Annotated in this window: 56 protein-coding genes (2 of these 56 only partly in view); 25 read left to right on the top strand and 31 right to left on the bottom strand. The window is 63.5% G+C overall.

The window, feature by feature from the left end:
- The 3 genes in view from G471_RS17430 to G471_RS17420 are tightly spaced (at most 4 nt apart) and all read left to right on the top strand, a layout consistent with a single transcriptional unit that may run on beyond the window.
- Nucleotides 1-150, top strand: partial view of a GGDEF domain-containing protein gene (locus G471_RS17430; protein WP_051295443.1) — the 3' portion only. It extends 819 nt beyond the left edge of the window; the window shows 150 of its 969 coding nt (coding positions 820-969); its start codon lies off the left edge, out of view; it ends in the stop codon at nucleotides 148-150.
- Between the two features lie 4 nt (nucleotides 151-154).
- Nucleotides 155-1,168, top strand: coding sequence for a cytochrome-c peroxidase (locus G471_RS17425; protein WP_081700228.1), 1,014 nt, complete (start codon nucleotides 155-157; stop codon nucleotides 1,166-1,168).
- Nucleotides 1,165-3,759, top strand: a complete 2,595-nt coding sequence (locus G471_RS17420) for an EAL domain-containing protein (RefSeq protein ID WP_081700227.1) — start codon at nucleotides 1,165-1,167, stop codon at nucleotides 3,757-3,759. The genes G471_RS17425 and G471_RS17420 overlap by 4 nt, the downstream gene beginning before the upstream one ends.
- On the opposite strand, the gene G471_RS0110845 is transcribed toward G471_RS17420, so the two are convergent.
- The 10 genes from G471_RS0110845 to G471_RS0110800 all read right to left on the bottom strand — a co-directional run bounded on the left by G471_RS0110845 (nucleotide 3,724) and on the right by G471_RS0110800 (nucleotide 12,116).
- Nucleotides 3,724-4,797: an RNA methyltransferase gene (locus tag G471_RS0110845; RefSeq protein ID WP_028995363.1), complete on the bottom strand. Its 1,074-nt coding sequence runs from the start codon at nucleotides 4,795-4,797 to the stop codon at nucleotides 3,724-3,726. The two genes, G471_RS17420 and G471_RS0110845, sit on opposite strands and share 36 nt — an antisense overlap.
- Nucleotides 4,798-4,806: 9 nt before the next feature.
- The gene (locus G471_RS17415) at nucleotides 4,807-5,505 is read right to left on the bottom strand and encodes an electron transport complex subunit E (protein ID WP_043421471.1); all 699 of its coding nucleotides are present in this window, start codon (nucleotides 5,503-5,505) and stop codon (nucleotides 4,807-4,809) included.
- On the bottom strand, nucleotides 5,502-6,167 hold the full coding sequence (gene rsxG / locus G471_RS0110835; RefSeq protein WP_028995362.1) for an electron transport complex subunit RsxG: 666 nt from the start codon (nucleotides 6,165-6,167) through the stop codon (nucleotides 5,502-5,504). The genes G471_RS17415 and rsxG overlap by 4 nt, the downstream gene beginning before the upstream one ends.
- Nucleotides 6,164-7,186: an RnfABCDGE type electron transport complex subunit D gene (locus tag G471_RS0110830; protein WP_028995361.1), complete on the bottom strand. Its 1,023-nt coding sequence runs from the start codon at nucleotides 7,184-7,186 to the stop codon at nucleotides 6,164-6,166. The genes rsxG and G471_RS0110830 overlap by 4 nt, the downstream gene beginning before the upstream one ends.
- Nucleotides 7,183-8,904, bottom strand: a complete 1,722-nt coding sequence (gene rsxC / locus G471_RS0110825; RefSeq protein ID WP_028995360.1) for an electron transport complex subunit RsxC — start codon at nucleotides 8,902-8,904, stop codon at nucleotides 7,183-7,185. Before rsxC ends, G471_RS0110830 begins: the two co-directional genes overlap by 4 nt.
- Complete coding sequence (gene rsxB / locus G471_RS0110820) at nucleotides 8,904-9,479, bottom strand: electron transport complex subunit RsxB (protein WP_424243813.1); 576 nt, start codon at nucleotides 9,477-9,479, stop codon at nucleotides 8,904-8,906. Before rsxB ends, rsxC begins: the two co-directional genes overlap by 1 nt.
- On the bottom strand, nucleotides 9,479-10,063 hold the full coding sequence (rsxA, locus tag G471_RS0110815; protein WP_028995358.1) for an electron transport complex subunit RsxA: 585 nt from the start codon (nucleotides 10,061-10,063) through the stop codon (nucleotides 9,479-9,481). Before rsxA ends, rsxB begins: the two co-directional genes overlap by 1 nt.
- Before the next feature lie 71 nt (nucleotides 10,064-10,134).
- Entirely contained in the window at nucleotides 10,135-11,181 is a 1,047-nt protein-coding gene (locus G471_RS0110810) for a quinone-dependent dihydroorotate dehydrogenase (RefSeq protein WP_028995357.1), read from the bottom strand.
- A gap of 100 nt (nucleotides 11,182-11,281) precedes the next feature.
- Nucleotides 11,282-11,629 (bottom strand): hypothetical protein, encoded by a 348-nt coding sequence (locus G471_RS17410; RefSeq protein WP_043421468.1) that lies wholly within the window; start codon nucleotides 11,627-11,629, stop codon nucleotides 11,282-11,284.
- Between the two features lie 34 nt (nucleotides 11,630-11,663).
- Entirely contained in the window at nucleotides 11,664-12,116 is a 453-nt protein-coding gene (locus G471_RS0110800; protein WP_028995356.1) for a DUF3429 domain-containing protein, read from the bottom strand.
- Nucleotides 12,117-12,306: 190 nt separating this feature from the next.
- Between G471_RS0110800 and G471_RS0110795 the strand changes: the two genes are divergently transcribed.
- The gene (locus tag G471_RS0110795) at nucleotides 12,307-13,836 is read left to right on the top strand and encodes a cryptochrome/photolyase family protein (RefSeq protein ID WP_043421507.1); all 1,530 of its coding nucleotides are present in this window, start codon (nucleotides 12,307-12,309) and stop codon (nucleotides 13,834-13,836) included.
- A gap of 64 nt (nucleotides 13,837-13,900) precedes the next feature.
- Entirely contained in the window at nucleotides 13,901-14,317 is a 417-nt protein-coding gene (locus G471_RS0110790) for an ester cyclase (RefSeq protein WP_028995354.1), read from the top strand.
- Between the two features lie 104 nt (nucleotides 14,318-14,421).
- On the opposite strand, the gene G471_RS0110785 is transcribed toward G471_RS0110790, so the two are convergent.
- The 3 genes from G471_RS0110785 to G471_RS0110775 form a co-directional block, all read right to left on the bottom strand.
- Nucleotides 14,422-16,632: an OsmC domain/YcaO domain-containing protein gene (locus tag G471_RS0110785; protein WP_028995353.1), complete on the bottom strand. Its 2,211-nt coding sequence runs from the start codon at nucleotides 16,630-16,632 to the stop codon at nucleotides 14,422-14,424.
- A 69-nt stretch (nucleotides 16,633-16,701) separates the two neighbouring features.
- A complete protein-coding gene (locus tag G471_RS0110780; protein ID WP_028995352.1) occupies nucleotides 16,702-17,022 on the bottom strand; it encodes an AzlD domain-containing protein in 321 nt (106 codons plus the stop codon).
- The gene (locus G471_RS0110775) at nucleotides 17,019-17,708 is read right to left on the bottom strand and encodes an AzlC family ABC transporter permease (RefSeq protein WP_245580551.1); all 690 of its coding nucleotides are present in this window, start codon (nucleotides 17,706-17,708) and stop codon (nucleotides 17,019-17,021) included. Before G471_RS0110775 ends, G471_RS0110780 begins: the two co-directional genes overlap by 4 nt.
- 107 nt (nucleotides 17,709-17,815) lie before the next feature.
- Between G471_RS0110775 and G471_RS0110770 the strand changes: the two genes are divergently transcribed.
- Genes G471_RS0110770 through G471_RS0110755 form a run of 4 tightly spaced genes read left to right on the top strand, consistent with a single transcriptional unit; the run spans nucleotide 17,816 to nucleotide 22,318 of the window.
- Nucleotides 17,816-19,204: a TolC family protein gene (locus tag G471_RS0110770; protein WP_081700231.1), complete on the top strand. Its 1,389-nt coding sequence runs from the start codon at nucleotides 17,816-17,818 to the stop codon at nucleotides 19,202-19,204.
- Nucleotides 19,201-20,403 carry an efflux RND transporter periplasmic adaptor subunit gene (locus G471_RS0110765; RefSeq protein WP_245580549.1) on the top strand — a complete coding sequence of 401 codons (1,203 nt, stop codon included), beginning with the start codon at nucleotides 19,201-19,203 and terminating at the stop codon, nucleotides 20,401-20,403. The genes G471_RS0110770 and G471_RS0110765 overlap by 4 nt, the downstream gene beginning before the upstream one ends.
- Nucleotides 20,403-21,101: an ABC transporter ATP-binding protein gene (locus G471_RS0110760; RefSeq protein WP_028995348.1), complete on the top strand. Its 699-nt coding sequence runs from the start codon at nucleotides 20,403-20,405 to the stop codon at nucleotides 21,099-21,101. The genes G471_RS0110765 and G471_RS0110760 overlap by 1 nt, the downstream gene beginning before the upstream one ends.
- On the top strand, nucleotides 21,098-22,318 hold the full coding sequence (locus G471_RS0110755; protein WP_028995347.1) for an ABC transporter permease: 1,221 nt from the start codon (nucleotides 21,098-21,100) through the stop codon (nucleotides 22,316-22,318). The genes G471_RS0110760 and G471_RS0110755 overlap by 4 nt, the downstream gene beginning before the upstream one ends.
- Here the strand turns inward: G471_RS0110755 and G471_RS0110750 are convergent, their stop codons facing one another.
- From G471_RS0110750 to G471_RS17405, 7 genes are all read right to left on the bottom strand, one after another.
- Nucleotides 22,319-22,819, bottom strand: coding sequence for a TPM domain-containing protein (locus G471_RS0110750; protein WP_028995346.1), 501 nt, complete (start codon nucleotides 22,817-22,819; stop codon nucleotides 22,319-22,321). It lies immediately after the preceding gene.
- 1 nt (nucleotide 22,820) lies between these two features.
- Nucleotides 22,821-23,639: a TPM domain-containing protein gene (locus G471_RS0110745; RefSeq protein WP_028995345.1), complete on the bottom strand. Its 819-nt coding sequence runs from the start codon at nucleotides 23,637-23,639 to the stop codon at nucleotides 22,821-22,823.
- 3 nt (nucleotides 23,640-23,642) lie between these two features.
- A complete protein-coding gene (locus tag G471_RS0110740; protein WP_028995344.1) occupies nucleotides 23,643-24,236 on the bottom strand; it encodes a LemA family protein in 594 nt (197 codons plus the stop codon).
- Nucleotides 24,237-24,309: 73 nt separating this feature from the next.
- A complete protein-coding gene (locus tag G471_RS0110735; RefSeq protein WP_028995343.1) occupies nucleotides 24,310-25,605 on the bottom strand; it encodes an EAL and HDOD domain-containing protein in 1,296 nt (431 codons plus the stop codon).
- 50 nt (nucleotides 25,606-25,655) lie between these two features.
- On the bottom strand, nucleotides 25,656-26,402 hold the full coding sequence (locus tag G471_RS0110730) for an arginyltransferase (RefSeq protein ID WP_028995342.1): 747 nt from the start codon (nucleotides 26,400-26,402) through the stop codon (nucleotides 25,656-25,658).
- Between the two features lie 5 nt (nucleotides 26,403-26,407).
- Nucleotides 26,408-27,106 (bottom strand): leucyl/phenylalanyl-tRNA--protein transferase, encoded by a 699-nt coding sequence (gene aat / locus G471_RS0110725; protein WP_028995341.1) that lies wholly within the window; start codon nucleotides 27,104-27,106, stop codon nucleotides 26,408-26,410.
- Nucleotides 27,107-27,116: 10 nt separating this feature from the next.
- The gene (locus tag G471_RS17405; RefSeq protein WP_081700225.1) at nucleotides 27,117-28,262 is read right to left on the bottom strand and encodes an ABC transporter ATP-binding protein; all 1,146 of its coding nucleotides are present in this window, start codon (nucleotides 28,260-28,262) and stop codon (nucleotides 27,117-27,119) included.
- Nucleotides 28,263-28,286: 24 nt separating this feature from the next.
- On the opposite strand from G471_RS17405, the gene G471_RS0110715 reads away from it, so the two are divergent.
- The gene (locus G471_RS0110715) at nucleotides 28,287-29,930 is read left to right on the top strand and encodes an ABC transporter permease (RefSeq protein WP_028995340.1); all 1,644 of its coding nucleotides are present in this window, start codon (nucleotides 28,287-28,289) and stop codon (nucleotides 29,928-29,930) included.
- Here G471_RS0110715 and G471_RS18385 read toward each other — a convergent pair.
- The 3 genes from G471_RS18385 to G471_RS0110700 form a co-directional block, all read right to left on the bottom strand.
- On the bottom strand, nucleotides 29,927-30,556 hold the full coding sequence (locus tag G471_RS18385; protein WP_051295440.1) for an ankyrin repeat domain-containing protein: 630 nt from the start codon (nucleotides 30,554-30,556) through the stop codon (nucleotides 29,927-29,929). The two genes, G471_RS0110715 and G471_RS18385, sit on opposite strands and share 4 nt — an antisense overlap.
- A gap of 74 nt (nucleotides 30,557-30,630) precedes the next feature.
- Nucleotides 30,631-31,647: a Fe(3+) ABC transporter substrate-binding protein gene (locus G471_RS0110705; RefSeq protein ID WP_028995339.1), complete on the bottom strand. Its 1,017-nt coding sequence runs from the start codon at nucleotides 31,645-31,647 to the stop codon at nucleotides 30,631-30,633.
- A 128-nt stretch (nucleotides 31,648-31,775) separates the two neighbouring features.
- Nucleotides 31,776-32,285: a C40 family peptidase gene (locus G471_RS0110700; protein WP_028995338.1), complete on the bottom strand. Its 510-nt coding sequence runs from the start codon at nucleotides 32,283-32,285 to the stop codon at nucleotides 31,776-31,778.
- 138 nt (nucleotides 32,286-32,423) lie between these two features.
- On the opposite strand from G471_RS0110700, the gene G471_RS0110695 reads away from it, so the two are divergent.
- From G471_RS0110695 to ppx, 4 genes are all read left to right on the top strand, one after another.
- Nucleotides 32,424-33,419: an oxidoreductase gene (locus G471_RS0110695; protein WP_028995337.1), complete on the top strand. Its 996-nt coding sequence runs from the start codon at nucleotides 32,424-32,426 to the stop codon at nucleotides 33,417-33,419.
- Between the two features lies 1 nt (nucleotide 33,420).
- Complete coding sequence (locus G471_RS0110690) at nucleotides 33,421-34,536, top strand: GGDEF domain-containing response regulator (RefSeq protein ID WP_043421464.1); 1,116 nt, start codon at nucleotides 33,421-33,423, stop codon at nucleotides 34,534-34,536.
- A 50-nt stretch (nucleotides 34,537-34,586) separates the two neighbouring features.
- Complete coding sequence (locus tag G471_RS0110685; protein ID WP_028995335.1) at nucleotides 34,587-36,479, top strand: propionate--CoA ligase; 1,893 nt, start codon at nucleotides 34,587-34,589, stop codon at nucleotides 36,477-36,479.
- A 131-nt stretch (nucleotides 36,480-36,610) separates the two neighbouring features.
- A complete protein-coding gene (gene ppx / locus G471_RS0110680; protein ID WP_028995334.1) occupies nucleotides 36,611-38,098 on the top strand; it encodes an exopolyphosphatase in 1,488 nt (495 codons plus the stop codon).
- A gap of 7 nt (nucleotides 38,099-38,105) precedes the next feature.
- Here ppx and G471_RS0110675 read toward each other — a convergent pair whose 3' ends face one another.
- Nucleotides 38,106-38,729 (bottom strand): TetR/AcrR family transcriptional regulator, encoded by a 624-nt coding sequence (locus G471_RS0110675; RefSeq protein ID WP_051295439.1) that lies wholly within the window; start codon nucleotides 38,727-38,729, stop codon nucleotides 38,106-38,108.
- A 111-nt stretch (nucleotides 38,730-38,840) separates the two neighbouring features.
- Between G471_RS0110675 and G471_RS0110670 the strand changes: the two genes are divergently transcribed.
- From G471_RS0110670 to G471_RS0110660, 3 genes are read left to right on the top strand one after another with little or no spacing between them, the layout of a single operon-like run.
- A complete protein-coding gene (locus tag G471_RS0110670) occupies nucleotides 38,841-39,590 on the top strand; it encodes an electron transfer flavoprotein subunit beta/FixA family protein (RefSeq protein ID WP_028995332.1) in 750 nt (249 codons plus the stop codon).
- Nucleotide 39,591: 1 nt separating this feature from the next.
- Complete coding sequence (locus G471_RS0110665; protein WP_028995331.1) at nucleotides 39,592-40,524, top strand: electron transfer flavoprotein subunit alpha/FixB family protein; 933 nt, start codon at nucleotides 39,592-39,594, stop codon at nucleotides 40,522-40,524.
- Nucleotides 40,525-40,533: 9 nt separating this feature from the next.
- Entirely contained in the window at nucleotides 40,534-41,199 is a 666-nt protein-coding gene (locus G471_RS0110660) for an energy-coupling factor ABC transporter permease (protein ID WP_081700223.1), read from the top strand.
- A 94-nt stretch (nucleotides 41,200-41,293) separates the two neighbouring features.
- Here the strand turns inward: G471_RS0110660 and G471_RS0110655 are convergent, their stop codons facing one another.
- Nucleotides 41,294-41,572 (bottom strand): hypothetical protein, encoded by a 279-nt coding sequence (locus G471_RS0110655; RefSeq protein ID WP_028995329.1) that lies wholly within the window; start codon nucleotides 41,570-41,572, stop codon nucleotides 41,294-41,296.
- Nucleotides 41,573-41,803: 231 nt separating this feature from the next.
- Here G471_RS0110655 and G471_RS0110645 point away from each other — a divergent pair, with 231 nt between their 5' ends.
- From G471_RS0110645 to dnaB, 6 genes are all read left to right on the top strand, one after another.
- Nucleotides 41,804-42,982, top strand: a complete 1,179-nt coding sequence (locus G471_RS0110645; RefSeq protein WP_157272511.1) for a type IV pilus assembly protein FimV — start codon at nucleotides 41,804-41,806, stop codon at nucleotides 42,980-42,982.
- 132 nt (nucleotides 42,983-43,114) lie between these two features.
- Nucleotides 43,115-43,492, top strand: coding sequence for a 30S ribosomal protein S6 (gene rpsF, locus G471_RS0110640; RefSeq protein WP_028995327.1), 378 nt, complete (start codon nucleotides 43,115-43,117; stop codon nucleotides 43,490-43,492).
- Nucleotides 43,452-43,847 (top strand): primosomal replication protein N, encoded by a 396-nt coding sequence (gene priB, locus G471_RS18825; protein ID WP_342664006.1) that lies wholly within the window; start codon nucleotides 43,452-43,454, stop codon nucleotides 43,845-43,847. The genes rpsF and priB overlap by 41 nt, the downstream gene beginning before the upstream one ends.
- Nucleotides 43,819-44,094, top strand: a complete 276-nt coding sequence (gene rpsR, locus G471_RS0110635) for a 30S ribosomal protein S18 (RefSeq protein WP_028995326.1) — start codon at nucleotides 43,819-43,821, stop codon at nucleotides 44,092-44,094. Before priB ends, rpsR begins: the two co-directional genes overlap by 29 nt.
- An 18-nt stretch (nucleotides 44,095-44,112) precedes the next feature.
- Nucleotides 44,113-44,559, top strand: a complete 447-nt coding sequence (rplI, locus tag G471_RS0110630) for a 50S ribosomal protein L9 (protein WP_028995325.1) — start codon at nucleotides 44,113-44,115, stop codon at nucleotides 44,557-44,559.
- 63 nt (nucleotides 44,560-44,622) lie between these two features.
- On the top strand, nucleotides 44,623-46,029 hold the full coding sequence (dnaB, locus tag G471_RS0110625; RefSeq protein ID WP_028995324.1) for a replicative DNA helicase: 1,407 nt from the start codon (nucleotides 44,623-44,625) through the stop codon (nucleotides 46,027-46,029).
- 9 nt (nucleotides 46,030-46,038) lie between these two features.
- Here dnaB and G471_RS0110620 read toward each other — a convergent pair whose 3' ends face one another.
- The 3 genes from G471_RS0110620 to G471_RS0110610 all read right to left on the bottom strand — a co-directional run bounded on the left by G471_RS0110620 (nucleotide 46,039) and on the right by G471_RS0110610 (nucleotide 49,269).
- Nucleotides 46,039-47,283, bottom strand: coding sequence for a transglutaminase-like domain-containing protein (locus G471_RS0110620; protein WP_028995323.1), 1,245 nt, complete (start codon nucleotides 47,281-47,283; stop codon nucleotides 46,039-46,041).
- A gap of 80 nt (nucleotides 47,284-47,363) precedes the next feature.
- On the bottom strand, nucleotides 47,364-48,782 hold the full coding sequence (locus G471_RS0110615) for a PhoH family protein (RefSeq protein ID WP_028995322.1): 1,419 nt from the start codon (nucleotides 48,780-48,782) through the stop codon (nucleotides 47,364-47,366).
- Nucleotides 48,783-48,813: 31 nt separating this feature from the next.
- Nucleotides 48,814-49,269: a peroxiredoxin gene (locus G471_RS0110610; RefSeq protein ID WP_028995321.1), complete on the bottom strand. Its 456-nt coding sequence runs from the start codon at nucleotides 49,267-49,269 to the stop codon at nucleotides 48,814-48,816.
- Between the two features lie 79 nt (nucleotides 49,270-49,348).
- On the opposite strand from G471_RS0110610, the gene G471_RS0110605 reads away from it, so the two are divergent.
- Nucleotides 49,349-51,493 carry an ABC transporter substrate-binding protein gene (locus G471_RS0110605; protein ID WP_043421462.1) on the top strand — a complete coding sequence of 715 codons (2,145 nt, stop codon included), beginning with the start codon at nucleotides 49,349-49,351 and terminating at the stop codon, nucleotides 51,491-51,493.
- Here G471_RS0110605 and ubiG read toward each other — a convergent pair.
- The 3 genes from ubiG to G471_RS0110590 form a co-directional block, all read right to left on the bottom strand.
- A complete protein-coding gene (ubiG, locus tag G471_RS0110600) occupies nucleotides 51,480-52,178 on the bottom strand; it encodes a bifunctional 2-polyprenyl-6-hydroxyphenol methylase/3-demethylubiquinol 3-O-methyltransferase UbiG (protein WP_028995319.1) in 699 nt (232 codons plus the stop codon). The two genes, G471_RS0110605 and ubiG, sit on opposite strands and share 14 nt — an antisense overlap.
- Before the next feature lie 70 nt (nucleotides 52,179-52,248).
- A complete protein-coding gene (locus G471_RS0110595) occupies nucleotides 52,249-52,908 on the bottom strand; it encodes an OmpA family protein (RefSeq protein WP_028995318.1) in 660 nt (219 codons plus the stop codon).
- A 44-nt stretch (nucleotides 52,909-52,952) separates the two neighbouring features.
- Nucleotides 52,953-54,311 (bottom strand): TRZ/ATZ family hydrolase, encoded by a 1,359-nt coding sequence (locus tag G471_RS0110590; RefSeq protein WP_245580547.1) that lies wholly within the window; start codon nucleotides 54,309-54,311, stop codon nucleotides 52,953-52,955.
- 90 nt (nucleotides 54,312-54,401) lie between these two features.
- Between G471_RS0110590 and gyrA the strand changes: the two genes are divergently transcribed.
- On the top strand, nucleotides 54,402-55,286 hold the 5' portion of the coding sequence (gene gyrA / locus G471_RS17395; RefSeq protein ID WP_043421460.1) for a DNA gyrase subunit A. It continues 1,725 nt past the right edge of the window; 885 of the gene's 2,610 nt are visible here — the first part of the coding sequence; the start codon lies at nucleotides 54,402-54,404; its stop codon lies off the right edge, out of view.

The following is a 55,286-nucleotide window of genomic DNA, read 5'->3' as shown; positions in this document are numbered from 1 at the left end:
GCCGACGCCGAGGCGATTTCTGCGACCATCAGTATCGGCGTCGCCGAGTGGCGTCCGGGCGAGGACGAGCAGACCCTGATCCGCCGGGCCGATGAAGCGGTTTATGCTGCCAAGCACCGCGGCAAGAACTGCGTGGTGCTGGCCGAGTGAGCTCATGAAGCGCTTTTTTCTAGGGCTTTCCGTATTGCTTGGCGTCGCGCTGGCTGCCTGGTTCTTGCGTCCTGCGCACGATGATTCGCTATTCCTGCCGAGCGCTTTTCCCGGAAGCTTCGACGATAGCATGCAGGCTTTGCGGCCGCTGCCCGAACTGCCGCCTTTACGGCCGGAGCGCGTCGCGCTGGGCGCCCGCCTGTTCGCCGATACCCGCCTGTCGGCCGATTACTCGCTGGCCTGCGCTTCCTGTCACCGCTTCGATCTCGGTGGCGCCGACGGCCAGCCGGTATCGGTTGGCATCCTTGGCCGCGAAGGCGGCATCAATGCCCCCACTGTCTTCAACAGCGGACTGAGTTTTGTCCAGTTCTGGGATGGTCGTGCCTTGACCCTGCAGGAACAGGCTGCCGGCCCGATTCACAACCCGCTGGAGATGGGCGCGTCCTGGTCGCTGGTCATCGAACGTCTCGGTGCCGACGAGAGCATGCGCGAGGCCTTCCGGCTGGCTTACCCGGATGGCTTGACGGCGGCGAATATCGCCGACGCGATTGCCAGCTTCGAGCAGTCGCTGCTGACGCTGGATTCGCCGTTCGACCGTTATCTGCGTGGTGACGAGGAGGCGCTCGACGAACTGGCGCGGGCCGGTTATCAGCGCTTCCGCGATTTTGGCTGCGTCAGTTGCCACCAGGGCGTGCTGCTCGGCGGCAACATGTTCCAGAAATTCGGCGTGCTCGGCGATTACTTTGCTGACCGGCCCCTGACCGCAGCTGATCTCGGCCGCTATAACGTGACCGGGCGGGAAGAGGATCGTCATGTCTTCAAGGTGCCGGGGCTGCGCAACGTGGCACTGACCGCGCCCTATTTCCACGACGGTTCGGCACCGACGCTGGAGGTGGCGGTGGCCATCATGGGGCGCTATCAGTTGGGGCGTGACCTGGCGGCCGAGGACGTGAAGGCCATCGTAGCCTTCCTCAACTCGCTGACTGGCCGCATACCGGCGACAGGGCGCGACGAATGAGGGAGACGCTGGCCGCACTACGCGCGCACCGGGCCTGGCGGATGATCCTGATCGCCATCCTGACGGGGCTGCTGACCTGGCTGTTCTTCCGCGCCGGCGAGGTGTCGCCGGAGGCCCACAACACCTATACGCGTCTGCTGCGGCAGTATCAGCATTACGACGAGCAGCTCAATGCCAAGGTGGTGGCCAGCTATGCCGGCCTGCTCAAGAACTACGACGGCATGGCCTACTACCAGACGCGTTTGCGGGAAACCGGCAACGCCTTGCAGGTGGTGCCGAAATGGCTCGACGACACCGGGCAGCGGCAGCTCGAAGCGCGCATCCAGGCCTTGATTGCCGCCCAGCAGGAGAAGGCGCTGGCGATTGACCGCTTTCAGCGCGCCAATTCCGTATTGCGCAATTCCACCCTCTATCTGCCGGCGGCGGCGGAATCCCTGCTGGCTGGAGAGGACTGGCCGCAGCGCAAGGCGTTCGAGAGTTTCATCCGGCGACTGATCGGTGCCGAACTGACGGGCAACCGGGAAGCGACCGATCTCGCCGCCTTGCGCAGCGCCCTGCAGCAGTTGCTCGATACGCCCGCGCTGACGCCGCGCCAGGTCGAGATGAGACAGTTGCTGGTGCATGCGCGCTTGATCATCGATCACGCGCCGGAGGTGTCCGGGCTGGTCGACCGCATCGTGCGTGCGCCGAGCGGCGGGCTGCACGACGAACTGACCCGCAGCTACCTCGATGCCCACCAGTCAGCGCTGGCGCTGGCTACCTACTACCGTACCCTGCTGTACGCGATCGCCATGTGCCTGCTCGCCTACGCCATGTATGCCCTGGTCAGGATCGAGCGCGACCGGCGGGCCCTGGTCGCGGCGCACGCCGACCTGGCCGACCGCTACGAGGCACAACGCCGCGTGGAAGCCCAGTTGCAGCTCTACGGCACAGTGTTCACGCATGCCGCCGAAGGCATGACCATCACCGACAGCGAATCGCGGATCATCGCGGTCAACCCGGCCTTCTGCACCATTACCGGCTATACCCCCGAGGAAGTGCTTGGACGGACGCCGGCCGTGCTCAATTCCGGCCGCCAGAGCGAGGATTTCTACCACGACATGTGGCAGACCCTGAAGGAAAGCGGCCAGTGGCAGGGGGAAATCTGGAATCGGCGCAAGGATGGCGCGATTTTCCCCGAATGGCTGTCGATTACCGCCGTTCCCGACGACTCCGGCGAATCCGGCAATTACATTGGTGTCTTCATCGACATCTCGGAGCGCAAGCAGAGCGAGGCGCGCATCCATCATCTGGCGCACCACGACGCCTTGACCGGTCTGCCCAACCGCCTGCTGCTCGAGGACCGGATCGGCCAGGGCCTGCTCAAGTCCAAACGCAGCAGCCGGCACATGGGCGTCATCTTCATCGACCTTGACCGGTTCAAGAACATCAACGACACGCTTGGCCATGCGGTCGGTGACAATCTGCTGGTGCAGGCGGCGCAACGCGGCCTGCATGTGCTGCGCGATACCGACACGCTCTGCCGCCAGGGCGGCGACGAGTTCGTGGTTGTCCTGCCCGAGCTGGAGCTGCGCCAGGATGCCGCTCACGTTTGCCAGAAACTCCTGACGGCTCTGTGTCAGCCCTACCTGCTGGCCGGTCACGAACTGACGGTCAGCGCCAGCGCCGGCATCGCGCTTTATCCCGAGGATGGGGATAGCGCCTCTGAACTGCTGCGCAAGGCCGATGCGGCGATGTATCGGGCCAAGGAGGAGGGCCGCAACACCTTCCGTTTCTTCTCCACCGAGATCAACACGGCGACGCTGGGCGAGTTGCTGCTGGAGAACGATTTGTTTGGCGCGCTGGAGCGCCAGGAGTTGCTGCTCCATTACCAGCCCAAGGTCGATGCCAAGACCGGTGAACTGATCGGGGCCGAAGCGCTGATGCGCTGGCAGCACCGCGAACAGGGAATGATCGCGCCCGAACAGTTCATTCCCATCGCCGAGGAAAACGGCCTGATCAACGCTTTCGGCGAATGGGCGATCCGCAACGTCTGCGCGCAACAGCGCGCCTGGCTCGACGCCGGCCTGATGGTCGTGCCGGTGGCGGTGAATATCTCCGCCCACCAGTTCATCCAGCAGGATCTGCCGCGAATGCTGTCGCAGGTGCTGGCCGATTACGGCCTGCCGCCGCAACTGATCGAACTGGAACTGACCGAATCCCTGCTGATGCGCAATTCCTCACGGGCGACCGCGATGTTGCAGGTGCTGCGCCGGATGTACATCCAGGTGGCGATCGACGATTTCGGTACCGGTTATTCCTCGCTCAGCTACCTGCGCCAGTTTCCGGTTCAGTCGCTGAAGATCGACCGCAGTTTCGTCACCCAGATCGGCGAGCACGGGGAGTCGATTCGCCTGGCGTCGGCAATCATCGCCATGGCCCACGAACTCGACCTTGAGGTCATTGCCGAAGGCGTCGAGAACGAGGTCCAGGCGCGCTATCTGCGCGAGCATGGCTGCGATCAGTTCCAGGGTTACCTGTACGGTCGGCCGCAGGCCGCCGATCAGTTTGTCAGCCTACTTTCCGCCCGTCATCTCGACGGCGTCTGCTGACGGCCGGGAACGACGGCGCGGTGGGGCGACCGGGCTGCCGTCGCGGCTGCGCGCCCGCAACTGGCCGCATCCGCCATCGACATCCTGGCCGGCCGAGCGGCGCACGGTCACGCGGATGCCGCGGGCGTGCAGGTAGTGCGCCAGTTCCGTGACACGGTCGTTGGCCGGGCGCTGGAAATCGAGCGCTGCCGTGGTGTTGTACGGAATCAGGTTCATGATTGCGTACTTGCCGGCGAGCAGGCGGACGATGCCGTCCATTTCCTCGACGCTGTCGTTGACGCCGGCGAGCAGTGTCCATTGATACTGGATCGGGTAGCCGGTCTGGCGGGCGTAGATTTCGGCCAGCTCGACCAGTTCTTCCGGCGCCATGCGCGGCGCCTTGGGCAGCAGGCGGGCGCGCAGCTCGCCGTCGGTGGTGTGCAGCGACAGTGCCAGCGCCGGGACGACGCGCTGCTGCGGCAGGCGCTCGAACACGCGCGGGTCGCCGACAGTCGAGAAAACCAGGTTCTTGTGGCCGAAACCGCCGGCCGTGCCGAGCAGGTCGATGGCCTCCAGCACGTTGTCGAGATTGTGCGAGGGCTCGCCCATGCCCATGAAGACCACGCGGCGCAAGGGCTGGCGCTGGCGGGCGAGGACCACCTGGGCCAGCATTTCGGCACTGCCGACCTGACGCAGCAGGCCGTCGCGGCCGGTCATGCAGAAGGTGCAGCCGACCGCACAGCCGATCTGGGTCGAGATGCAGACGCCGTCGCGCGGCAGTAGCACGCTCTCGACCGTCTGGCTGTCGGCCAGTTCGACCAGCAGACGGGTGCCGTCGTCGCCCGGATGTTCGGAGACCACGCGGGCCAGCGCTGCAAGCTGCCCGGTCAGTGCCGGCAGTGCGTCACGGATGGCCAGCGGCAGGAAGTTTTCGGCGGCCTGGCGGCGTGTGCCGCTATCGAGCGGCCTGGCCTGCAGCCAGGCGCGCAGCATGCGTTCCTCGTGGGCGGGCTTGGCGCCCAGCGTGCGCAGGTGCTCGCGAAACTCGGCCAGTTGCATGCCGGTGGATCAGGCGCCGGCTTCGGCGGTATCGGCGACGACTTCCGGGGTCGGCGGGCGACGCTTGGCGCGCTCGGCGGCGCGGGCGTCCATCCAGTTCTTCCAGGCGATCATGCAGCCGAGCAGGATGAAGGCGCCGGGCGGCAGCAGGCCGATCAGCAGGCCGGGGTAGTCGGCCGGCAGCACCTGGATCGGCGACAGGCTCGGGAAGACCATGTCGATGCCGGTAAACAGCATGCCGCTGCCGAGCAGTTCGCGCATCGCACCGAGCACGGCCAGCGTCCACAACAGGCCGACGCCCATGAAGATGCCGTCGACGGTCGAATTCAGCGGCGGGTTCTTGGCGGCGAAAGCTTCGACGCGGGCGAGCACGATGCAGTTGGTGACGATCAGCGGGATGAAGATGCCGAGCACCACATAGAGTTCGTGCAACTGGGCGTTGAACAGCAGGTCGACGACGGTGACCAGCGCGGCGACGATGAGGATGAACACCGGAATGCGGATTTCATGTGGAATGAAGTTGCGCAGGGCGGCAACGGCGACGTTGGCCAGCGCCATGACAATGATCGTCGCCAGCGCCAGCATCACGCCATTGACGATGTTGGTGCTGACTGCCAGCAGCGGGCACAGGCCAAGCAACTGGGCCAGCGCGGTGTTCTGCTTCCACAGGCCGTTGTAGGCGATGGTCGAGAATTCGTCGCGGGTCATTGCGCACTCCCTTCAGCGAACAGTTGCTCGCGCCGGATATCGGCCCACAGCACGGCCTGATGCACGGCACGGGCGACGGCACGGGGGGTTACCGTGGCGCCGGCATGGTATTCGATGCGCCCGCCGTCCTTGCGCACGCGCCACTCCTTGGCCGGCGTCGTCGCCAGCGCCAGGCCGTTGAACTGCGTGATCCACGGATTGGCCTTGTTCTTGTCCTTCTTCGGCTCGATGTAGTCGCCCAGCCCCGGCGTTTCCTTGTGCTGGGTGACGCGCACGCCGGCGACGCTGCCGTCGGCGCGGATGGCGATCAGCAGGCGGATGCGGCCGGCGTAACCGTCGGGGGCGACGGCTTCGAATATCAGCGCGGCCGGCTGGCCGCCCTTGCGTGCGCGGTACAGCGTGCTCGCCTCGGTCAGGCCGAGTTCGGCCGTCGGCGGCAGGGACAGGGTGTCGGTCAGCAAGGCGTTGTCGTAGTCGCTGGCCGGCAGCACCTCGTTGAGCAGCTTCATTTTCTCGGCCAGAGCCGACGCCTCGATGGCCGGGCGGGTCCATTGATAGACCGCCGACAGCAGCGCGGTGAAGGCGATGACGAAGATGAAGAGGATGGCCGCCGTGCGCAGCGCCATGGCCGGGGCGGTGTATTCGCGCGGAGTACTGGTCATGACTGCTTGCCCTTCATGCCGAAGATGCGCGGTTGCGTGAGCTGGTCGATCAACGGCGCCGACAGGTTCATCAGCAGCACGGCAAAGGCCACGCCGTCGGGGAAACCGCCGAAGATGCGGATGATGTAGGCAAGCAGGCCGGCGCAGAAGCCGAAGATCAGCTTGCCGCGCGGTGTCGTGCAGCCGGACACTGGATCGGTGATGATGAAGAAGGCGCCGAGCAGGGTGCCGCCCGAGAGCAGGTGGAACAGCGGGTTGGCGAAGCTGGCCGGCTGGTACAGCCAGAGCGCGCCGGAAATCAGCACCATGCCGCCGATAAAGGCGAGCGGCGCGTGCCAGGTGATCAGCTTGCGCTGCCACAGCCACAGACCACCGAGCAGGTAGCCGATGGCCACCCATTCCCAACCTCGTCCGGCGAAATTGCCGTAGATGTCCTGGTTGGCCAGCAGGTGGGCGATGTCGACCTGGCCCTCGGCAAGCTTCAGCGCCGTCTTCATGGCGTCGAGCGGGGTGGCGCCGGACAGGGCATCGACGCGCGGCGCCAGGCCGAGGATGACGTTCAATTGATCGAGGAAAGGCATCTGCAGGCCGACGCTCGGCCATTGCGACATCAGCGCCGGGAAGGAGACGATGCAGGCGGCGAAGGCGACCATTGCCGGGTTGAACGGGTTCTGGCCGAGGCCGCCGTAAAGATGCTTGGCGATGACGATGGCGAACAGCGTGCCGGTGACCACCAGCCACCACGGCGCCAGCGGCGGGAAGGTCAGCGCGATCAGCCAGGCGGTGACGATGGCCGAACCGTCGGACAGGAACATCGCCAGCGGCTTGCCGCGCAGTTTCAGCATGGCTGCTTCGGCGGCAATCGCGGTGACCGAGGCGATCACCAGCTGGACCAGGATGGCCGGGCCGACCAGCCAGGCGTAGGCGGCGATGCCGGGAATCAGCGCGAGGCAGACCTGGGTCATGACCAGGCTGACGCTGGCGTCCTTGAGCAGGTAGGGGGCGGGGGCGAACATCATTCGGGCTTCGTTTCGGTGGTCGCCGGCTGGGCGTCGGCCGGTTCGGGCACAATGCCGGCCTGCTGGCGACGGGCTTCGATTTCGGCCATTTCCCGGGCCTGTTCCGGCGTCAGTTCATCGGTGTTCTTCGGCTGTGCGGCTTCGCGCTGCGCCTTGGCCCGCGCCATGGCGGCGGCGATGGCTGCCTTTTTGGCGGCTTCGGCCGGATCGGCTGCAGCCTCGGCAGGTTGTTCGGTGGCCGGTGCTTCACTGGCCGCAGCTGCTTCCGCCGCCTTTTTGGCGGCCTGGGCGGCAGCCGCCTTGGCCAGCTTCTCGGCCTTCTCGGCTTTTTCGCGTTCCTCGCGGAACTGCTTGAACTCGAAACGCTGCTTGGCTTCGTCGGCTGCCTTCTTTTCCTTCTCGCGCGCCCAGATCTCGCTCTTGGCGAAACGGAAATACTGGACCAGCGGGATGCGTGACGGGCAGACATAGGCGCAGCAGCCGCATTCGATGCAGTCGAAGATGTGGTACTGCTGGGTCTTGCCGAAATCCTTGGCGCGCGCATGCCAGTACAGCTCGAACGGCTGCAGTTCGTGCGGGCAGGCGCGGGCGCAGGCGCCGCAGCGGATGCACGGCATCTCCGGCGCTTTCGGCGGGAACAGGCGTTCGGAATGGGCGATCAGGCAATTGCTGGTCTTGACGATGGGCGCGTGTTCATTCGGGACCAGGAAACCCATCATCGGTCCGCCCATGATGATGCCGTCGGTGTCCGGATTCGGTTCTGCCAGTTTCAGCAGTTCGTCCATCGGCGTACCGATCAGCGCTTCGACGTTGCCGGCGCCACGGACGTTGCCGGTCAGCGTGACGATGCGCGAGATCAGCGGCTCGCCGTGGCCGATGGCGCGCCAGGCGGCGTAGGCGGTGCCGACGTTGAACACCTGCACGCCCATGTCGGCCGTCGAGCGCATGGCGCCCGGGACTTCCTTGCCGGTCAGCACGCGGATCAACTGCTTGGCGCCGCCGGCCGGGTAGAGGGTCGGCACCGGCACCACGGCAAAGGCTTCGCCTTGCGCCTCGACCGCCTTCTGCATGGCGGCGATGGCTTCCGGTTTGTTGTCCTCGACGCCGATGATGACCTGGGTCGGTTGCAGCATGTCGCGGAAGACGGCGATGCCGCGCACGACATCGTCGGCGCGCTCGCGCATGAGCAGGTCGTCGCAGGTGATGTAGGGCTCGCACTCGGCGGCGTTGATGATCAGTTCGGCCATCGGCACGCCCGGCGTCGCCTTGAGCTTGCCGTGGGTGGGGAAGCCGGCGCCGCCGAGACCGACGATGCCGTGTTCCTGCAGGAACTGGCAGATGTCGGCCGGCGACATGGCCGCCCGGTCGGCCGGGCCGTGGGTGATCCATTCATCCTTGCCGTCGGGTTCGATGACCACGCACAGCGATTCCAGCCCGGAAACGTGCGGGCGCACATGCATCGCCACCTCGACCACGGTACCCGAGGTCGGCGCATGCACGGCGGCGGAGATCCAGCCGTCGGCCTCGCCGATCTTCTGGCCCTTGAGCACCGGGTCGCCGGCTTGAACCAGCGGTCGCGGCGTGCCGCCGATGTGCTGGTGCAGCGGCACGACCAGGCGCGACGGCAGCGGTGCCGGGCGGATCGGCTGCTGGTTGGACAGCGTCTTGTTCGAGGGCGGTTTGACGCCACCGTAGAATTTGAACAGTTTGGCCAGCATCACGCGGCTTCCTTGGCGGACGGTCTGGCCGCAACCGGCTGGATGGCGACGACCGGGTATTTCCATTTCCAGTTTTCCAGCGTCTCGGGAATGACTTCCATGTGGATGCATTCAACCGGGCAGGGTGGCAGGCACAGTTCGCAGCCGGTGCATTGCTGGGCGATGATGGTGTGCATCTGCTTGGCCGCGCCGACGATGGCATCGACCGGGCAGGCCTGGATGCACAGCGTGCAGCCGATGCAGGTGTTTTCGTCGATACGGGCGACCTGCTTGGGCTTTTCCTCAGCCTCCAGCGGCTTGACCTCGCGACCGAGCAGGTCGGCCAGGCGCTGCACGCCTTCCATGCCGCCCGGCGGGCACAGGTTGATGTCGACTTCGCCCTTGGCGATGGCTTCGGCGTAGGGCTTGCAGCCCGGGAAGCCGCACTGGCCGCACTGGGTTTGCGGCAGGATGGCGTCGATCTTCTCGACCAGCGGATCGCCCTCGACCTTGAACTTGATCGAGGCGAAGCCGAGCGCGGCGCCGAGCACGACGGCGCCGAGGGCCATGATGGCAATGGCGAGCAGGATATCCATTACTGGTACTTGTCCAGTCCGGCGAAGCCCATGAAGGCCAGCGCCATCAGGCCGGCGGTGACCATGGCGATGGCCGAGCCGCGGAAATGGGTGGGTACGTCGGCGCCTTCGATGCGTTCGCGGATCGCGGCGAACAGGATCAGCACGCCGGAAAAGCCGACCGCGCTACCGGCGCCGAACAGCAGCGATTCGACGAAGTTGTTCCCGTTGCTGACATTGAGCAGCGGCACGCCGAGCACGGCGCAGTTGGTGGTGATCAGCGGCAGATAGATGCCCAGTGTCTGCTGCAGCGTCGGCGAGGTCTTGGCAATGACCATTTCGGTCAATTGCACGACGGCGGCGATGGTGACGATGAAGGACAGGGTGCGCAGGTATTCCAGCCCGAACGGCATGAGCAGGAAATGGTCGATGATGTAGCTGGCGCCGGTCGCCGTGGTCAGCACGAAAGTCGTGGCCGCACCCATGCCGTAGGCGGTTTCCAGCTTCTTGGAAACGCCCATGAAGGGGCACAGGCCAAGCATCTTGACCAGCACGATGTTGTTGACCAGCACCGCGCCGACGAGAATGAAAATATAGTTGCTCATGATCAGGGGGAGCGAAGACCCGCATTATCCGGCCTGGCGCAGGGACAAACAACTGCGCGCCGTTTATGGGCTTATCGGTTTTTTTCTCCGAGTGCGCGGGCGAGTGCCTGGCCGACCTCGGCGACCAGTTCCGGCCCGCGATAGATGAAGCCGCTATACACCTGGACCAGACTGGCCCCGGCACGAATCTTGGCGACTGCATCCTCCCCCTTGAGAATGCCGCCCACGCCGATGATCGGAACTTCGCCGGCCAGCGCCGCCGACAGTTTTTCCTGCACCGCCGTCGACCGCTGGAACACCGGCGCACCCGACAGGCCACCGGTTTCGTTGCCGTTCGGCAGGTTTTCCACGCCCTCGCGCGACAGCGTCGTATTGGTCGCGATCACGCCGTCGAAACGATGCCGGCGCAAGGCATCGGCAATTGCGGTGATCTGCAGGTCGTCGAGGTCCGGCGCAATCTTCAGCGCCAGCGGCACGTACTTGCCATGCTGCTGCGCCAGCGCCTGCTGGCGTGCCTTGAGTTGCGCGAGCAGGTCGTCGAGCGCCTCGTCCTTCTGCAGTTCGCGCAGGTTCTTGGTGTTCGGCGACGAAATATTGACGGTGACGTAGCTGGCGTCGTTGTACACCTTGTCGAGGCAGATCAGGTAATCGTCGGCAGCCTTCTCGATCGGCGTCGTCGCGTTCTTGCCGATGTTGATGCCGAGGATGCCGCCGCGCTTGGGGAAATTCGCCGCACGCACGTTGAACAGCAGTTCATCGACGCCGGCGTTGTTGAAGCCCATGCGGTTGACGATGCCCTGCGCCTCCGGAATGCGGAACAGCCGCGGCTTCGGATTGCCTTCCTGGGGGCGAGGCGTGATCGTGCCGATTTCGATGAAGCCGAAACCCAGCCGCGCCAGCGCATCGATATGCGCCCCATTCTTGTCCAGCCCGGCGGCCAGGCCGACCGGATTGGGGAAGCGCAACCCCATGACCTCAACCGGACAATCCGGCGCCGGCTTGGCCAGCAAGCCGAGCAGGCCGGCCGATTCGAGGAAGGACATCCCGGTCAGGCCAATGCCGTGCGCCTTTTCGGCGTCCAGGGAGAAAAAGAACTTGCGAATGAGCGGATAGAGCATGGTGGCCGGCATTTTACCGCATTTGAGTGCCGGCCAAAGCCTGAAATGGCGCCTGATGAGGCTTGTTTTTGGCGAAGTGGCGACAATGGCACACGCTGCGTCAGCGTGTCTGTCGATGGGCTTTGCCGGATTGATCCAGCGTCTCCATTTCCTGCAGGGGATAGGCATCGGCGACATAAGCCGGACCTTTCATCACCATGACGATGAAGGCGGCAATGCCGACCGTGAGCACGACCGTCCAGTGCAGGATGATCAGGCTGGCGACGTAGATGTCGGTGGTGGTCACGGCCATGGCGTCGGCGGTGTCGGCAAACACCCTGACCAGTAGCGAAGGGGCAGCGAGCAGCAGGGTGCCGAAAAGGAAGGTCGCCGGCAGCCGGCGCAGTACCTGACGTTCCTTGCCGGCCGGCGTGCGCGGAAACCCGGGCAAGCGATTGAACAGTTTCATGGTGCGACCTCCGATGGCTTGTTGCGCGACGGTTTCAAGCGGCGAGCATTCCCGCTAGCAGGCAAATGATGGCGATCCCGCTCAAGCGCTGGCGAAGCGGCAGGTACCAGCTTGGCAGGGCCGTCCGGCGCGCCAGGCGGCTGTCCTGCAGATAATGGGCGATGAAACCCGCAACCAGCAGGGAGGCGGCGAGCGGTGCGGGGAGCATCAGCGCCGGCCAGGCCAGCAGGGCGGGGACGACGCTCCAGGCAAAGCAGGCCGAGCGCTGGCGCTCGGTCAGCCCGGGCAGACTCATCGCCAGCCCCCAATGCAGTGCGCCCACGAAGCTGAGAATGATCGCCCCGTAAGCGAACAGCGCGTCGCTCCACAGCAGGCCATGATGCTGGTCGAGCCAGCTGGCCGAGGCCAGCGCCAGAAACGGCAGCAAGCCGCCGTAGCCCAGCCAGGCAACGACGGGTGGCAGTGTCGGGGAGTGGCTTTGAATCATGTCGGACCTCGCAAGGGATCAGCTGCGTCATGAACAAAAAGATCGTTTTGTCTTTGTTTGGCTTAATATTGCGATTGTTTTCGTTATTTGTCCAGGACAAAATGGCTATTCAGTCTCCGAGAAAATTTTCACCCGCCGCTTGCCTTCCGTCCGCTCGCCGAAGCTGCCGGCGCCATCGCCGGGAGGCGGCGTGAGTACCCTGCGCCTGATCCTGGGCGATCAACTCAATCCGCAGCACAGCTGGTTTGCGCAAGCCGACGCAGCCGTCATCCACGTGATGATGGAGGTCCGCCAGGAAACCGATTACGTCCGCCACCATGCCCAGAAAATCATCGCCATCTTTGCCGCCATGCGCGACTTTGCCCGGCACTTGCGGGAAGCAGGGCATCGCGTGGAGTATCTTGCCATTGACGACCCGGCCAACCACCAGTCGCTGCCGGCCAACCTCGATGCGCTGATCGAGTGTCACGCAGCCAGCGCCTTTGAATACCAGGCGCCCGACGAATGGCGGCTCGACCGGCAACTGGCCGACTACACCGCGAAACTTGCCATCCCCGCGCGGATGGTCGACAGCGAGCACTTCTACAGCCAGCGCGACGAAGCTGCCAGACTTTTCGCCGGGCGTCGGCAATGGTTGATGGAACACTTCTACCGCCAGATGCGGATGCGTCACGACGTGCTGATGGCCGGCCCGGGCAAGCCGCTCGGCGGTCGCTGGAACTTCGACCACGACAACCGCAAGTCCTGGCCGGGCGTGCCGCGCGCACCGGCCGACTGGCGCGGCCGGCACGATCACTCGGCGCTCTGGCACAGCATCCGCCAGGCCGGCGTGGACAGCTTCGGCGAGCCGGCGGCCGGGCATTTCCGCTGGCCGCTGAAGCGGCAGGAGGCCCGGCAGCAGCTCGCCCACTTCATCGACCAGGCGCTGCCCAATTTCGGCGATTTCCAGGACGCGATGGCCACCGGCAACGGGCGGCTTTTCCATTCGCTGATCTCGTTCGCGCTCAACACCAAGATGCTCAACCCGCGCGAGGTCATCGCCGCCGTCGTCAGCGCGCAGCAGGCCGGCCATGTCCCGCTGGCTGCGGCCGAAGGCTTCATCCGACAGATTCTCGGCTGGCGCGAATACGTGCGCGGCGTGTATTGGGCCAACATGCCGGGTTACGACGCACACAACCATTTCGACCATCGCCTGCCGCTCCCCGCCTGGTTCTGGAACGGACAAACCCGCATGCGCTGTCTCGCGCACGCCATCGGCCAGTCGCTGGAACAGGCCTACGCCCACCACATCCAGCGCCTGATGGTGATCGGCAACTTCGCGCTACTCGCCGGACTCAATCCGGCGGCCGTCCACCGCTGGTATCTCGGGGTGTATATCGACGCCTTCGAATGGGTCGAACTGCCCAACACCCTCGGCATGAGCCAGTTTGCCGACGGCGGCCGACTGGCGACCAAACCCTACGTATCGACCGCCGCCTACATCGACCGCATGAGCGATTACTGCCGGGGCTGCCATTACGATAGGAAAGCCCGTGTCGGCGAGCGTGCCTGCCCGTTCAACGCCCTGTACTGGGATTTCTTTGCGCGGAATGGCGAGCGGCTGGCCGCCAACCCCAGGCTGGGGATGGTGTACCGCCAGCTGGCCGGCATGGAGCCGGCAGCGCTCGATGCATTGCAGCATCGGGCGGGGGAAGTCCGGGCGGGGATCGAGATCCTGTGAATGCCCGTTATGGCGGGGCCTGGGGCAAAATGGATGCCCCTCATGAAATTCTCCGACACTCACCATGGAATATTCCGCACTCAAGACTGTCGTTCAAATGTTCTATGCTGATGTATGGAACAAGCACGACAAATCGGCAATTCCCTCGCTGCTTCAGTCAGACTTCACATTCAGAGGCTCTCTCGGTCAAAGTAAAACAGGACATTCCGAGTTTGCTGATTACGTCGATTTCGTACATCAGGCCCTTGGTGCATACCAATGCGACATTCTTGACTTGGTTGCGGAGGGCAACCAGTGTTTTGCCCGAATGCGGTTTTCAGGCACCCACCGTGGCGAATTTTTTGGCTTCAAACCAACTGGCAAAAAGGTCGAGTGGGCCGGGGCAGCGCTCTTTTCGTTTAGGGACGGACTGGTCGCCGACCTGTGGGTCCTCGGCGATGTACATGGATTGTTACAACTGCTAGAACGCAACAGCCAGTAATTCTGCGAATTTCGGTTTCGGGTCGGTCGTCATCCATCGAATCGGTGCGACGTCGATGTTGAACGATCGCAACAACCGAACCGCCACCATCTCGCGTTCGGGAATCACCCTCCCAGGCATAGCTCTGCCGCCTTCGCCCTTGCCGCATGCGCCTTGCGGTAGCTGTCGAGCAGTCGCTGGTGGCGGTCCAGGCCTTCCAGCTTCATGCTGGTCGGCGTCAGGCCGTGGAAGCGCACGCTGCCATCGACTGAGCCGATGACCGCATCCATGCGCTCGTTGCCGAACATGCGGCGGAAGTTGGGCTCGTAGTCTTCCAGTTCCAACGCGTCGTCGAGCAGCACTTCCAGCACCACATTGACCGCCTGGTAGAACAGGCCGCGCTCGGCGGTGTTTTCGTTGTACTGCAGGTAGGCTTCGACCTGTTCCTTGGCCGCTTCGAAATCCTGCAGCGCGAGGTTGATCAGGAGCTTGAGTTCGAGGATGGTCAGCTGGCCCCAGTCGGTGTTCTCGTCGAATTCGACGCCGATCAGCGTGATGATGTCGGTGTAGTCGTCGAGTTCGCTCTCTTCCAGGCGCTCCAGCAAGGCTTCCAGCGCCGCGTCGTCGAGGCGGTGCAGGTTGAGGATGTCCTCGCGGAAGGCCAGCGCCTTGTTGGTGTTGTCCCAGATCAGGTCGTCGACCGGGTAGATTTCCGAATAGCCGGGCACGAGGATGCGGCAAGCGTTGGCGCCGAGCTGGTCGTAAACGGCCATGTACACTTCCTTGCCCATTTCGGCGAGGATGCCGAACAGCGTGGCAGCTTCATCGGCGTTGGAATTCTCGCCCTGGCCGGAGAAGTCCCACTCGACGAAGTCGTAATCGGCCTTGGCGCTGAAGAAGCGCCAGGAGACGACGCCGCTGGAGTCGATGAAATGCTCGACGAAGTTGTTCGGCTCGGTGACGGCGTTGCTCTCGAAGGTCGGCCGCGGCAGGTCGTTGAGGCCTTCGAAGCTACGGCCCTGCAGCAGTTCGGTGAGGCTGCGTTCGAGCGCGACTTCCAGGCTCGGATGCGCGCCGAAGGAGGCGAAGACGCCGCCGGTGCGCGGGTTCATCAACGTCACGCACATCACCGGGAACTGGCCGCCGAGCGAGGCGTCCTTGACCAGCACCGGGAAGCCCTGCTTCTCCAGTTCCTCGATGCCGGCGACGATGCCCGGGTATTTGGCCAGCACGTCGGCCGGCACGTCGGGCAGTGCGATTTCGCCTTCGAGGATTTCGCGTTTGACGGCGCGCTCGAAGATTTCCGACAGGCACTGCACCTGCGCCTCGGCCAGCGTGTTGCCGGCGCTCATGCCGTTGCTGAGAAACAGGTTGTCGATCAGGTTGGTCGGGAAATACACCGTCTCGCCGTCCGACTGGCGCAAGTAGGGCAGCGCGCAGACGCCGCGTTCGCTGTTGCCGGAGTTGGTGTCGAACAGGTGCGAGGCGCGCAGCTCGCCGTCCGGGTTGTAGATTTCCAGCGTGTAGTCGTCGAGCAGGCCCTTGGGCAGCGCGTCTTTCTTGCCCGGCTTGAACCAGCGCTCGTTCGGGTAATGCACGAACGGCGCGTTGGCGAATTCCTCGCCCCAGTACTGGTCGTTGTAGAAATGGTTGCAGCTCAGGCGCTCGATGTACTCGCCCAGCGCCGAGGCCAGCGCGCTTTCCTTGGTCGCGCCCTTGCCGTTGGTGAAGCACATCGGCGAATGCGCGTCGCGGATGTGCAGCGACCAGACATTGGGCACCAGATTGCGCCAGGAGGCGATCTCGATCTTGATGCCCAGCCCGGCGAGCAGGCCGGACATGTTGGCGATGGTCTGCTCCAGCGGCAGGTCCTTGCCGGCGATGAAGGTCTGCGTGTCGGCATCCGCGCTGACGGTCAGCAGCGCCTGCGCGTCGGCGTCGAGATTCTCGACTTCCTCGATGATGAACTCGGGGCCGGTCTGGACGACCTTCTTGACGGTACAGCGGTCGATGGAGCGCAGGATGCCCAGGCGGTCCTTCGCGGAAATGTCCGGCGGCAGCTCGACCTGTATCTTGAAGGTCTGCTTGTAGCGGTTTTCCGGGTCGACGATGTTGTTCTGCGACAGGCGGATGTGCTCGGTCGGGATGTTGCGCGTGTCGCAGTAGAGCTTGACGAAGTAGGCCGCGCACAAGGCCGACGAGGCCAGGAAGTAATCGAACGGCCCCGGCGCCGAGCCGTCGCCTTTATAGCGGATCGACTGGTCGGCGATGACCGTGAAGTCGTCGAACTTGGCTTCCTGACGAAGCTTGTCGAGAAAATTGACCTTGATTTCCATGCGGCTGTCCCAGCGTTCAAAACGAATCGGTCGCCATTATCCGGGTTTCCCGGCGGCCGGGACGGATTCTCAGCCGCCGAGCTGGCGCAGGCCGTGCAGCACCGCCATGCCGACGACGAAGGGCAGCCAGGGATTGCGCGAGAGCAGGGCGGCGGCCACGGCGGCGATGCCGCCGCCGAGCTTGGCGTTGATGACGTCGACGCTGCCATCGACCACCAGCAGGTCGGGGGCGACGATGGCGGCAAGGGCGGCGGCGGGCGCATAACGCAGGGCGCGCTGGAGCACCGGCGGCAATTGCACGCGGTTGCCGAGAACGATGAAACTGGCGCGCGGCAAGGTCGTGGCCAGGCCGATCAGCACGAAAATCACCCACAGGCTGGTGTCGTTCATGATTGCCGCCGCTTGTGTTCGAGATGTTCGGCGAGGAAGCCGGCGGCAATGCCGATGATGATGGCCGCCACCGTCCCAAGGCGCAGCGGCATGTCGCGCAGCAGCGTCGCGGCGGCGCCGCCGGCCAGTGCGGCGACCAGCATCGGGGGAATGCGTGCCATCGGCACCAGCAGCACGATCAGCGCGATGGTCGCCATGAATTCCAGCGACCAGCTGGCCGGCACGATGCCGGCGGCGAAGATGCCGATCAGCGTGAAGCTCTGCCATAACAGCCACGACCACAGCGAGGGCGCGAGGTAGAAACCTAGGCGCCAGCGCGGGTCGTCGACCTGCAGCATGCGTTCGGCGCAGGTGGCAAAGACGCCGTCGGTCAGCAGGTGGCCGGAGAGCCAGCGCTGCGGCGTGCCAACCCCGTGAAAGCCGGGGGCGATGGCGGCGCTGAAGATGACGAAGCGCAGATTGAGCGCCAGCGCGGTGACGACGATCAGCCACAGCGGCGCATCGGAACTGATCAGCGGCAGCGTGCCGAGCTGGGCGGTGCCAGCGAAGACGATCAGGTTCATGCCCATCGCTTCGACCGGGCTGAAACCGTGGCTGGACATCGCCATGCCCATGACCAGCGCCCACGGCACGAGGCCGACCGAAACCGGCAGGAAAGCGGCGAAACCCTCGCGGGCGCCGAGCATGAAGGAAGAGGTGACGGGCACTGACATGCCCGGCAGGATAGCGAGAGCGCGCCCGGAAAACAATTTGTAACAGCTTGATCGGCCCGGAGCCGGCTAAACTGCCGGACATGCGAATCCTTCTCAGAAACCTCGGCGTGCTCCTGGTCGGTCTGGCGGGCAGTGTCGGGCAAGCCCAGACCCTGACCGACCCGCTACGGACCGAAGCCATGCCGCCCTTGCGCAGCGCGCATGCGCTGGCAGCCCGGGTCGGCGAGCTACCCTGTGCCGACCAGTTGCCAGCCGCGCCGTTGAGCGCACTCGACGCGGTCGACCTGGCCCTGTGCAATCACCCGCAGACGCGCGAGTTGTGGGCGAGCGCGCGGGCGCAGGCGGCGCAGGTCGGCGTTGCCCGCTCGGGCTGGTTGCCGTCGGTGGATGGTCGGGCCGGCGTCACCCGCAACTTCAACGAAACACGCAACCTGACACAGCAGAGCGCCTCGCTCAGCCTGTCGTGGCTGTTGCTCGACGGCGGCCAGCGCGCGGCCGGCATCGACAACGCAACGCGCCTGCTCGACGCCGCGCTGGCGACCCGCGATGCGACGGTGCAAACGCTGTTCCTGTCGGCCTTGCAGACCTATCACGGCGCCCAGGCCGCGCGGGCGGCGGTGCAGGCGGCGCTGGAGGCCGAACGCTCGGCGCAGGAAAGCCTGGCCGCCGCCGAATTGCGCTACCGGGTCGGCGCCGGGACGCCGGCCGAGCGTCTGCAGGCGCAGACGGCGGCTTCTCAGGCACGGCTCAACCGGCAGCGGGCCGAGGGTGAGGCGCGCAGCGCGCTAGGCAGCCTGGCCAATGCGCTCGGCCTGCAAGCACAGACACCGCTGCAATTGGCGGAAATGTCCCCGGTCAGCGGAGATGCCGGCTTCCGTAAGGATCTCGATACGCTGATCGCCGCTGCCATCGAACGTCGTCCGGACCTGAAGGCCGCCGAAGCCCAGGTGCTGGCCGCCGAGGCGTCGGTGACGGCGGCCCGGGCGCAGGGTTTGCCAACGCTGTCGCTGGCGGCTGGGCCGAACTGGCAGCGCGTCGATGGCGTGACCAACCGCAGCGGTGCGATCGGGCTGACCCTGAACGTGCCGCTGTTTTCCGGTTTCGACACCACCTATCGCGTACGCGCCGCCGAGGCCCAGCAGGAAGCCCGCGCGGCCCAGCGCGACCGCATCCGCAACCAGGTCGCACTCGATGTGTGGAAGGCTTATCACAGCCTGAACACGGCCACCGAGGCGCTGCAGACGACGCGCGACCTGATCGCCAGCGCCGAGCAGTCAGAACGTGTGGCGCTCGGCCGCTACAAGGCCGGCGTCGGTTCCGTGCTCGATCTGCTGAGCGCCCAGACGGCGCTGGCCCAGGCGCGCGTCCAGCGCATCCAGGCCGAACTTGACTGGAATATCTATCGTGCCGCCCTGGCCCAGAGCATGGGCGCGCTCGACTACACGCTGCTGCAGGCAGCCGGGGAATGAAGATGAAGAAGACCGGAAAAATATTGATCCTGACCGTTCTCGCTGCCAGTCTGGCCGGTGGCAGCTACTGGTTCGTCAAGCAGCGCGCGGCGCAGGACCCGGAGAAGCGCTACCGCACCGCCGAACTGGCGCGCGGCAACGTGACCCAGGCGGTGTCGGCCAACGGCACGCTCAATCCGGTGGTGCTGGTCAGCGTCGGTACCCAGGTCTCGGGCACGGTGCGCAAGCTGCACGTCGATTTCAACGACAAGGTGAAGGCCGGTCAGGCGCTGCTTGAACTCGACGATGCGCTGGTCTCGGCCACCGCTCGCCAAAGCGCCGCCAGCATCACTTCGGCGCAGGCCAGCCTTGATCTGGCGGTGGCCAACGAAGCGCGGATGAAAGCCCTGCTCGCCGAGGAGTATGTCTCCAAACAGGAGTACGATCAGGCGGCGCAGGTTCTGCGCTCGGCGCGGGCGCAACTGGCGCAGGCGCAGGCGCAGCATGCGCGCGACCAGGCCAATCTCGGCTACACGGTGATCCGCTCGCCGGTTGACGGCGTGGTCATCGACCGCGTCGTTGATCTCGGCCAGACCGTGGCCGCCAGCTTCCAGACGCCGACCTTGATCAAGATCGCCCAGGATCTGTCGGAGATGCGCATCGATACCAGCTTTGCTGAAGCCGACATCGGCGCCATCCGCGAGGGGCAGAAGGCGAAGTTCACGGTCGATGCCTTCCCGGACCGCCAGTTCGAGGGCGTCGTTCAGCAAATCCGTCTCAACCCGGTGACGCAACAGAACGTGGTCACCTACAACGTGCGCATCTCGGTGGCCAATCCGGATCAGATCCTGCTGCCGGGGATGACGGCCTACGTGACCATCGGTGTGCGTCAGCGCGAGAATGTGCTGCTGGTGCCCAACGCGGCGCTGCGCTTCAAACCGGCCGAAAGTGCCCCGGCGGCGCCGGCCGGAGCGAGCGCCGGCGGACCGCCTTCGCCCGGTGCCGGTGGCGGCAAGGGCCGGGCGCGCGCTGGCCAGGGGGCGACCGTGCATGTGCTGGAAAGCGGCCAGTTGAAGGCCGTACCGGTTCAGTTGGGCATTACCGACAGTCGCAATACCGAACTGGTCTCCGGCGAACTGGCCGAGGGCGTGCGCATCGTCGTCGGTGAAAACGGCGGGCCGGCCAAGGCGCCGTCGTCGGTCGGCATGCGGATGTTCTGATGGCTGCTTCCGTCATCAAGGTCGCCGAGCTGGGCAAGTCCTACCAGACGGCGGCCGGCGAGTTTCCCGCGCTGCGCGGTGTCGATCTCGACATCACGGCCGGCGAGTACGTGGCGATCATGGGTCCGTCCGGTTCCGGCAAATCGACCTTCATGAATCTGCTCGGCTGTCTCGACACGCCGAGTGCCGGCGACTACTTCCTGGCCGGCGAGAATGTTGCGCAAATGAGCAAGGACGCCCTGGCCCAACTGCGCAACCGGACCATCGGTTTCGTCTTCCAGGGCTTCAACCTGCTGCCGCGCATGAGCCTGCAGGACAACGTCGCGCTGCCGCTGGTCTACGCCAATGTCGACAAGGAAACCAGGCGGGCGCGGGCGCGTGTGCTGCTTGAACGTGTCGGTCTCGGCCAGTACGCTGAATCGCTGCCCAACCGCATTTCCGGTGGTCAGCAGCAGCGCGTGGCGATTGCCCGGGCGCTGGTTAACGAGCCGCGCCTGATCCTCGCCGACGAGCCGACCGGCAATCTCGACAGCCACACCAGCGAGGAAATCATGCGCCTGTTCGGCGAATTGAACGCGGACGGCATCACCATCGTGCTGGTTACGCACGAGCCCGACATCGCCGCCCATGCCAGCCGCCAGGTGCGCTTTCTCGACGGTCACATCGTCAGCGACCACCTCACCGGAGAACAACCATGATCCGCCCGATGCTCGGCGAAGCCTGGCTGGCGATGGGCGCCAACCGCCTGCGCACGGCGCTGACCATGCTCGGCATGGTGATCGGCGTCGGCGCCGTGGTCATCATGCTGGCCATCGGCCAGGGGGCGCAGTACGCGGTGCAGCAGACGATCAGCACCATGGGCTCGAACCTGTTCATCGTCCTCTCCGGTTTTTCGACCAGCGCCGGCGTGCGCAGCGGCAGCGGTGGCGGGCCGACACTGACCGTTGCCGATGCCGAGGCGATTGCCGAACTCGACGGTGTTGCCAACGTCGCGCCGACCCACCAGGGCTCGCGGCAACTGGTCTATGGCGCGCAGAACTGGAATACCCAGGTCATCGGCACGACGCCGGCCTATCTCGATGCCCGCGCCTGGAGCCTCACCAGCGGCGGCAGTTTCGGCGATTCCGACGTGCGTTCGGCAACGCGGGTGGCGGTGATCGGCAAGACCGTCGCCGAAAACCTGTTCGGCGACGAAGACCCGGTCGGCAAGACGCTGCGCATCCAGCAGAGCCCGTTTGTCGTCACCGGCGTGCTCGCCGCCAAGGGACAGAATCTCGATGGCCGCGATCAGGACGATACCGTGATCATTCCGCTGTCCACCGCGCAGCGCAAGGTGTTTGGTACGCCCTTCGTCGGCTCGGTGCGGATGATCATGGTCCAGGCCGATTCGGCCGAGGGCATGGAAAGGGTGATGAGCAATGTCGAGTCGCTGCTGCGCCAGCGGCATCGCCTGCGCGACGACACGCCCAACGACTTCTTCATGCGCAACCTGTCGGCTGCCGCCGAGTCGGAAGCGGAAACGACGCGGACCATGTCCATCCTGCTCGGCGCCATCGCCTCGATCTCGCTGATCGTCGGCGGCATCGGCATCATGAACATCATGCTGGTGTCGGTCACCGAGCGCACCCGCGAAATCGGCATCCGCATGGCCATCGGCGCGCGGCAGAAGGACATCCTGCTGCAGTTCCTGCTCGAAGCGGTGATGATTTCCTTCGCCGGCTGCCTGCTTGGCCTGACGCTGGGCATCGCGATTGCGCTGGGCATCAACGCCATCACCGGCATGGTCGTGGTCATTTCCGGGACGGCGGCGCTGCTGGCCTTTGCCGTTGCCGCCGGGGTCGGCATCTTCTTCGGCTGGTACCCGGCGCAGAAGGCGTCGCGGCTCGATCCGATCGAGGCGCTGCGCTACCAGTGATCAGCGCAGCCGCGGGCGGTTGCCGAGTTCGTTCGGGTTGTCGTCGGCTGCTGCCGGGAAATGTTCGGCGAGCAGGGCGCCGATGCGGCCGATGGCGCTGACCAGTCCGTCGCGGTAGCGACCGGCGGCGAAATCGGCTTCGGTGGCGTGGCAGATGTCGTCCCACACGGCTTGCGGCACGCGCCCGGCGATGCCGCTGTCGGCGAGGATTTCCAGCTGGTGGTCGAGCAACTGGATGTAGAGCAGGATGCCGGTCGCCTCGCGCGTCTGGTTCACGCCGTATTCCAGGAACAGGCGAGCGGCCCGCTGGCGGCTGTCTTCTTCGTGCCAGAGCGCGGCAAAGGGCAAGGCGCCTTCGATGACCACGCAGATTTCGCCGCGATGGGTCTTTTCGGAAGCATCGATGGCGGCTTCGACGGCGTCGAGATCATCCTTGCCGAAATGGCGGTTGATCAGCCAGCCCGGCGCGGTCAGGTGTCTGAGTTTGCGTAACAGTCCCATCTCACCATCTCCCCGAGGCGCCGCCGCCACCAAAACCGCCACCGCCGCCGGAAAAACCGCCGCCACCGCCACGACTGCCACCGCCGCCTCCGCTATGCCAGCCGCCCTTGCCGGCGCGCATGAAGGAGGCAAAGAAGGTGATCAGCGCGGCGATCACGGCGGCGCTCAGCGAACCGAAACTGAACCAGGCCAGCGCACCGGCCAGCAGTGAAATGCCGAGCGCGCCGACCAGGCCGAACAGGGCGCGGGCCACACTGGCGACGAAGATGGCGATGAACAGCAGGCTGTCGGTGTCGAAGCCGGCGCTTTCCGGTTTTTTTTCCTTCGGCGGCGGCAGGTTTTCGCCGTCGATGACGCGGACCAGCGTGTCGACGGCTGCGCTGAGGCCGCCGGCAAAGTCGCCGTCACGGAAACGCGGCGCCATCTGTTCGTCGACGATGCGCTTGGCAATCGCGTCGGGAATCGCACCTTCCAGCCCGTAGCCGACTTCGATACGCATGCGCCGGTCGTCTTTGGCGACGATGACGATGACGCCGTCGTCCACGCCTTGACGCCCGATTTTCCAGCTTTCCGCCAGGCGGATGCCGAACTGCTCGATGCTTTCCGGTGCGGTGGTCGGCAGCAGCAGGACGGCGATCTGCGCGCCTTTTTCCTGTTCCAGCCGGGTCAGCCGCTCGACCAGGCCGGCCCGGTCGCCGGCCGACAGCGTGCCGGTCAGGTCGACGACGCGGTCGCTCAGGGCCGGTAAGGCCAGCGGGCCGCTGCTCCAGCCGGTGATCGGCAGGAGCGCGAACAGGCAGAGCAGCAGCCAGCGCAACATCGCTTACTTGTTGTTGAAATTAACGGCGGGAGCGTCTGCAATGGCCTGTTCGTTTTCAACACTGAAGTTGGCCTTGGGCTTCCAGCCCAGGACCATCGCCGTCAGGTTGTTCGGGAAGGTGCGCACGGAGATGTTATAGACGCGCACCGTCTCGATGTAGCGGTTGCGGGCGACGGTGACGCGGTTCTCGGTGCCTTCGAGCTGGGCCTGGAGGTCGCGGAAATTGGCGTCGGCCTTGAGTTGCGGATAGTTCTCGGCAACCACCAGCAGGCGGGCCAGGGCGCTGCTCATTTCCGATTGCGCGGCCTGGAACTTGGCGAAGGCAGCTTCGTCATTGACCAGCTCGGGGGTGGCGTTGATGCCGCCGACCTTGGCGCGGGCTTCGGTGACCCGGGTCAGCACTTCCTTTTCGTGGGCGGCGTAGCCCTGGACCGTGGCCACCAGGTTGGGCACCAGGTCGGCGCGCCGCTTGTACTGGTTGAGCACTTCCGACCAGGCGGCATTGACGCCTTCATCGTTGATCTGGATCTGGTTGTAGCCGCAGCCCGAGAGCAGGGTGACGAGCAGGGCGATCAGGGTAAGCAGGCGCAGGCGCATGGAAGATGTTCTCCGGAATGTTTTATGGGCTTAGTGTAGTAGTTGTCGGGCGGGCGTACGTAAAATTTGGTTTTTACTGGTCGAGCACCGCACTGGCCCAGCCCAGGGCCTTGCGGTAACTCTCGATCAGGGTGGCCGGTGACAGTTGCAGGGCACCCGCAAGCACCACGGCCTGATCGAGACGGCAGCGTTCGAGCATGATGGCCAGTTGCAGGAAGCGCGCGTGGTGGCCCTCGTTGTGCAGCAAGGCGGCCTTGACCGCTGCTGGCAGATGGATGTGGGCGAGCACGTCGGCCATCGGGCGGTCGAGCAGGCTGTCGGCAATCGACAGCAGGCCGACCAGAAAGGCTTCGTCGGCAGTCTGCTTGCCGTGGCCGGTGGCCAGGCCCTCGAGCAAGGCCGCCCGGCAGAGCGCCAGGACCAGCAGTGTGCGGTCGCGTCCATCGTTGCCTTCGATGTTGAACAGGGCCAGCGACAGCCAGCGGTAAAGCGCATCGCGGCCGAGCAGGGTGATGGCTTCCTCGAGACTGGCAACCTTGCGCGGCAAGCCGTAAAGCGGCGAATTGGCCATGTCCAGCAACTTGACCACGACGGCCGGGTCGCGCAGTGCGGTGGCGGCCAGCGCGCCGAGTTCGGCGTCGCTGCGGATCTGGTTGAGCATGTCGAGAACGACCAGGCGGCTCTCGCTGATTTTTCCGGGGGGCGCTTCCTGATCGCGGGTGCCGGCGAAACCGCCGATGCTCAGCTTGAACCCGATACGCTGACACAGCCGGTGTTCGGCCCAGGATTCGACGCCGTCGGCGACCAGTAGCAGGCCGGGGCGCTGACGCAGCGACTGCAGGTGTTTTTCCTGCGTGGCCAGTTCGGTCTTGCGAAAGGCGAACAGCACCAGGTCGAGCGGCCAGTCGCCGCTGTCTGCGCCAGCGGCATGGTCGTGAATGGCTGTCCTGGCACCGGCGGCCCGGATTTCCGCCAGGCGCTGTTGCGGTGCCGGGTCGGATTCGAGGTCGCTGAGCAGGATGAAGGTCTGGGGGGCGATGATTTCCGAGAAATCCGCCGTCTGCCATTGCTCGACCGTCAGGGAAATCAGCAGCGGACGCTGGCCGCCTGCGTGATGTACGTTTTCGGCGAGCAAGGCGGCGCGGATTGCGGTGCCGGAGATCACATTGCGCTTGTCCAGGGCACGTGCCTGCAGACGGTAGCCGGCAATCTGCGATTGACCATCGAGCATTTCCTGCCAGACGAAGAGAATGCGTTCGGCGACAGGCGTCGATGCACCAGGCGCGGCTGGCTGGGCAGGCGGCGTCGCCGCCGGTGCCGGCGGAGTTTCGGGGCGCAGCAGGCCGAACAGTTTCCTGAAGAATTGCAAGTTTTCAATCCGTCGGTGATGAAAACAGCATCATAGGCCGACGTCTGCGTTTAGGGAATCTCCCGCGCCGGATCAAGTCGCCGCCAGTGGCCGTCGACACGTCCCTCGATCGGCTGGAAATTGATCTTGTAGGCCATTTTCCGGCTGTCGGCGATCCAGTAGCCGAGGTACAGCCAGGGCAGGCCGAGTGCGTGGCATTGCTGGATCTGCCACAGGATGTTGAAAACGCCGTAACTGGCGCCCAGTACGTCCGGGTCGAAGAAGGTATAGACCGACGACAGGCCGTCGTCGAGGACATCGATCAGGCTGACCATGCGTACCTGGTCGTTTTCGGAAAATTCGATCAGCCGGGTGTCGACGCTGCTTTGCAGCAGGAATTGCGCATATTGCTCGTGGCTGTCTTCGTCCATGCCGCCGCCGGGATGGCGGCTGGCCTGGTAGCGGACGTAGAGGTCGAAATGCTCGGCTACCGAAATCAACGGCATTTCGCGGATCTGCAGGTCGGCATGGCGTTTCCAGGCGCGGCGCTGGCTGCGCGTGGGCGTGAACTCGGCGACCGGCAGTCGGACCGGGACGCAGGCCTGGCACTGGTCGCAGTGCGGGCGGTAGGTGAAGATGCCGCTGCGGCGGAAACCGGCGCGGACCAGCGTGCTGTAGATGCCGCTGTCGATCAGGTGGGCTGGTGTGGCGACCTGTGAGCGGGCCTCGCGCTCGGGCAGGTAGCTGCACGGGTAGGGCGAGGTTGCATAGAACTGCAGCAGCGAGAAGGGCAGGTCGGCGTCGTTGGCTTGGGACATGGGATTTACCAGTCGGTGGTCACGGCAAGCTGCCAGACGCTGCGTTCGCCCTGGCCGATCAGCGCGCGCATGTGCTGCAGGAATTCGCTGCGCGGAATTTCCGCCGCCCCGAGCGAGGCCAGGTGGTCGGTGTGCATCTGGCAGTCGATCATGCCGAAACCCCGCTCGCGTAACAGTCGGATCAGGTAGGCGAAGGCGAACTTCGAGGCATTGTCGCGCCGGGAGAACATCGATTCGCCGTAGAACATGCGGCCGATGGCCAGGCCGTACAGGCCGCCGACGAGTTCGCCTTCTTCCCAGGCTTCGACCGAGTGCGCCCAGCCGAGTTCATGTAGCCGGATGTAGGCTTCCATCATTTCGTTGCTGATCCAGGTCCCGTCCTGTCCGCGTCGCCGGGTTGCCGCGCAGGCCGCAATGACTGCGGGGAAATCCCGGTCGGCGCTGATCGTCAGCGTATCGCTGCGCAGCAGGCGCCGCAGGCTGCGCGAGAGGCGGAAGTTTTCCGGAAACATGACCATGCGCGGGTCCGGGCTGTACCACAGGGCCTGCCCCTCGACCGTGCCCCAGGGAAAGATGCCGCGCCGGTAGGCATCGAGCAGGCGATCCGGCAGCAACAGCCCGCCGACGGCGAGCAGGCCGTTCATCTCCTGGCGCGCCTCGGTGACCGGCGGAAACGGGTCGAGCGGGCCGAGAAAGGGAATCATGCGCCGGCGGTCAGCGGTGCCAGGTCACCGGCTGCTCGGCAAGCGCCTGTTGCTCGAAGCGGATTTCGCAATCCGGATCATCCTCGCAGGCATCGTGCTTCTTGAAGGCGATCACGTGATCGGCGTCGAGGCGGATGCCGATCTTCTCGCCCAGCGCGTGGTTGTGATGCGACGGGACCAGCGACAGCACCTCGCTGCCACTACTCAGGCGCAGGGTGTACAGGATGTCGGCGCCGCGGAAGGCCTTGTGCAGAACTTCGGCCTGCACCGGGCTGGCGTCGTCGTGCACGATGTCGTCCGGACGCAGCAGGATGTCCACGCGGCAGCCGTCTTCGCAATGCGAGCAGCTTTCGTTGCACTCCACCGGCGTGTCGGAAATCAGCGTGCCCAGTTCCATGGATACCGAATTGCCTTCGCCAACCGTGCCGGTGAGCAACACGCCCTGACCGACGAAGTCGGCGACGAAGCGGTTGGCCGGGCGGTGGTAGAGGTTGTACGGCGTATCCCATTGCTGGATGCGGCCGTTGTGCATGATGCCGATCTCGTCGGCCATGGCGAAGGCTTCGTGCTGGTCGTGGGTGACCATGATCGCGGTCGAGCCCTCGCGTTTGAGGATTTCTCGCACTTCGACCGAAAGCCGCTCGCGCAGGCCGACGTCGAGGTTGGAGAAGGGCTCGTCGAGCAGGATCAGTTCGGGGCGTGGCGCCAGTGCCCGGGCCAGGGCCACCCGCTGCTGCTGGCCGCCGGAGAGTTCGTGCGGATACTTGTTGCCCTGGCCGCCGAGGCCGACCGTGGCGAGCAACTGGCGTACGCGCAGCGAAGCGGCTTCGCCTTGCCGGTCGGGCAGGCCGAAGGCGACGTTTTCCTCGACGGTGAGATGCGGGAACAGCGCGTAATCCTGGAAGACCATGCCGATGCGGCGCTTCTCGGGAGCGACCCGGGCGTCCGGGCGGCTGACCGTCTGGCCGTGCAGGCGGATTTCACCGCCGGCAATGTCCTCGAAGCCGGCAATGCAGCGCAGTAGGGTTGTCTTGCCGCAGCCCGACGGGCCGAGCAGGCAGGCAATCTGTCCGGGCGCCAGGCGAAAATCGACCCCGTCGACGACGGTATGCTTGCCGTAGCGTTGAATTACGCCAATCAATTCGAGCTGTGTCATGGTGCTCGATTATAATTCGCATTCATGCACCTGCACACGCGCTCATTTCCCTTCCTGCTGATCGTCGGTATCGCGGTGGCCGTGCTGGCCGCCCTGCCGGTCGCCAGCGTCGGTCTGAACCTGTTTGTCGGCGGTACCAGCGACACCTGGAGTCACCTGTCGCAGACCGTCTTGCCGGAATACATCGCCAATTCGCTGCTGCTGTGCCTGGGCGTCGGCATCGGCGTCGGCCTCATCGGCGTGTCGACGGCCTGGCTGACGGCGATGCACGAGTTTCCCGGCCGCCGTTTCTTCGAGTGGGCGCTGGTCCTGCCGCTGGCCGTTCCGGCCTACGTGATGGCCTACGTGTATACCGATTTCCTGCAGTTCGTCGGCCCGGTGCAGAGCACGCTGCGCGATCTGTTCGGCTGGCAATACGGCGATTACTGGTTCCCGGACATCCGCACCTTGCCCGGCGCCATGCTGATGTTCATTTTCGTGCTCTATCCCTACGTCTACCTGCTGGCCCGCACGGCTTTCCTCGAACGCGCCAGCGGCATGCTGGAAGCGGCACGGACGCTGGGCATGGGCTCGCGCCGCGCCTTCTTCAAGGTGTCGCTGCCGTTGGCGCGACCGGCTATCGTTGCCGGCATCGCGCTGGCGCTGATGGAAACGCTGGCCGATTACGGCACCGTTGCCTATTTTGCGGTCAATACCTTTACCACCGGCATCTACCGTGCCTGGTTCTCGCTCGGCGACCGGGTCGCTGCTGCCCAGCTGGCGGCCATGCTGCTCGGTTTCGTGCTTTTCCTGCTGATGGCCGAGCGGATTTCCCGGGGGCGGGCGCGCTACCACAACACCACCGGGCGCAACCGGCCAATGGCTGGCGCGACATTGCGCGGCCTGCCGGCGCTGGCGGCGGTGCTGGCCTGCGCTTTACCCCTGTTGATTGGATTCGTCCTGCCGGCGCTGCTGTTGCTGAAAATGGCCTTGACCGACGGCGATGCGCAGTTCGGCGAGCGCTTCCTTATGCTGTCGCGCAACAGCTTCCTGCTGGCCGGCACGACGGCGCTGATCGCCGTCTTGATCGCCCTGTTGCTCGCCTATGGCGCACGCCTTTCGAAGTCGAGCGTGGCGGCGGGCCTGAACCGTCTCGTTGGCCTCGGCTACGCGGTGCCAGGTGCGGTTATTGCCGTCGGCGTGCTGATTCCCGTGACCCGCCTCGACCACTGGCTGGCCGGACAGTGGGAGTTGTGGTTCGGCAACAACCCCGGCCTGCTGCTGACTGGCGGCATCGCCGCGCTGATTTACGCATATCTGGTGCGTTTCCTGGCGGTGGCCTTGCACTCCGTCGAATCCAGCCTGGCCAAGATCACGCCGAGCATGGACGACGCCGCACGCAGCCTGGGCCTGGGCCAGGCGGCCACCCTGGGGCGCGTGCATGCGCCCTTGCTGCGCGGGAGCCTGCTGACCGCCGGCCTGCTGGTTTTTGTCGATGTGATGAAGGAATTGCCGGCGACGCTGGTCATGCGCCCCTTCAATTTCGATACCCTGGCCACCCAGGCTTATACGCTGGCGTCCGACGAGCGGCTGGCCGAAGCATCGACCGCTTCGCTGGCCATCGTGGTCGTCGGCTTGCTGCCGCTGATCCTGCTGTCGCGGCAGATTACGGCGTCGCGCCGGGGCTAGGTCGCCTCTTTCTTGCCGACGCCTTCGACCTTTTCCCAGGCGCCGCTGGCGCGCTCGAAATCAAGAGTCAGGACACTGGTATCCACGCCGTAGACGCCGCGTAAGTCGACTTCCTCGATATTTTGTTCGGCGGGAGAGAAGTCGATCACGTTGTCGTGAAATGCCTTGGCACTATTTTTTTCGCTGGCTGGAGTCGAAACAGCGTCAGGTACGTCGTGCCGCTCGAATTCCAGCATGGGAACGTCAAGTGATTCGGTGTTGCCGGCCGTCAGTTCCTTGGCGCGCTCATATACCGCCATCGGGATTTCCAGGCCGAAAGGAATCTGGGCGTCGTGGGACAGCAGCAGGGCGACGATCTCGGTATTGTTGGCGCGCATGGCGGCCCGGAGCGGGGCGCCCGGCCCGTCGGCCGTCGGGGCGTTGACGTCGGCGCCGTGCTTGAGCAGTTCGCGGATGATCGGAACATTGCCGGAAAAGCAGGCGGTTCGCAGCGGTAATCCGGCATAGCCGTGGATGTCTTTTTCTTCGACATCTCCGCCATCCTCTAGGGCGGCGATAACCCGGGGCAGACTGTTTGCCCGGATTGCTTCAATGAGTGGGCTGGCGCCAAAGCTGTTGGATCCCATGGTTTCCTTCCCTGCAAGTGGGGGAGATTTTAGGGGAAGCCAACCGCTTTGGCGAGGTCTTGCGACAATGGCGCTTATTTGAAGCCGGCGCGATCGAAGATCATCTGGGCCTTGACCTGGTACATGGCCAGGCTGTTGACCGGAAGATTGTCGGCCTTGAAGGCACCCAGCTTGGTCAATGCCGGATTGGCAACCTTGACCGAAGCGACGACCGGCCATTCGTTGTTGCCGTCGGCAAAGTAGCGCTGCGCGGAATCCGACGCCAGGTATTCCAGGAACTTGATTGCCGCTTCCTTGTTCGGTGCATGCTTGAGCATGCCGCCGCCGGAAACGTTGATGTGGGTGCCGGTGGTGGCCTGGTTCGGCCAGACGACGCCAATGTTGTCGATGACCTTCTGGTCTTCGGGCTTGGTCGAGCGCATCAGGCGTGCCACGTAGTAGCTGTTGGAGATGGCAACGCCGCATTCGCCGGCAGCAACCGCCTTGATCTGGTCGGTGTCGCCGCCCTTCGGGGTGCGCGCAAAATTGGCCACCATGCCGCGGGCCAGTTGCTCGGCCTTGGCTTCGCCTTCATGGGCAATGACCGAAGCCAGCAGCGAGAGATTGTAGGGGTGCGAGCCCGAGCGCGAGCAGACCATGCCCTTCAGCTTCGGGTTGGCCAGATCGGCGTAGTTTTGAACGTCAGCAGCCTGGACGCGGGCCTTGTTGTACACAATGACGCGGGCACGGGTCGAGAACGAAGCCCATTCGTCGGTGCGCAGGTGGGCCGGAATACGGCTCTCCAGCACTTTGGACTTGAGCGGGGCGAACAATCCCAGTTCGCGGGCCTTGGCCAGGCGCGACGCGTCAACCGTCAGCAACACGTCAGCCGGGCTGTTGGCGCCTTCGTTGCGGATACGCTCGAGGAGTTCCTCTTCCTTGCCTTCGATGCGATTGATCTTGATGCCGGTCTGCTTGGTGAAGTCGGCATAGAGGGCTTCGTCGGTCTGGTAGTGGCGTGCCGAATACAGATTGAGCACCTTTTCCTGAGCGATGGCTGGCTGGAACGCGGCAACAAGGGTCAGCGCGGCGAGCGTGGCTTTCGTTTTCATGTACAGCTCCTGAGATTAAACGATATGAGAATGGTTCGTTTTCATTGTATTGGTTTTTTTGGTTAATGAGAACTGTTATTGTGTTTTGGCGAAAAAAAACGACCCGAAGGTCGCTTGTCTAGGCCTGCTTACTGGGCTTCGATGATCCGGCGAGCGCCGTTGAAGCGGGTCATCCAGTAGCTGTTGTTCATGTTCTCGACACGGACTTCGGCACCGGCGCGTGGTGCGTGCAGGAAGTGGTTGTCGCCAAGATAGATGCCAACGTGCGAGAAGGCACGGCGCATGGTGTTGAAGAACACCAGATCGCCCGGTTTCAACTGGCTCAAATCCACCTGTTCGCCAACCTGACTTTGTTCGCGGGCCGTGCGCGGCAGGTAGGCGCCGATGCTTTCCTTGAACACGGTTTGCACGAAACTGCTGCAGTCCAGTCCGGCCTCAATGCTGTTGCCGCCCATCTTGTAACGCACGCCAACCAGCTTCAGGCCTTCAAGGATGACATCCTGCGTAGCGTTGGTGTAACGTTCGAACAAGGACATCGGCGCCTCCTGCTGGCGCGTCGTTTCGCTGGCGTAAACAGCCGTCTGAACGTTCAAGGCCAGACAGGCGGCGAGCAGGAGAGGGGCGAAGCCGGATTTCATGGGCGCTTAATCTATTTGAAATTTTCCGCCCTGTAAAGTCTCGAACGCGATCAGCCTCGGCTGGTGACGGTGGAACTATGTTCATAATCCGTAATTATGAATACAATTTGAACCCTGAGAAGTGAGGAGCACAACACAATGGATTCCTTCAAGGCATTGCTGATTGAGGAACACGAAGGCAAAGTCGGGCATCGTTTCGTCGACATGACGCGCGCTGACCTCGACGCAGGCGAAGTCGTCATCCGGGTCGCCTACTCGAGCATCAATTTCAAGGATGCGCTGGCAGCGACCGGTGCCGGCAAGATCATCCGGCGTTTTCCCTGTGTTGGCGGTATCGATCTGTCCGGTACCGTGCTTGAAAGTGCCGATCCGCGTTTCCAGCCGGGCGATCCGGTGATTGCCACCAGCTTCGATATCGGTGTGGCCCATCACGGCGGTTACGCCGAACTGGCACGCGTGCCGGCCGACTGGGTGGTCCCGCTGCCGGCCGGTCTGAGTCTCTATGATGCGATGGCCCTGGGGACCGCTGGTTTTACCGCAGCACTCGGCATCGTGCGCATGGAAGAAAATGGCCTGACCCCGGACAAGGGGCCGGTGATCGTCACCGGCGCCACCGGCGGCGTCGGCAGTCTGGCTGTGGATATGCTTGCCCAGCGCGGTTACCGTGTCGTGGCGCTGACCGGCAAGGAGAGCGAAGCCGATTACCTGCGCGGTCTGGGGGCGGCGGAAGTCATGTTGCGCCAGGATCTCGACCTGAGCCGGATCCGTCCGCTCGACCGGGCCCGCTGGGCCGGGGCGGTCGACAACCTGGGCGGCGATGTGCTGGCCTGGATTGCCAGCACGATGGAGCAGGGCGGAACCATTGCCAGCATCGGCCTGGCCGCCAGCATGTCGCTGAATACCACGGTCGCGCCGTTCATCCTGCGCGGCGTCTCATTGCTCGGCATTGACTCCGGTTACATCCGCGAACCTTACCGCAGCGGCGTCTGGCAGCGACTGGCCAGCGATTTGCGGCCGCCGCACCTGGCCCGCATGTCCCGCTCGATTCCCTTTGCCGATCTGCCGGCGACCTTCGATGAATATATCAGTGGTCGGGCCAAGGGCCGGGTCGTGGTTGAAGTGGCCGGTGGCTGAGATGGCCGAGTTGCCCCGCGTCTTGATCGTTGACGACTCCAAGGTCGTCCGGGCCTCGCTGGCCCAGCACATCAAGACGCAGTACGAGGTACGCGAAGAGGCCGACGGGGATGCCGCCTGGCAGACGCTGGTGCTCGATCAGTCGATCCGGGCCGTGGTGTCGGACCTGCAGATGCCGAAAATGAACGGCTACGAGTTGCTGGAACGCCTGCGCACCTCACGCCTGCGTCGCCTGCAGCAAATGCCGTTCATCCTGGTTTCCGGTGAGGAGACCGAGGAGGAGCGCGGCAAGGCGCGCGGCCTGGGGGCTTCGGATTTCATCACCAAGGGTAGCGGCGCGATCGAGGTCCTGACCCGGCTTGGCAACCTGCTGGCCTTGCAGCAGGCCCAGGAAAATCTCGATTCCGGTCGCGAGCAGATGGTGCAGAACCCGGCGACCGGGCTGTTCACCCGCAAGTATCTGGAACTGCAGGCGGCGCAGGCGCTGTCGCATTCGGCGCGGCATGGCATTGACGTCAGCCTGATGGTGCTCGGTTTTGACGGTTACGAGGTGCTCACGCACAAGCTCGGGCCGGCGCTGGCTGAGGAAGTCGGCAACCGTTTCGCCAAGATGCTGGGCAGCAAGATGCGCCAGGAAGACAGCCTTGGCCATATTGCCGACGGGCGTTTTGCGGTGGTGTCGCCGGGGACGGCGGCGAACTACTGTGTCAGTTTCGCCGAGCGCGTCCGTCAGGCGGTCGAGGCGTCGCGGCTCTCTGTGCAGGGGCAGTCGCTGGGGTTGACGGTGAGCATCGGTCTGGCCAGCGTGCCGACCGATCTGGTCAGTTCAGCCGGCGCGCTGCTCGAACTGGCAGAACAGCGCATGCTGCAGGCGATGCAGGCCGGCGGCAATCGTACCGAGGCCGGTGGCAGCTTGCCGGCAACGCGGCCGATTTCGCTGCAGCACGCACTCGAACTGTTGCGTGCCAATCGTCCGGGGCCGGTCATGGCGCATCTGGACGCCCTGCTTGGGCAACTGAGGCCCTTGCTGGCGCTGATGGAAAAGGAAATGGGCCTGGATCTGCCAATCGAGCAGATCGAGTGTTATTTGAGCGAACGGGCAAAGGCCAAAAAATAATCCGTTCTTTTGTTTTGATGTGCAGGAAACCACTAGCTAGAGGGAGTTATATGGCGACTTACAAGGAGTTTCACCAGTATTCGATCGAGCAACCGGATGCGTTCTGGACCGAGCAGGCCCAGCTCATCGACTGGAAGGAACCGTTCACCCAGGTCTGCGATTTCTCGCGTCCGCCGTTTGCCAAATGGTTCGTTGGTGGCAAGACCAATCTATGCCACAACGCCATTGACCGCCATGCGGCCAAGCGTCCGAACGACAATGCGCTGATCTTCGTGTCGACCGAAACCGACGAGGAGAAGATTTATTCCTTCGCCGAGTTGCAGACCGAAGTCGAGCGCATGGCAGCGATCTACAAGGGTCTCGGTGTCAAGAAGGGTGACCGCGTCCTGATCTACATGCCGATGATTCCGCAGGCAGCCTTCGCAATGTTCGCGGCAGCCCGCATCGGCGCCATCCACTCGGTGGTGTTCGGCGGTTTTGCTTCCGGCTCGTTGGCCACCCGCATCGACGATGCCAAGCCGGCGCTGATCGTTTCCAGCGATGCCGGCATGCGCGGCGGCAAGGCCGTGCCGTACAAGCACCTGCTCGACGAAGCCATCGAAATTGCCGAGCACAAGCCGGCTCACGTGCTGATGGTTGATCGGGGCCTGGACAAGGGTTACAACAAGGTTGCCGGGCGCGACGTCGATTACGCCACGCTGCGCGAGCAGAACCTGAATGCCCGCGTCGAGTGCGAATGGCTGGAATCGTCCGATCCGTCCTACATCCTCTACACCTCCGGTACCACCGGCAAGCCGAAGGGCGTGCAGCGTGATACCGGCGGTTACGCCGTGGCCCTGGCTTCGTCGATGAAGCACATCTACTGCGGTAACGAGGGTGAAACCTATTTCTCGACCTCGGATATCGGCTGGGTCGTCGGTCACTCCTACATCATCTACGGTCCGCTGATCGCCGGCATGGCCACGATCATGTACGAAGGCACGCCGCTGCGCCCCGATCCGGGCATCTGGTGGCAGATCGTCGAAAAGTACAAGGTATCGGTCATGTTCTCGGCGCCGACCGCCGCCCGCGTGCTGAAGAAGCAGGATCCGGCCTACATGCACAAATACGACCTGTCGTCGCTCAAGCATGTGTTCATGGCCGGCGAGCCGCTCGACCAGCCGACGCACGAGTGGTTCCAGAACGAACTGGGCCGTCCGGTCATCGATAACTACTGGCAGACCGAAACCGGCTGGCCGATGCTGGCCGCGCTGCACGGTGTCGAAAAGACGCCGATCAAGTTCGGTTCGCCGAGCTTCCCGGTCTACGGCTACAACCTCAAGATCTTCCGCGAGGACGGTTCCGAGTGCGGCGCCAACGAGAAGGGCATTGCCGCGGTCATCCCGCCGCTGCCGCCGGGCTGCCTGTCCACCGTCTGGGGGCAGGACGATCGCTTCGTCAGCACCTACTTCACGCTGTTCAAGGAGCCGCTGGTTTACTCCTCCTACGACTGGGCGATCAAGGACGAAGACGGTTATTTCACCATCCTCGGCCGTACCGACGACGTGATCAACGTTGCCGGTCACCGTCTGGGCACCCGTGAAATCGAGGAAGCCGTGCAGAACCACCCGGCTATCGCCGAAGTGGCCGTGGTCGGTATCGAGGACAAACTCAAGGGCCAGGTGCCGATGGCGTTTGCCGTGGTCAAGGACGCCAGCAAGGTGGCAACGCCCGAGATGGTCAAGGCGCTGGAGAAGGAAGTGTTTGCCACGGTGGACGGCATTCTTGGCGCCATCGGTCGTCCGGCCCGCGTGCATTTCGTCACCGGCCTGCCGAAGACGCGTTCCGGCAAGATGCTGCGTCGTTCGCTGCAGGCGCTGGCCGAAGGCCGCGATCCGGGCGATCTGACGACGATCGAAGACCCGTCCACGCTGGAAAACATCAAGAAGCTGCTGGCTGGCTGATCGTTTTCCTGCCCGCAAAACCCCGCCGCTTGAAATCGGCGGGGTTTTTTTATGTGACGCCTTGTAACAATAAGGCGATGACTGGGGTGCTAAAATCATCGGCTGCCTGATCTTAGTGATGATGACGAGCAATGATTTATGAAACAGTAGCTGCGGTCGACCTGGGTTCCAACAGTTTCCGTCTCCAGGTTGGGCGTGTCGTCGATGACCAGATCTACCCGCTCGATGCACTCAAGGAACCGGTCCGACTGGCTTCCGGCCTGACTGCCGAGAAAATGCTCGATGTTGAATCCCAGGAGCGTGCCCTGTCCGCCCTGCGCCTTTTCGGTGAGCGTCTGCGTGGCCTCGACCGTGCCGCAGTGCGCGCTGTTGCTACCAATACCTTGCGGGTGGCCAAGAACGTTTCCTCCTTTCTGCCCCGGGCAGAAGAGGCTCTGGGTTTTCCCATCGAAGTCATCGCCGGCCGCGAAGAAGCTCGTCTGATTTACCTCGGCGCCTCGCATTCCCTGCCGACGGCAGGACACAAGCGGCTGGTCGTCGACATCGGCGGCGGTTCCACGGAATTCATCATTGGCAAGCGGCATGATCCGCAGTTGATGGAATCCCTGTACATGGGCTGCGTCAGTTTCACCATGCGCTACTTCCCCGGTGGCAAGGTCGACAAGCGCCGCCTGCGCGAGGCGCAGGTCGCCGCAGCCAAGGAAATCGAATTGATCGCCCACGATTACCAGCGCTTTGGCTGGAAGGAAGCCGTTGGTTCGTCGGGGTCGGCGCGCGCCATTGCCGACATCCTCGAGATGAACGACATGAATCCGGGCGGCGAGAGCGGCATCACCCGGGTCGGGCTGGAGCGCCTGTGCTCGCTGATGGTCAAGGCGGGTTCGGCCGATGCGCTTGAACTGCGCGGCGTCAAGGGTGACCGTCTGCCGGTCCTGCCCGGCGGTATCGCCATCATGGCGGCGGTATTCGAGGAGCTGGACATCGAACGCATGACCTATGCCGACGGCGCCTTGCGCCTTGGCGTGCTGTACGACCTGCTCGGGCGTTTCCACCATCACGACATGCGCGATTCCACGGTCAAGAGTTTCCGCAAGCGCTACCAGGTCGAACGCGATCAGGTCGACCGTGTCGAGGCGACAGCGCTTTCCGCGCTGACCCAGTTGTCAGGCGGGACGCCCGATGAAAATGACCTGCAGTACCTGTCGTGGGCCTGCCGCCTGCACGAGATCGGCATTTCCGTTGCCCACAACGCCTACCACAAGCATGGCGCCTACATCCTGACCTACGCGGACATGCCAGGTTTCTCGAAGAAGGAGCAGGCGCGCCTGGCGATGCTGGTGCTCGGTCACCGGGGCAAGCTGGAAAAACTGGGGTCGGTGGCGGCCGAGGACAGCATCTGGCGCCTGGTCTTCTGCCTGCGGCTGGCGGTTTCGCTGCACCGCACACGCGATGACCGCGCGCTGCCGGCCTGGCGCGTGTCCACCACCGAGCGCGGTTATCTGCTGGAACTGCCCGATGCCTGGTTGGCCGGAAATCCCTGGACGGCCGCCGCCTTGGGCGAGGAAACGGTGGTCTGGAAGCAGATCGGACGCGAGTTCCTGGTCCGCTCCCGCAAATAGGAGCTCGTCAGCGGGCGACGATGCGCTCGGCGATCCGTTGCTTGAGATCGTCGAGGCGGTCGTCGAAATGGCTGTAGTGCATCAGCGACAGCCCGAACACGCAGGCATAGAGCAGCAGGCTGCGGCTCTTGGCGTCGGCGTCGCTCATGCCGGAAGCGACGAACAGCCGGCGCGTGCATTCCAGGCGGTAAAGATCGACCGACTCGACCACGGCGGCAGCGCGTGCGTCGTGACGGGCCCAGTCACGCACCGCCAGTTCGATCGACATGCCCTTGCGGTTGCGGCTGGCGCCATAAACCTCGATGGCGTAATGGAGTTGCTCCAGCTCCTTGCCGGGGAGTACGCTGGTGGTTTTCTCGATGTCGCGGATGCGGCCTTCGCGCCAGCGCTCCAGCACGGCGTCGAGCAGCGCCTGACGATCCTTGAAATGCCAGTAGAAACTGCCCTTGGTCACCCCGCAGCGCTTGGCCAGAACTTCGACGCGCAGACCGGCGATACCTTCGCGGGCGAGCAGGTCGATGGCGACGTCCACCCAGCGCGTCGGATCGAGCTGGGTGCGGCTGCCGGCGGGCTTGTCGCCGGTCGTGATGCGCCGGTTTCGGGCGGGGGACTTGACAGGTTTATTTTCCATACGCTACCGTATGCTTTTCCATACGACACAGTATGGCGATTGTGCGGTTTGCCAGGTCGTCTGTCAAACAGCGACAATCCTGATAACTACTGACCGATAAAGGAGATGCCAGTGAAAATTCTCGTTCCCGTCAAACGGGTGGTGGACTACAACGTCAAGGTCCGGGTCAAGGCAGATGGCAGCGGTGTCGATCTGGCCAACGTCAAGATGAGCATGAACCCGTTCGACGAAATCGCCGTCGAAGAAGCGGTTCGTCTCAAGGAAGCCGGCATTGCCACCGAGGTCATCGCCATTTCCTGCGGCCCGGCGGCCTGCCAGGAAACCCTGCGTACCGCGATGGCCATCGGCGCCGATCGCGGCATCCTCGTCGAAACCGATGTCGAGCTGCAGCCGCTGGCGGTCGCCAAGCTGCTCAAGGCGCTGTGCGACAAGGAGCAGCCGCAACTGGTGGTGTGCGGCAAGCAGGCCATCGACGACGACGCCAACCAGACCGGCCAGATGCTGGCTGCGCTGGCCGGCTGGCCGCAGGCTACCTTTGCCTCGAAGGTGGTTGTTGCCGACGGCAAGGCCACGGTTACCCGCGAAATCGACGGCGGTCTGGAAACCCTGCAGTTTGCCCTGCCGGCGGTTGTGACCACCGATCTGCGCCTGAATGAGCCGCGCTACGCGACACTGCCGAACATCATGAAGGCCAAGAAGAAGCCGCTCGACACGGTCAAGCCGGAAGACCTGGGTGTCGACGTGGCGCCGCGCCTGAAGACCCTCAAGGTGGTCGAGCCGGCCAAGCGCTCGGCCGGTGTCAAGGTGGCCGATGTGGCCGAACTGGTGAACAAACTCAAGAACGAAGCGAAGGTGATCTGACATGAGCATTCTCGTCATTGCGGAACATGACCAGCAAACCCTGAAGGCAGCAACGCTCAATACCGTTGCCGCCGCCGCCCGTATCGGTGGCGATATCCACGTCCTGGTTGCCGGTGCCGGTTGTGCGGCTGCCGCTGCCCAGGCCGCCACCCTGCAGGGGGTAAGCAAGGTGCTGGTGGCCGATGCCGCCCACTACGCAGCGCAGACCGCGGAAAACCTGGCCGCGCTGGTGCTGGCCAATGCTGCCGGTCGTACCCATATCCTGGCGCCGGCCACGACCTTCGGCAAGAATCTGTTGCCGCGCGTCGCTGCGCTGCTCGACGTCGCCCAGATTTCTGAAATCACCGCTGTGGAATCGGCCGATACCTTCGTCCGCCCGATCTACGCCGGCAATGCCATGGCCACCGTGCAGAGTGCCGATCCGGTCAAGGTCATCACCGTGCGGACGACGGCCTTCGACGCCGTCGCTGCCGGTAACAATGCGCCGGTCGAAGCACTTGCCGCCGCAGCCGATACCGCCACGACCCAGTTGCAGGGTCGTGAGCTGACCAAGTCCGAGCGTCCTGAACTGGGCGCCGCCAAGATCATCGTTTCCGGTGGTCGTGGTCTGGGCAGCGGCGAGAATTATCACAAGCTGCTCGAGCCGCTGGCCGACAAGCTCGGTGCCGCGCTCGGTGCCAGCCGTGCCGCCGTTGACGCGGGTTTCGTGCCGAACGACTACCAGGTCGGTCAGACCGGCAAGGTGGTTGCGCCGCAACTCTACCTGGCCATCGGTATTTCCGGCGCCATCCAGCATCTGGCCGGGATGAAGGACTCCAAGGTGATCGTGGCGATCAACAAGGATCCGGACGCACCGATCTTTCAGGTGGCTGATTATGCTCTGGTCGCCGATCTTTTCGAGACGGTGCCGCAACTGGAGCAGTCGCTGGGCTAAAATGCCCGGGTGAATCTGACCGACGATCTGCTGGGCGAAATGTGGTACTGGGCGGCTTGGGCCGTCTGGCTGCCGCTTTTCGCCCGTAGCGTTTGGCGGGCACCGTGGAAGCGCTTCCGGGAATCGGAGCATTCCAACCTCTGGCTGGGTATGGTTGTCCTGCTGATCCTGGTCTGGAGCCTCAAGGCCGGCGTCAAACCTGGCCTCTCATTGCACCTGCTCGGTGCCAATGTCTTTACCCTGGCTTTCGGGCCGCATCTTGCCTTTATCGGCCTGTCGCTGGTGACGCTGGGCATCACCCTGAATGGCGCTGCCGGCGGTTTTGCCTTTGCGGCAAACGCGCTCTTGCTGGCCGGCGTGTCGGTGTTCATCGCCCATCAGCTATTCAGGCTGGTTGCCCGCTTGCTGCCCCCGCATTTTTTCATCTACGTATTCGTCAATGCCTTCCTTTGCGGCGGATTGGTGATCATGGCTGTCGGCTTGGCGTCGACCCTGTTGCTTGGCGTGGCGGATGTTTATGCGTGGAACTACCTGTTTGGGGAATATTTGCCTTATTATTTGCTGTTGGCATTTTCCGAGGCGTGGTTATCCGGTATGGTGTTGACACTATTTGTCGTATATCGTCCGAATTGGGTGGATTCTTTCGAAGATTCTCGTTATCTTTCCGATAAATAAGCGCTACAATTAAGATATTGGATCGTCATTGAGGGGTGTGTCGTTGAATCGACAGGGTTTTCGTATAACGCTGGGCGCACTGGCATTCGCCGTATCAGGTGCGGCGGCCGCTATTGGCCTTGGCGATTTGCGTGGACAGCTCGTTCTTGGTGACCATCCCGAACTTTCCGTCAGTGTTCTTGGCGCTGACGGTCTTGTCCTCGACGCAGCCTGTTTCAGGCTGATCAAGCCGCGCGGTGGCGACCAGTTGCCCTGGTTGCGGGATGCCGATCTGCGAATCCAGCAAGGAAAGCCGCCAGTTTTGTCGATCGCCGGCCGGCAAAGAGTCCGCGAGCCAATTGTTCAGGTCGCCCTGCATATTGCCTGCGGACATGAGATTTATCGGGAATATACCTTGCTCGCTTCGCCGCGCGTCGAGCCGCCGACTGGTGGTGTCGTCGATATGCCGGCCCGGGTCAGCGAGCCGCTTGAGCGGCCGGTAGCCAAAGCGCCGCCGAGGGCGCCACGAACCCAGGCTGCGCCGAAAGTGCGGCAGCCTCAACCGGCTCCACCGAAGGATACTGCCCCGCTTTTACCCGTTCTTGGGGATGGTGGTGATCGGCTGATGCTTTCAGCCGGTGGTGGTGATGGAGAAAGTGCGCTGCGGCTCGATGCGGTTCTTGGTGAGCATATGCTGGCCGGAGAAATTGCCGAAGCACAGCGGGAAATCCTCCGCCTGGAATATCGCATGCTGGCGGCGCTGCACGAGCAGGCCAGCAGCCAGCTGGCGGCGGCGGAAAAGCTGCGCAGCATGGAAGCGGCGCTGGATGAATTGCAGAGCAAGACACTGGCGCTGACCGAAAAAGCGGGCGGGCAGGCGGCAGCAACGCCGGCAGTGCCCAAAACCCCGGCGCAGCCTGTTGCTCCGGCCTCGGTTCAGGATGAAGACCTGTTTTCCAGCTGGGGATTCTATGGCTTGCTGCTGGGTCTTTTGCTCGGGCTGGCTGGCTGGCTTTTCTGGCGCCGGCGTCAGCAGCATGGGGCCGAAGATGATGATCTGAATTCCGTGCTGGCCGGTTCGCCCGAGCCGGTCATGGATGCGCCGCGCGACGAGGAATTGAAGGAAAAGGCCGTCCTTGACCTGCATCTTGATGGCGATGTCACCGGTACCAAGGCACAGCTTGATGTCGAACTTGAGGGCGGTGCTGCTGCACCGGCTGAAGCGCCGGCACCCCTGCCGGCCCGTCCAGGTGATTCCATCCTGTCGATCAATGCAACGACGCTTGATGAGCATTTTGAAGCCAATCCGGTCATGGAGCTGGCCGATATCATGCTCTCCTTCGGTCGCGTCAAGGGGGCCGCACAGGCCTTGCAGGAATATGTCGACAACAATCCTTCGGAGGCGCTGCAGCCCTGGCTTCGCCTGATGGATGTTTATCGCATGGCCGGCATGCGTGAAGAATTCGATGTTCTGGCCCGTAATCTCAACCAGCAATTCAATGTCGAGATTCAGCCCTGGGAACTGCCTTCGGCGGCGGTCGACCTGGTGCTCGATGGTGACGCCTCGCCCGATGGGGCGCCGGCCCTGCCGAAGCCACAAGGGGTCGAGGAAATGCCGCGCATCATGTCTACCATCCTGCGCATGTGGGAAGCGGAAGATGTGGTCGGTTACATGTACCAGTTGCTTCGCGATAATCGCGGTGGTCAGCGTCTGGGCTTCCCGTTGCCGGTGGTCGAGGAAATCCTGTTCCTGATCGAGCTGAAGGAAACATCCAACCGGATGGAAAAGGAAAAGGCTGCTTAAGCCTGCTTTGGTCGTACATTCCCGATTCTTGAAATGCTTCATCAAGCCCGCGTTCTATGATATAGTCGCGGGCTTTTCCACCTTGCCCCACCGCTAACGCATGACGGGGGGTTTATCCCAAAAGGAGTTTGCATGCGCCATTATGAAATCTGCTTCATCGTCCATCCGGACCAGAGCGAGCAAGTGCCCGGCATGGTCGAGCGCTACCGTTCCATCGTGACCGCCAAGGGTGGTTCGGTGCATCGTCTGGAAGACTGGGGTCGCCGCCAACTGGCTTACCCGATCCAGAAGATCCACAAGGCACACTACGTGCTGATGAATATCGAATGTGACGGCGAGACCCTGGGCGAGCTCGAGCATTCCTTCAAGTTCAATGATGCAGTCCTGCGTCATCTGACCGTCAAGATGAAGTCCGCCGTGACGACGCCTTCCCCGATGATGAAGGAAGAAAAGTCGAAGTCGCTGCTGGCTGGCGAAACCGAAGCTGCAGCCGAAGTCGCTGCTGCCTGATCCGGGTTTCACGGGGAAGCGCGTACTGAACACCATCACCCTGTCCGGCAGCCTGGTCGAGCGCAAAGCCTTGCGCTACACACCGGCAGGCATACCGGTCAGTGAAGGCAGGCTGCAACACCACTCGACGCTGATCGAAAACGGCAGCGAAAGACAGGTGGAAGTTGAAATGGCAGTCCTGGCACTCGGTGATGCAGCACGCTGGCTAGAGGCAGCACCGCTCGGCGGCATGATGCGAATCGAAGGATTCATCGCCGCCCGGGGACGCAACAGCAGAACACCCGTGATTCACGCGAACACTATCGAATATTTGGAAGGAAACGAAAATGGCACGATTCTTCAAGAAGAAGATTGATGACAAGAAAAAGCGTCGCGGCAACAGCCTGTTCAAGCGTCGCAAGTTCTGCCGCTTCACGGCAGAAAAGGTCGAACAGATCGACTACAAGGACGTCGACGTCCTCAAGGAATACATCCAGGAAAACGCCAAGATCATGCCGGCTCGCCTGACCGGCACCAAGGCCGGCTATCAGCGCCAGCTGGGCACCGCGATCAAGCGCGCCCGCTTCCTGGCCCTGCTGCCTTACACCGACAACCATCAATAATTTCCGGGGAGACGAAACATGCAAATCATTCTGCTCGAGAAGGTTGTCAACCTGGGTAACCTGGGTGATGTGGTTAAGGTCAAGGACGGTTACGCCCGTAACTTCCTGATCCCGCAACGTATGGCCAAGCGTGCCACGCCGGCTGCCATGGCCGAGTTCGAAGCACGCCGTGCCGAACTGGAAAAGGCTGCTGCCGAGAAGCTGGCCGCTGCCCAGGGCGTTGCCGAAAAGATGAACGGCGTTGCCGTTTCCGTCGCCCGCAAGGCTGGCATGGACGGTCGTCTGTTCGGTTCCGTCGGCAATGCCGATATCGCCGAAGCACTGGCCGGCGCCGGTTTCACTGTCGACAAGTCGGCCATCCGCCTGCCGGACGGCCCGCTCAAGGCACTCGGCGAATTCCCGGTTGATGTTGCCCTGCACACCGATGTGGTCGCCAATATCAGCGTTGCGGTAGTTGCCGAGTAAGACGGTTTAACTTACGCTTCAGGGCCTCGCAATCGCGAGGCCTTTTTCATTTCGGGCATCACCATGAATCAGCGTCAGAGCAAGCAGAGAACCACCGATCCCTCACTGGACGCGCTGCGCGTGCCACCGCACTCGATCGAGGCCGAGCAGTCGGTGCTTGGCGGCTTGCTGCTTGACAACAATGCCTGGGATCGCATTGGCGACCAGGTTGCCGAAACCGATTTTTACCGCGACGAGCACCGGCGCATCTTCCGTCAGATCCGCAATCTGCTGGAAAAGGCCAAGCCGGCCGACGTGGTTACCGTCGCCGAAGCACTCGACGCAGCCGGGGAAGGCGATCAGACCGGCGGTCTGGCTTATCTCGGCGAGCTGGCAGCGAATACGCCATCGGCGGCGAATATCCGGCGCTATGCCGAAATCGTCCGCGAGCGTGCCGTCCTCCGGCAACTGGTGGCGACGGCAGATGAAATCGCCGGCGATGCACTCAACCCGCTTGGCCGCGATGCCGCCACCCTGCTCGACGAAGCCGAGTCGAAGATTTTCAAGATTGCCGAAGCCGGCGCCGGTCATGCCGAAGGCTTCGTGCATATCAACCCGCTGCTGACCCAGGTGGTCGAGCGCATCCAGGAACTGCACGACCGCGACAATCCGTCCGACATCACCGGTGTGCCCACCGGATTCGCCGACCTCGACCAGAAGACCTCGGGTTTCCAGCCCGGCGACCTGATCATCGTTGCCGGCCGTCCGTCGATGGGCAAGACGGCCTTTGCCCTGAACATCGCCGAGAATGTGGCGGTCGATACCGGCCTGCCGGTCGGCGTGTTCTCCATGGAAATGGGCGGTGCCCAACTGGCCATGCGGATGCTGGCGTCGATCGGCCGGCTCAATTCGCAAAGCCTGCGCACCGGCCGCATGAGCGACGACGAATGGTCGCGCCTGTCGTTCGCGCTTGGCAAGCTGCACGAAGCGCCGGTATACATCGACGAAACCGGCGGCCTCAGCCCGGCCAACCTGCGTGCCCGTGCCCGGCGTCTGGCCCGTCAGTACGGCGGCAAGCTCGGCCTGCTGGTGATCGACTACATCCAGCTGATGAGCGGCAACAAGCAGGGCGAGAACCGGGCCACCGAAGTGTCCGAAATCTCCCGCTCGATCAAGTCGCTGGCCAAGGAGCTGCAGGTGCCGATCGTCGCGCTGTCGCAGTTGTCGCGTAAGGTCGAGGAACGCACCGACAAGCGCCCGATGATGTCCGACTTGCGCGAATCCGGGGCCATTGAGCAGGATGCTGACGTGATCCTGATGATGTACCGCGACGAATACTACAAGCCCGATTCGCCTGACAAGGGCATGGCCGAAGTGATCATCGGCAAGCAGCGTAACGGCCCGACCGGGACCGTGCGCCTGGCCTTCCTCGGCGAATACACGCGTTTCGAGAATCTCGCTTCGGGCGGCTTCCAGGACGCGCGGGACTGATTCCTTCGCTCAGCCCGCGATGCGGCGGGCGCTGATCGACCAGATCCGCTCGCCGATCTTCGGTTCGCCGGCCGGTTTTCCATCCACCAGCAGTTCAGGCTGGATGAAGAAGGGCAGGAGCTTGCCGTCTCCCGGCAATTGCAGGTCGGTGCCGTTGTGGAAGGCCACCCAGTTCATTTCCCAGACGCCGAACAGCACGCGCTTGAGCGATTGCAGGCGGGGGTCGTTTCTGGACAACACTTCGTAGCTGGCGGCCCGGCAGACATCGCTCGGGTCGACCGGAATCCAGCCGTAGCCGGGCAGGTAGAACTCAGCGCGGACGTGCTGTCCCTGGCTGGCATCGTCGCTGCGCAAGCCCAGACTGCGGAACAGCCGGGAAGGGCCGGTGCGGATGCCGAATACGCAACGTGCGGGAATGCCGATGCCGCGACAGATGGCTACGAATAATCCGTTGATGTCGGCGGAGCGGCCCATGTAGCGCCCGGAATAAAGGAGCTCGCGGACATCGCCGATGCCGCAGCCCGGGGCGTTCGGGTCGTAAATGGAATTTTCGCAGACCCAGTCGTAGATTGCCTTGACCTGGGCAATCGGGTCCCTGATTCGGCCGACGATGCTTTCACCCAGGCTCCTGGCCGGACCATCGTTGGGAATCCGGTTGCTGGCGCGGAGATTGGCGCGCAGGATATCGTCGCGGTCGGGAGCGACGGTGCGCCGCGTGATGTCAAAGTGACGGTCGGCCGTGCTGACGGTGGTGACAACTTGCAGCGTGGCATTGGCGCCATCGTTCCACTCACAGTGCAGGACTTCAAGGCGCTCATCCGGTTCGCGCTGTATCCCTGTGTTTTGGGAATTGCCCTGCCAGGTGTGGCTGACGGTGCGCTGGTAGGTGGTTTCACGCGAAGACGGCAGAGGGAGCCAGAGCCTGGCATGTTTGCCCGGCGCGTTGAGGCGCAAGGTGGTGATGATCTGGTAGGTCTGCCACTCGGCGGGGAGTTCCTGCGCCCTGACTGGCGGCAGGCGGGATGCCGAAGTGCCGTCCGGCGGATTGTCGATCAGCGGATTGCTTGCACTATGGACACTGGGTGTTGCAGTCGCCGAAGTGCTGACTTTCCTGGTTGCTGTTTGAGGTTTCTTCTTGGGTTTTGCTGCAGGTTTTTTCTTGGTTGTGCTGGCCTTTTTCTTGGTATCGGCCAGGGCGTCGCCGGCAAACAGGGAAAAAAGGGCGGTGCTGGCCAGGAAGTCTCTGCGTTTCAAGGCTGTCCTCGAGCGGATGTCGAATTCGAAATGAAAAGGCCGTGTCGTGGACACGGCCTGTGGCTCAATATTTGCAGCGACTATAGCACGTCGGCCGCATGGTCTGCCAGACGCGAACGTTCGCCTCTTTGTAAGGTAATGTGACCGGAGTGCGTCCAGCCCTTGAAGCGGTCGACGACGTAGGTCAGGCCGGAGCTGCCTTCGGTCAGGTAGGGGGTGTCGATCTGGGCGATATTGCCCAGGCAGACCACCTTGGTTCCAGGACCGGCGCGGGTAACCAGTGTTTTCATCTGCTTCGGCGTCAGGTTCTGCGCCTCGTCGATGATCAGGTATTTCTTCAGGAAGGTGCGGCCGCGCATGAAATTCAGCGACTTGACCTTGATCTTCGAGCGGATGATGTCATGCGTCGCCGCCTTGCCCCAGTCGCCGCCGTAGGGGCTGCTTTCGTCGGTGTGGGTGAGGACTTCGAGGTTGTCTTCGAGAGCACCCATCCACGGTGCCATTTTCTCTTCCTCGCTGCCCGGCAGGAAGCCGATGTCCTCGCCGACCGGGACGGTGACGCGGGTCATGATGATCTCGGCGAACTGCTTGCCTTCCAGCGTCTGGGTCAGGCCGGCGGCCAGCGTCAGCAGGGTCTTGCCGGTACCGGCCTGGCCGAGCAGGGTGACGAAGTCGATGTCGGGATTCATCAGCAGGTTGAGCGCGAAATTCTGCTCGCGGTTACGCGCGGTGATGCCCCATACGGCATTTTTTGGATGCGTGTAATCGATCAGGGTTTCGAGGACGGCGGTCTTGCCGGCCACTTCCTTGACGATGGCCGAAAATCCGTCCTTCTCCAGCCAGACGAACTCGTTGACCAGTAGTTGCGGGCAGAGTGGGCCGGTCACCTTGTAGTAGGTTTTGGCGTCCTTTTTCCAGGACTCCATGCCCTTGCCGTGCTTGTCCCAAAAATCCTCGGGCAGGGCGCGCGTGCCGGCGTAGAGGATGTCGGTATCCTCGAGCACCTTGTCGTTGAAGTAGTCCTCGGCCAGCAGGTTGAGCGCGCGCGACTTGATGCGCATGTTGATGTCTTTCGACACCAGGATGACCGGACGCTTGGGGAATTTCTTCTGCAGGTGGATGACTACCGACAGGATCTGGTTGTCCACCTTGGACGTCGGCAGGCCCTGCGGCAACTCGGCGCTGATCGCCTCGGTCTGCAGGAACAGGCGGCCGCTGGCCAGCTTGCTCGATGGGCCCTTGAGGTCAATCCCTTCGTCGATATCGACATCATCGCCGGCCAGCATCTCGTCGAGCGTACGCGAGGCCTGGCGGGCATTGCGGGCGATTTCCGACATGCCCTTCTTGTGGTTGTCGAGTTCTTCCAGCGTCATGATCGGCAGGAAGATGTCGTGTTCCTCGAAGCGGAACAGGCAGCTGGGATCGTGCATCAGGACGTTGGTGTCGAGCACGAAGATCTTGGTCATCGCAGATTTTTTGGCGGCGGGTTGGCGCGGCATGGAGTGGTCTCGGAGGGCGTTGGGGAAGGGGTCAGAGGGACTTCACGAAATCGAGGACTTCCTGGGCATGGCCGGCCACCTTCAGGCCGCGCCATTCGCGGCGCAGAACGCCGTCGCGGTCGATCACGAAGGTGCTGCGCTCGATGCCGCGACAGGCCTTGCCGTACATCATCTTCTGCTTGATCACGTCGAACAGCGTGCACACGGCTTCATCCGCGTCCGAGCCGAGTTCGAAGGGGAAGGACTGCTTGGCCTTGAAGTTCTCATGGGCTTTCAGGCTGTCGCGGGAAATGCCGAGAACCACGGCGCCGGCGGCGACGAACTGGTCGTGCAGGTCGCGGAAGTTCTGGCCTTCGGTGGTGCAGCCCGGCGTGCTGTCCTTGGGGTAGAAGTAGATGATGACGATCTTGCCGTGCTGCTCGGATAGCCTGAACGACGTACCGCTGGTTGCAGGCAGAGTGAAGTCGGGGAGCTTGGTATCGAGCATGATGCCTTCCTGTTATGGGTTTCAAGGCATTTTGTTCGGAGGGCGCAGGCCGGGTCAAGCCTTTGTTAAACTCGCGTACATGGGAAAACTGTCGATCAGTCTTTTGTTGTGCGTCTTTCTCGCCGCTTGCGGCGAGGTGTGGAATGCGCCCTACGGTGCCGGCGACGAAGGTCGCGAGATTCTCTATACGGCCTTCACCGACCGGCCCAAGCATCTCGATCCGGCGCAGTCCTACACCGAAGACGAAAATACCTTCATTGCCCAGATTTACGAACCGCCGTTGCAGTATCACTACCTGCGTCGCCCTTATGAGCTGATCCCGGCGACGGTCGAGCAGTTGCCGCACCCGCGCTACTTTGCCGCCGACGGTCGGGCCTTGCCCGACGATGCGCCGGCCGAGGCGATTGCCGAAAGCGTCTATGAACTGAAACTGCGTCCGGGTATCCGCTATCAGCCCCATCCGGCGTTCGCGCTGGATGCCGCCGGGCAGCCGGTCTACCTCGGGCCCGGGGCGGCCGAAGGGCGTCAGCGCATCGCCGATTTCCCGCAGTTCGGAACGCGTGAACTGGTCGCCGACGACTATATCTACCAGATCAAGCGACTGGCGCATCCCCGATTACATTCGCCGATCTTCGGCATGATGGCCGAGCGTATCGTTGGTCTGCGCGAACTCGGCGATGCCTTGCGCGAGGCGGCCAAGACCCAGCCAGCCGATGCCTGGTTCGATCTCGACGCCTATCCGCTGAGTGGGGTCGAACGCGTCGACGCGCAGACCTGGCGCATCCGCATCCGCGGCAAGTATCCGCAGTTCGCCTACTGGCTGGCGATGCCGTTCTTCGCGCCGGTGCCGCGCGAAGTCGACCGCTTCTTCGCCCAGCCCGGCATGCAGGAAAAGAATCTGAGCCTCGACTGGTGGCCGGTCGGCACCGGTCCCTACATGCTCACCGAGAACGATCCCAACCGGCGCATGGTGCTCAGCCGCAATCCGAATTTCCGCAGTGAGCCCTATCCCTGCGACGGCGAGCCGGGCGATGCCGAGGCCGGTTTGCTGGCCGATTGCGGCAAGCCGATGCCCTTTATCGAGCAGGCAGTATTCACCCGGGAAAAAGAAGCCATTCCCTACTGGAACAAGTTCCTGCAAGGCTATTACGATGCTTCCGGGATTTCCTCCGACAGTTTCGATCAGGCGGTGCGCGTGAATGTTGGCGGCGATGTGGCCCTGTCCGACGAAATGCGCGACAAGGGCATCAGTCTGCTGACCGCGGTGCGCAGTTCGACCTTCTACATGGGTTTCAACATGCAGGATGCCGTGGTCGGCGGACTCGACGAAAAGGCGGCAAAACTGCGTCAGGCGGTGTCGATCGCCATCGATCAGGAAGAGTTCATCTCGATCTTTCAGAATGGTCGCGGGATTGCCGCGCAAGGGCCGATTCCACCGGGGATTTTCGGCTACGAGGACGGCGAAGCCGGCATCAATCGCGTGGTTTATGACTGGGTCGATGGCCGGGCGGTACGCAAGTCCCCCGAAGTGGCGCGCCGCCTGATGGCCGAGGCCGGCTACCCGAATGGTCGCAATGCCAGGACCGGCGAGCCGCTGGTGCTTTACCTCGACACCACCGGCGGCGGCATGGGCGACAAATCGAGGCTGGACTGGCTCAATCGCCAGTTTGCCAAGATCGACGTCCAGCTCGTGGTGCGCAGTACCGATTTCAACCGTTTCCAGGACAAGCTGCGCAAGGGCAACTTCCAGCTTTTCTACCTGGGCTGGAATGCCGACTACCCCGATCCGGAAAATTTCCTCTTCCTGCTGCATGGCCCGGAGGGCCGTCTGCAGGGCGGGGCCAATTCGGCCAATTATGAGAATCCGGTCTATGACCGCCTGTTCCTGCGGATGAAAGACATGGAAAACACGCCGGAGCGCCTGCACATCGTCCGCCAGATGACGGACATCCTGCGCCACGACGCGCCCTGGGTGTTTGGGCTGCATCCCAAGAGTTACACCCTGACGCATCGCTGGCTGAAAAACCGCAAGCCCAACGATGTCGGCAACAACACGCTGAAGTATCAGCGCATCGATGCCGCCGATCGGGCAGCAGCCCGCCAGGCGTGGAACGCGCCGGCGAGTTGGCCGCTGTGGACCGGCCTGTTGCTGCTGGTCCTGATATCGCTCCCGGCGATACTTGCGTACCGGCGTCGGGAGCGGGCCGTGGTCAGGCCGTCCTGACCGTGCGCATCAGGTAATTGACGCTGGTGTCGCGGCCCAGGCTGTATTCCTTGGTGAACGGGTTGTAGCTCATGCCGATCAGTTCGCTGGGTTCGAGATTGCCCATCTTGGCCCAGCGCGAAAGCTCCGACGGCTTGATGAACTTGGCGTAGTCGTGCGTGCCCTTGGGCAGCATCTGCAGCACGTATTCGGCACCGATGACCGCGAACAGGTAGGACTTGGGATTGCGGTTGAGTGTCGAGAAAAACACCTGTCCACCCGGCTTGACCAGGCGGGCGCAGGCGGTGATCGTGCTCGACGGATTGGGTACGTGTTCGAGCATTTCCAGGCAGGTCACGACATCGAAGCTGGCCGGCATTTCCTCGGCCAGTTCCTCGACCGAAATTTTCCGGTAATCGACCTTGTGGCCGCTTTCCAGCAGATGCAGTTTGGCCACGCCCAGCGGTTTTTCCGACAGGTCGATGCCGGTGACCTCGGCGCCCAGCGCAGCCATGCCTTCGGACAGCAGTCCGCCGCCGCAACCGACATCGAGCACACGCTTGCCGCGCAGTGGGGCACAACTGTTGATCCAGCCCAGGCGCAGTGGGTTGATGTCATGCAGAGGCTTGAATTCACTGTTCGGGTCCCACCAGCGGTGGGCCAGTTCGCCAAATTTCTGGAGTTCTGCGGGGTCGGCGTTGATCATGGTGCGATTCGCTATGTGGAAAAAGAAAAAGCCCTGCCGAGGCAGGGCTTTCCATTGTAGCAGCGGCAGATTACTTGGTGCCGATGACTTCGATGTCGACGCGGCGATCCGGCTGCAGGCAGGCGATCAGGGCCGGGGTCTTGGCGTTGCCCTTGCAGGTGTCGCCGGTGACCGGCTGGGTCTTGCCCTTGCCTTCGGTGTAGATGCGGTTGGCTTCGATGCCCTTGGCAACCAGGTATTCCTTGACCGCAGCAGCACGCTTCTCGGACAGGGTCTGGTTGTAGGCAGCACCGCCGATGCGGTCGGTGTGGCCAACGGCCAGGATCACTTCGAGCTTGATCTGGGCAGCCTTGGCAACCAGCTCGTCGAGCTTGGCCTTGCCTTCCGGACGCAGGACGGCCTTGTTGAAGTCGAACAGGGCGTCAGCGGCGACGGTGATCTTTTCACCGGTCGGCTTCGGGCCGGCCACCGGGGCAGGCGCCGGTGCCGGAGCGGCCTTGGCGTCGCAGGCAGTCTTCGGCAGCAGGTCCTTGTCGCATTCGCAACCGGCCTTGTCGGCGGCGGCGCCGGCCGGGGTCCAGTAGCCGGTGCGCCAGCACAGGCCGGTACCCGACTTGGCGACGACGTCGCGCTGGTCGATGACATAGACGCGTTCCTGAGCAACGGCGGAGAAGCCGATGCCGGCCAGCAGGGCCACGGCCAGGGTTTTTTTGGCGATATTCTTGATCATAGTCTTCCCTCGTTGAAGAATGGGTTTGATTACAGCGGCTTGCATCAGGATGAGCGTTGTTTTCCTGTGCTCACTTCCAACTTATTCTGCCATAGCGCTGCGCTGGCATCCAAGTGAAATTCCTTGCCAATGCGTAAAGTTTTGTGCTCGACGAGACACTTTCCGGCAATCCAGACGTCGCTGACCTGTTCCCTGCCGGCGACGTGAATCAATTGGGACAGCGGATCGAAGCAGGGCTGGCAAACAATATCCTCGAGACTGACTGCGCACAGGTCGGCTGATTTGCCGGCAGTGATCGATCCGGTGACCTCGTCCAGACCGAGTGCGCGGGCGCCGTTGAGCGTTGCCATGCGCAAGACTTCGATGGCCGGCAGGGCGCTGGCGTCACCGCTCAGACCCTTGGCCAGCAGGGTTGCCAAACGCATTTCTCCAAACATGTCCAGGCGGTTGTTGCTGGCGGCGCTGTCGGTGCCCAGTCCGATGTTGATGCCGGCCCGGTGCATCTCGGTGATACGGGCAAAACCGCTGGCTAGCTTGAGGTTGGACGTCGGGCAGTGGGCGATGCTGCAGCCTGCCTCGGCCATGCTCGCGATTTCTGCATCGTCGAGATGTACGGCATGAACCCCGATGAAGCCTGGGCCGATCAGGCCGAGTTCCTGCAGACGCTGCAGCGGGCGTTTGCCATGCTGGGCGCCGGAATCGGTGATTTCCTGACGGGTTTCGTGGAGGTGGCAGTGGATGGGCAGGTCCAGTTGCTCGGCGAGCGTGGTGATGCGCTGGAAGGTACGGTCGGAGACCGTGTAGGGCGCATGTGGAGCCAGGCAGAAGCTGATCAGCGGATGGTCGCGAAAGGCTTCGCGGGCGGCCAGGCCCTTGGCGATGTAATCGTCGGCATCGCTGGCGTAGTTGCCGGGAAATTCCAGCGTGGTGACGCCGAGTGCCGCGCGCATGCCGAATTCCGTGGCCGCCTGGGCGGCGGCGTCGGGGAAGAAATACATGTCGTTGAAACAGGTGATGCCGCCGCGCAGCATTTCGGCGCAAGCCAGGCGCGTGCCGTCGAGCACGAACTGGCTCGATACGTGGGCGGCTTCGGCCGGCCAGATGTGCTGCTGCAGCCATTCCTGCAGGGGCAGGTCGTCGGCAATGCCGCGCATCAGGCTCATCGCGGCGTGCGTGTGCAGGTTGATCAGGCCGGGGATCAGGATGTGCTGGTCGAGCTGCCGGTGTTCGCGCGCCTGGTAGCGGCGGCGGGCTTCGGCTGCTGGCAGGACGGCGAGGATGTGGCCGTTGTCGATGGCAACCGCATGCCCGCTCAGGACTTCGTCGGTGTCTACGGGGGCAATCCAGCGGGCTTCAATCAGCAGATCGATGGTTTCGGGTGTCGGTGTCATGGAATTGGGCATCTGTACGCCGTGGGCGGCGTGGTAAACTAACAAATTACGCGTGCTACAACCAAACAAGGCGTCGGTAATGCCGGCGCGGACACGAGAGACATGGATCAATTCGCCAAAGAAACACTGCCGATCAGCCTCGAAGACGAGATGCGGCGTTCCTATCTCGATTACGCGATGAGCGTGATCGTCGGCCGGGCGCTGCCGGATGCGCGTGATGGCCTGAAGCCGGTGCATCGTCGCGTGCTGTTCGCGATGCACGAACTGAACAACGACTGGAACAAGGCTTACAAGAAGTCGGCGCGTATCGTCGGCGACGTCATCGGTAAGTATCACCCGCACGGCGATTCGGCGGTGTACGACACCATCGTCCGCATGGCCCAGGATTTCTCGCTGCGCTACATGCTGGTCGATGGCCAGGGCAACTTCGGTTCGATCGACGGCGACAACGCGGCGGCGATGCGTTACACCGAAGTGCGCATGGCCAAGATCGGGCATCAGTTGCTCGAAGACCTGGACAAGGAAACCGTCGATTTCGGGCCGAACTACGACGGCTCCGAGCAGGAGCCGCTGGTCCTGCCGACGCGCATCCCGAACCTGCTGATCAACGGTTCGTCCGGTATCGCCGTCGGCATGGCGACCAACATCCCGCCGCACAACCTCAAGGAAGTCGTCGCCGGCTGCCTGGCGCTGCTGGAGAACCCGGCGATTTCGATCGACGAACTGATCGAGCACATCCCGGCGCCGGATTTCCCGACCGCCGCGCTGATCTACGGCGTGATGGGCGTGCGCGAGGGCTACAAGACCGGCCGCGGCCGCGTCGTCATGCGTGCTCGCACGCACTTCGAAGATATCGGCAAGGGCGACCGCCAGGCGCTGATTGTCGACGAGATTCCCTATCAAGTTAACAAGAAGAGCCTGATCGAGAAGATCGCCGAGCTGGTCAATGAAAAGAAGATCGAGGGTATCTCCGACATCCGCGACGAG

The sequence above is a fragment of the Azonexus hydrophilus DSM 23864 genome (assembly GCF_000429605.1).
In the GTDB taxonomy this organism is placed as follows: Bacteria; Pseudomonadota; Gammaproteobacteria; order Burkholderiales; family Rhodocyclaceae; genus Azonexus; species Azonexus hydrophilus.
This window is presented reverse-complemented; position numbering and strand designations above follow the sequence as displayed.

Bases quoted from the DNA above. Each gene is read 5' to 3' on its own strand.
- G471_RS17425 (WP_081700228.1), top strand. From the start codon at position 155: ATGAAGCGCTTTTTTCTAGGGCTTTCCGTATTGCTTGGCGTCGCGCTG.
- G471_RS17420 (WP_081700227.1), top strand. From the start codon at position 1,165: ATGAGGGAGACGCTGGCCGCACTACGCGCGCACCGGGCCTGGCGGATG.
- G471_RS0110845 (WP_028995363.1), bottom strand. From the start codon at position 4,797: ATGCAACTGGCCGAGTTTCGCGAGCACCTGCGCACGCTGGGCGCCAAG.
- G471_RS17415 (WP_043421471.1), bottom strand. From the start codon at position 5,505: ATGACCCGCGACGAATTCTCGACCATCGCCTACAACGGCCTGTGGAAG.
- rsxG (WP_028995362.1), bottom strand. From the start codon at position 6,167: ATGACCAGTACTCCGCGCGAATACACCGCCCCGGCCATGGCGCTGCGC.
- G471_RS0110830 (WP_028995361.1), bottom strand. From the start codon at position 7,186: ATGATGTTCGCCCCCGCCCCCTACCTGCTCAAGGACGCCAGCGTCAGC.
- rsxC (WP_028995360.1), bottom strand. From the start codon at position 8,904: ATGCTGGCCAAACTGTTCAAATTCTACGGTGGCGTCAAACCGCCCTCG.
- rsxB (WP_424243813.1), bottom strand. From the start codon at position 9,479: ATGGATATCCTGCTCGCCATTGCCATCATGGCCCTCGGCGCCGTCGTG.
- rsxA (WP_028995358.1), bottom strand. From the start codon at position 10,063: ATGAGCAACTATATTTTCATTCTCGTCGGCGCGGTGCTGGTCAACAAC.
- G471_RS0110810 (WP_028995357.1), bottom strand. From the start codon at position 11,181: ATGCTCTATCCGCTCATTCGCAAGTTCTTTTTCTCCCTGGACGCCGAA.
- G471_RS17410 (WP_043421468.1), bottom strand. From the start codon at position 11,629: ATGAAACTGTTCAATCGCTTGCCCGGGTTTCCGCGCACGCCGGCCGGC.
- G471_RS0110800 (WP_028995356.1), bottom strand. From the start codon at position 12,116: ATGATTCAAAGCCACTCCCCGACACTGCCACCCGTCGTTGCCTGGCTG.
- G471_RS0110790 (WP_028995354.1), top strand. From the start codon at position 13,901: ATGGAATATTCCGCACTCAAGACTGTCGTTCAAATGTTCTATGCTGAT.
- G471_RS0110785 (WP_028995353.1), bottom strand. From the start codon at position 16,632: ATGGAAATCAAGGTCAATTTTCTCGACAAGCTTCGTCAGGAAGCCAAG.
- G471_RS0110780 (WP_028995352.1), bottom strand. From the start codon at position 17,022: ATGAACGACACCAGCCTGTGGGTGATTTTCGTGCTGATCGGCCTGGCC.
- G471_RS0110775 (WP_245580551.1), bottom strand. From the start codon at position 17,708: ATGCTCGGCGCCCGCGAGGGTTTCGCCGCTTTCCTGCCGGTTTCGGTC.
- G471_RS0110770 (WP_081700231.1), top strand. From the start codon at position 17,816: ATGCGAATCCTTCTCAGAAACCTCGGCGTGCTCCTGGTCGGTCTGGCG.
- G471_RS0110765 (WP_245580549.1), top strand. From the start codon at position 19,201: ATGAAGATGAAGAAGACCGGAAAAATATTGATCCTGACCGTTCTCGCT.
- G471_RS0110760 (WP_028995348.1), top strand. From the start codon at position 20,403: ATGGCTGCTTCCGTCATCAAGGTCGCCGAGCTGGGCAAGTCCTACCAG.
- G471_RS0110755 (WP_028995347.1), top strand. From the start codon at position 21,098: ATGATCCGCCCGATGCTCGGCGAAGCCTGGCTGGCGATGGGCGCCAAC.
- G471_RS0110750 (WP_028995346.1), bottom strand. From the start codon at position 22,819: ATGGGACTGTTACGCAAACTCAGACACCTGACCGCGCCGGGCTGGCTG.
- G471_RS0110745 (WP_028995345.1), bottom strand. From the start codon at position 23,639: ATGTTGCGCTGGCTGCTGCTCTGCCTGTTCGCGCTCCTGCCGATCACC.
- G471_RS0110740 (WP_028995344.1), bottom strand. From the start codon at position 24,236: ATGCGCCTGCGCCTGCTTACCCTGATCGCCCTGCTCGTCACCCTGCTC.
- G471_RS0110730 (WP_028995342.1), bottom strand. From the start codon at position 26,402: ATGTCCCAAGCCAACGACGCCGACCTGCCCTTCTCGCTGCTGCAGTTC.
- aat (WP_028995341.1), bottom strand. From the start codon at position 27,106: ATGATTCCCTTTCTCGGCCCGCTCGACCCGTTTCCGCCGGTCACCGAG.
- G471_RS17405 (WP_081700225.1), bottom strand. From the start codon at position 28,262: ATGACACAGCTCGAATTGATTGGCGTAATTCAACGCTACGGCAAGCAT.
- G471_RS0110715 (WP_028995340.1), top strand. From the start codon at position 28,287: ATGCACCTGCACACGCGCTCATTTCCCTTCCTGCTGATCGTCGGTATC.
- G471_RS18385 (WP_051295440.1), bottom strand. From the start codon at position 30,556: ATGGGATCCAACAGCTTTGGCGCCAGCCCACTCATTGAAGCAATCCGG.
- G471_RS0110705 (WP_028995339.1), bottom strand. From the start codon at position 31,647: ATGAAAACGAAAGCCACGCTCGCCGCGCTGACCCTTGTTGCCGCGTTC.
- G471_RS0110700 (WP_028995338.1), bottom strand. From the start codon at position 32,285: ATGAAATCCGGCTTCGCCCCTCTCCTGCTCGCCGCCTGTCTGGCCTTG.
- G471_RS0110695 (WP_028995337.1), top strand. From the start codon at position 32,424: ATGGATTCCTTCAAGGCATTGCTGATTGAGGAACACGAAGGCAAAGTC.
- G471_RS0110690 (WP_043421464.1), top strand. From the start codon at position 33,421: ATGGCCGAGTTGCCCCGCGTCTTGATCGTTGACGACTCCAAGGTCGTC.
- G471_RS0110685 (WP_028995335.1), top strand. From the start codon at position 34,587: ATGGCGACTTACAAGGAGTTTCACCAGTATTCGATCGAGCAACCGGAT.
- ppx (WP_028995334.1), top strand. From the start codon at position 36,611: ATGATTTATGAAACAGTAGCTGCGGTCGACCTGGGTTCCAACAGTTTC.
- G471_RS0110675 (WP_051295439.1), bottom strand. From the start codon at position 38,729: ATGGAAAATAAACCTGTCAAGTCCCCCGCCCGAAACCGGCGCATCACG.
- G471_RS0110665 (WP_028995331.1), top strand. From the start codon at position 39,592: ATGAGCATTCTCGTCATTGCGGAACATGACCAGCAAACCCTGAAGGCA.
- G471_RS0110655 (WP_028995329.1), bottom strand. From the start codon at position 41,572: ATGTCCGCAGGCAATATGCAGGGCGACCTGAACAATTGGCTCGCGGAC.
- G471_RS0110645 (WP_157272511.1), top strand. From the start codon at position 41,804: ATGCTTTCAGCCGGTGGTGGTGATGGAGAAAGTGCGCTGCGGCTCGAT.
- rpsF (WP_028995327.1), top strand. From the start codon at position 43,115: ATGCGCCATTATGAAATCTGCTTCATCGTCCATCCGGACCAGAGCGAG.
- rpsR (WP_028995326.1), top strand. From the start codon at position 43,819: ATGGCACGATTCTTCAAGAAGAAGATTGATGACAAGAAAAAGCGTCGC.
- rplI (WP_028995325.1), top strand. From the start codon at position 44,113: ATGCAAATCATTCTGCTCGAGAAGGTTGTCAACCTGGGTAACCTGGGT.
- dnaB (WP_028995324.1), top strand. From the start codon at position 44,623: ATGAATCAGCGTCAGAGCAAGCAGAGAACCACCGATCCCTCACTGGAC.
- G471_RS0110615 (WP_028995322.1), bottom strand. From the start codon at position 48,782: ATGCCGCGCCAACCCGCCGCCAAAAAATCTGCGATGACCAAGATCTTC.
- G471_RS0110610 (WP_028995321.1), bottom strand. From the start codon at position 49,269: ATGCTCGATACCAAGCTCCCCGACTTCACTCTGCCTGCAACCAGCGGT.
- G471_RS0110605 (WP_043421462.1), top strand. From the start codon at position 49,349: ATGGGAAAACTGTCGATCAGTCTTTTGTTGTGCGTCTTTCTCGCCGCT.
- ubiG (WP_028995319.1), bottom strand. From the start codon at position 52,178: ATGATCAACGCCGACCCCGCAGAACTCCAGAAATTTGGCGAACTGGCC.
- G471_RS0110595 (WP_028995318.1), bottom strand. From the start codon at position 52,908: ATGATCAAGAATATCGCCAAAAAAACCCTGGCCGTGGCCCTGCTGGCC.
- G471_RS0110590 (WP_245580547.1), bottom strand. From the start codon at position 54,311: ATGCCCAATTCCATGACACCGACACCCGAAACCATCGATCTGCTGATT.